At 66.9% G+C, this 55,854-nt stretch carries 55 protein-coding genes (1 of these 55 only partly in view); 32 read left to right on the top strand and 23 right to left on the bottom strand.

Translation table 11 applies throughout. From position 1 onward, the window contains the following. A protein-coding gene (locus ACMAUO_RS12550; RefSeq protein WP_420357334.1) for an O-antigen ligase family protein crosses the window boundary here: on the top strand, positions 1-653 show its 3' portion. It extends 640 nt beyond the left edge of the window; 653 of the gene's 1,293 nt are visible here — the last part of the coding sequence; its start codon lies beyond the left edge, outside the window; its stop codon occupies positions 651-653. A 136-nt stretch (positions 654-789) separates the two neighbouring features. After that, positions 790-936, top strand: coding sequence for a hypothetical protein (locus ACMAUO_RS12545; protein ID WP_420357333.1), 147 nt, complete (start codon positions 790-792; stop codon positions 934-936). A 4-nt stretch (positions 937-940) separates the two neighbouring features. Here ACMAUO_RS12545 and ACMAUO_RS12540 read toward each other — a convergent pair whose 3' ends face one another. Further along, positions 941-1,345, bottom strand: a complete 405-nt coding sequence (locus ACMAUO_RS12540; protein WP_420357332.1) for a cytidine deaminase — start codon at positions 1,343-1,345, stop codon at positions 941-943. A gap of 117 nt (positions 1,346-1,462) precedes the next feature. Between ACMAUO_RS12540 and lysA the strand changes: the two genes are divergently transcribed. Further along, on the top strand, positions 1,463-2,821 hold the full coding sequence (gene lysA / locus ACMAUO_RS12535) for a diaminopimelate decarboxylase (RefSeq protein ID WP_420358260.1): 1,359 nt from the start codon (positions 1,463-1,465) through the stop codon (positions 2,819-2,821). A gap of 7 nt (positions 2,822-2,828) precedes the next feature. Beyond that, on the top strand, positions 2,829-5,651 hold the full coding sequence (locus ACMAUO_RS12530) for a DUF4175 domain-containing protein (protein ID WP_420357331.1): 2,823 nt from the start codon (positions 2,829-2,831) through the stop codon (positions 5,649-5,651). A gap of 452 nt (positions 5,652-6,103) precedes the next feature. Here ACMAUO_RS12530 and ACMAUO_RS12525 read toward each other — a convergent pair whose 3' ends face one another. Together ACMAUO_RS12525 and argH are read right to left on the bottom strand one after the other, a co-directional pair. Next, complete coding sequence (locus ACMAUO_RS12525) at positions 6,104-6,256, bottom strand: hypothetical protein (RefSeq protein WP_420357330.1); 153 nt, start codon at positions 6,254-6,256, stop codon at positions 6,104-6,106. Then, positions 6,253-7,683: an argininosuccinate lyase gene (argH, locus tag ACMAUO_RS12520; RefSeq protein ID WP_420357329.1), complete on the bottom strand. Its 1,431-nt coding sequence runs from the start codon at positions 7,681-7,683 to the stop codon at positions 6,253-6,255. The genes ACMAUO_RS12525 and argH overlap by 4 nt, the downstream gene beginning before the upstream one ends. 3 nt (positions 7,684-7,686) lie before the next feature. Here argH and ACMAUO_RS12515 point away from each other — a divergent pair, with 3 nt between their 5' ends. The 10 genes from ACMAUO_RS12515 (at position 7,687) to ACMAUO_RS12470 (ending at position 17,209) form a co-directional block, all read left to right on the top strand. Further along, a complete protein-coding gene (locus ACMAUO_RS12515) occupies positions 7,687-8,277 on the top strand; it encodes a TlpA family protein disulfide reductase (RefSeq protein ID WP_420357328.1) in 591 nt (196 codons plus the stop codon). 88 nt (positions 8,278-8,365) lie between these two features. Next, positions 8,366-9,142 carry an N-formylglutamate amidohydrolase gene (locus tag ACMAUO_RS12510; RefSeq protein WP_420357327.1) on the top strand — a complete coding sequence of 259 codons (777 nt, stop codon included), beginning with the start codon at positions 8,366-8,368 and terminating at the stop codon, positions 9,140-9,142. Positions 9,143-9,150: 8 nt separating this feature from the next. After that, on the top strand, positions 9,151-10,059 hold the full coding sequence (locus ACMAUO_RS12505) for a shikimate dehydrogenase (protein ID WP_420358259.1): 909 nt from the start codon (positions 9,151-9,153) through the stop codon (positions 10,057-10,059). Positions 10,060-10,061: 2 nt separating this feature from the next. Beyond that, entirely contained in the window at positions 10,062-10,712 is a 651-nt protein-coding gene (gene coaE / locus ACMAUO_RS12500; protein WP_420358258.1) for a dephospho-CoA kinase, read from the top strand. Further along, positions 10,709-11,389 carry a DNA polymerase III subunit epsilon gene (gene dnaQ / locus ACMAUO_RS12495; protein WP_420357326.1) on the top strand — a complete coding sequence of 227 codons (681 nt, stop codon included), beginning with the start codon at positions 10,709-10,711 and terminating at the stop codon, positions 11,387-11,389. The genes coaE and dnaQ overlap by 4 nt, the downstream gene beginning before the upstream one ends. 111 nt (positions 11,390-11,500) lie before the next feature. Next, the gene (locus ACMAUO_RS12490) at positions 11,501-13,822 is read left to right on the top strand and encodes an adenylate/guanylate cyclase domain-containing protein (RefSeq protein ID WP_420357325.1); all 2,322 of its coding nucleotides are present in this window, start codon (positions 11,501-11,503) and stop codon (positions 13,820-13,822) included. Continuing rightward, complete coding sequence (locus ACMAUO_RS12485) at positions 13,819-14,709, top strand: MlaE family ABC transporter permease (RefSeq protein WP_420357324.1); 891 nt, start codon at positions 13,819-13,821, stop codon at positions 14,707-14,709. The genes ACMAUO_RS12490 and ACMAUO_RS12485 overlap by 4 nt, the downstream gene beginning before the upstream one ends. Before the next feature lie 3 nt (positions 14,710-14,712). Next, a complete protein-coding gene (locus ACMAUO_RS12480; RefSeq protein ID WP_420357323.1) occupies positions 14,713-15,408 on the top strand; it encodes an ABC transporter ATP-binding protein in 696 nt (231 codons plus the stop codon). Then, entirely contained in the window at positions 15,408-16,364 is a 957-nt protein-coding gene (locus ACMAUO_RS12475) for an MlaD family protein (protein WP_420357322.1), read from the top strand. The genes ACMAUO_RS12480 and ACMAUO_RS12475 overlap by 1 nt, the downstream gene beginning before the upstream one ends. Next, on the top strand, positions 16,361-17,209 hold the full coding sequence (locus ACMAUO_RS12470) for a hypothetical protein (RefSeq protein ID WP_420357321.1): 849 nt from the start codon (positions 16,361-16,363) through the stop codon (positions 17,207-17,209). Before ACMAUO_RS12475 ends, ACMAUO_RS12470 begins: the two co-directional genes overlap by 4 nt. A 159-nt stretch (positions 17,210-17,368) precedes the next feature. Here ACMAUO_RS12470 and ACMAUO_RS12465 read toward each other — a convergent pair whose 3' ends face one another. From ACMAUO_RS12465 to bioB, 5 genes are all read right to left on the bottom strand, one after another. Continuing rightward, positions 17,369-18,865: a SulP family inorganic anion transporter gene (locus ACMAUO_RS12465; RefSeq protein ID WP_420358257.1), complete on the bottom strand. Its 1,497-nt coding sequence runs from the start codon at positions 18,863-18,865 to the stop codon at positions 17,369-17,371. A gap of 7 nt (positions 18,866-18,872) precedes the next feature. After that, a complete protein-coding gene (locus ACMAUO_RS12460; RefSeq protein WP_420357320.1) occupies positions 18,873-19,400 on the bottom strand; it encodes a 6-pyruvoyl trahydropterin synthase family protein in 528 nt (175 codons plus the stop codon). Beyond that, positions 19,393-20,130, bottom strand: coding sequence for a 7-cyano-7-deazaguanine synthase QueC (queC, locus tag ACMAUO_RS12455; protein ID WP_420357319.1), 738 nt, complete (start codon positions 20,128-20,130; stop codon positions 19,393-19,395). Before queC ends, ACMAUO_RS12460 begins: the two co-directional genes overlap by 8 nt. A gap of 1 nt (position 20,131) precedes the next feature. Then, the gene (gene queE, locus ACMAUO_RS12450; RefSeq protein ID WP_420357318.1) at positions 20,132-20,767 is read right to left on the bottom strand and encodes a 7-carboxy-7-deazaguanine synthase; all 636 of its coding nucleotides are present in this window, start codon (positions 20,765-20,767) and stop codon (positions 20,132-20,134) included. Positions 20,768-20,858: 91 nt separating this feature from the next. Further along, a complete protein-coding gene (bioB, locus tag ACMAUO_RS12445) occupies positions 20,859-21,872 on the bottom strand; it encodes a biotin synthase BioB (protein WP_420357317.1) in 1,014 nt (337 codons plus the stop codon). A gap of 228 nt (positions 21,873-22,100) precedes the next feature. Here bioB and ACMAUO_RS12440 point away from each other — a divergent pair, with 228 nt between their 5' ends. The 5 genes from ACMAUO_RS12440 to ACMAUO_RS12420 all read left to right on the top strand — a co-directional run bounded on the left by ACMAUO_RS12440 (position 22,101) and on the right by ACMAUO_RS12420 (position 26,382). Beyond that, positions 22,101-23,354: a DUF2075 domain-containing protein gene (locus ACMAUO_RS12440; protein ID WP_420357316.1), complete on the top strand. Its 1,254-nt coding sequence runs from the start codon at positions 22,101-22,103 to the stop codon at positions 23,352-23,354. A gap of 57 nt (positions 23,355-23,411) precedes the next feature. Continuing rightward, complete coding sequence (locus tag ACMAUO_RS12435) at positions 23,412-24,053, top strand: TetR/AcrR family transcriptional regulator (RefSeq protein ID WP_420357315.1); 642 nt, start codon at positions 23,412-23,414, stop codon at positions 24,051-24,053. 436 nt (positions 24,054-24,489) lie between these two features. After that, a complete protein-coding gene (locus ACMAUO_RS12430; protein ID WP_420357314.1) occupies positions 24,490-25,044 on the top strand; it encodes a hypothetical protein in 555 nt (184 codons plus the stop codon). Between the two features lie 117 nt (positions 25,045-25,161). Further along, positions 25,162-25,542, top strand: coding sequence for a hypothetical protein (locus ACMAUO_RS12425; RefSeq protein WP_420357313.1), 381 nt, complete (start codon positions 25,162-25,164; stop codon positions 25,540-25,542). 39 nt (positions 25,543-25,581) lie between these two features. After that, positions 25,582-26,382, top strand: a complete 801-nt coding sequence (locus ACMAUO_RS12420; protein ID WP_420357312.1) for a shikimate dehydrogenase family protein — start codon at positions 25,582-25,584, stop codon at positions 26,380-26,382. A gap of 106 nt (positions 26,383-26,488) precedes the next feature. On the opposite strand, the gene sucD is transcribed toward ACMAUO_RS12420, so the two are convergent. Together sucD and sucC are read right to left on the bottom strand one after the other, a co-directional pair. After that, positions 26,489-27,370 carry a succinate--CoA ligase subunit alpha gene (gene sucD, locus ACMAUO_RS12415; protein ID WP_420357311.1) on the bottom strand — a complete coding sequence of 294 codons (882 nt, stop codon included), beginning with the start codon at positions 27,368-27,370 and terminating at the stop codon, positions 26,489-26,491. Continuing rightward, positions 27,370-28,572 carry an ADP-forming succinate--CoA ligase subunit beta gene (sucC, locus tag ACMAUO_RS12410; protein WP_420357310.1) on the bottom strand — a complete coding sequence of 401 codons (1,203 nt, stop codon included), beginning with the start codon at positions 28,570-28,572 and terminating at the stop codon, positions 27,370-27,372. The genes sucD and sucC overlap by 1 nt, the downstream gene beginning before the upstream one ends. Before the next feature lie 213 nt (positions 28,573-28,785). Here sucC and ACMAUO_RS12405 point away from each other — a divergent pair, with 213 nt between their 5' ends. The 11 genes from ACMAUO_RS12405 (at position 28,786) to mltG (ending at position 39,448) form a co-directional block, all read left to right on the top strand. Continuing rightward, a complete protein-coding gene (locus ACMAUO_RS12405) occupies positions 28,786-29,610 on the top strand; it encodes an acyl-ACP desaturase (protein ID WP_420357309.1) in 825 nt (274 codons plus the stop codon). Positions 29,611-29,636: 26 nt separating this feature from the next. Next, complete coding sequence (locus ACMAUO_RS12400; protein WP_420358256.1) at positions 29,637-30,257, top strand: Dabb family protein; 621 nt, start codon at positions 29,637-29,639, stop codon at positions 30,255-30,257. Positions 30,258-30,302: 45 nt separating this feature from the next. Continuing rightward, complete coding sequence (locus ACMAUO_RS12395) at positions 30,303-32,405, top strand: M13 family metallopeptidase (protein ID WP_420357308.1); 2,103 nt, start codon at positions 30,303-30,305, stop codon at positions 32,403-32,405. 114 nt (positions 32,406-32,519) lie between these two features. Beyond that, positions 32,520-33,278 carry a glycine betaine ABC transporter substrate-binding protein gene (locus ACMAUO_RS12390; protein WP_420357307.1) on the top strand — a complete coding sequence of 253 codons (759 nt, stop codon included), beginning with the start codon at positions 32,520-32,522 and terminating at the stop codon, positions 33,276-33,278. Between the two features lie 4 nt (positions 33,279-33,282). Continuing rightward, the gene (locus ACMAUO_RS12385) at positions 33,283-34,167 is read left to right on the top strand and encodes a hypothetical protein (RefSeq protein WP_420357306.1); all 885 of its coding nucleotides are present in this window, start codon (positions 33,283-33,285) and stop codon (positions 34,165-34,167) included. Continuing rightward, positions 34,164-34,694, top strand: a complete 531-nt coding sequence (locus ACMAUO_RS12380; protein WP_420357305.1) for a YdcF family protein — start codon at positions 34,164-34,166, stop codon at positions 34,692-34,694. The genes ACMAUO_RS12385 and ACMAUO_RS12380 overlap by 4 nt, the downstream gene beginning before the upstream one ends. 68 nt (positions 34,695-34,762) lie before the next feature. Beyond that, entirely contained in the window at positions 34,763-35,734 is a 972-nt protein-coding gene (fabD, locus tag ACMAUO_RS12375) for an ACP S-malonyltransferase (protein ID WP_420357304.1), read from the top strand. Between the two features lie 29 nt (positions 35,735-35,763). Next, positions 35,764-36,513, top strand: a complete 750-nt coding sequence (gene fabG, locus ACMAUO_RS12370) for a 3-oxoacyl-[acyl-carrier-protein] reductase (RefSeq protein ID WP_114727346.1) — start codon at positions 35,764-35,766, stop codon at positions 36,511-36,513. 276 nt (positions 36,514-36,789) lie between these two features. After that, the gene (locus ACMAUO_RS12365; RefSeq protein WP_012227163.1) at positions 36,790-37,029 is read left to right on the top strand and encodes an acyl carrier protein; all 240 of its coding nucleotides are present in this window, start codon (positions 36,790-36,792) and stop codon (positions 37,027-37,029) included. Between the two features lie 49 nt (positions 37,030-37,078). Next, the gene (fabF, locus tag ACMAUO_RS12360) at positions 37,079-38,365 is read left to right on the top strand and encodes a beta-ketoacyl-ACP synthase II (protein ID WP_420357303.1); all 1,287 of its coding nucleotides are present in this window, start codon (positions 37,079-37,081) and stop codon (positions 38,363-38,365) included. A 90-nt stretch (positions 38,366-38,455) separates the two neighbouring features. Beyond that, positions 38,456-39,448, top strand: coding sequence for an endolytic transglycosylase MltG (gene mltG, locus ACMAUO_RS12355; RefSeq protein WP_420357302.1), 993 nt, complete (start codon positions 38,456-38,458; stop codon positions 39,446-39,448). A 192-nt stretch (positions 39,449-39,640) separates the two neighbouring features. On the opposite strand, the gene ACMAUO_RS12350 is transcribed toward mltG, so the two are convergent. From ACMAUO_RS12350 to ACMAUO_RS12310, 9 genes are all read right to left on the bottom strand, one after another. Beyond that, positions 39,641-40,465: a lipid-binding SYLF domain-containing protein gene (locus ACMAUO_RS12350; RefSeq protein WP_420357301.1), complete on the bottom strand. Its 825-nt coding sequence runs from the start codon at positions 40,463-40,465 to the stop codon at positions 39,641-39,643. A 197-nt stretch (positions 40,466-40,662) separates the two neighbouring features. Further along, positions 40,663-41,454: an inositol monophosphatase family protein gene (locus ACMAUO_RS12345; RefSeq protein ID WP_420357300.1), complete on the bottom strand. Its 792-nt coding sequence runs from the start codon at positions 41,452-41,454 to the stop codon at positions 40,663-40,665. Between the two features lie 38 nt (positions 41,455-41,492). Further along, on the bottom strand, positions 41,493-41,990 hold the full coding sequence (locus ACMAUO_RS12340) for an MmcB family DNA repair protein (protein ID WP_420358255.1): 498 nt from the start codon (positions 41,988-41,990) through the stop codon (positions 41,493-41,495). An 84-nt stretch (positions 41,991-42,074) separates the two neighbouring features. After that, positions 42,075-43,160 (bottom strand): glycosyltransferase, encoded by a 1,086-nt coding sequence (locus ACMAUO_RS12335; RefSeq protein ID WP_420357299.1) that lies wholly within the window; start codon positions 43,158-43,160, stop codon positions 42,075-42,077. 4 nt (positions 43,161-43,164) lie between these two features. Further along, positions 43,165-43,956 (bottom strand): NTP transferase domain-containing protein, encoded by a 792-nt coding sequence (locus tag ACMAUO_RS12330; protein WP_473965178.1) that lies wholly within the window; start codon positions 43,954-43,956, stop codon positions 43,165-43,167. Then, complete coding sequence (locus tag ACMAUO_RS12325) at positions 43,953-44,732, bottom strand: sterol desaturase family protein (protein ID WP_420357298.1); 780 nt, start codon at positions 44,730-44,732, stop codon at positions 43,953-43,955. Before ACMAUO_RS12325 ends, ACMAUO_RS12330 begins: the two co-directional genes overlap by 4 nt. After that, positions 44,729-45,835 (bottom strand): LptF/LptG family permease, encoded by a 1,107-nt coding sequence (locus ACMAUO_RS12320; protein WP_420357297.1) that lies wholly within the window; start codon positions 45,833-45,835, stop codon positions 44,729-44,731. Before ACMAUO_RS12320 ends, ACMAUO_RS12325 begins: the two co-directional genes overlap by 4 nt. Beyond that, complete coding sequence (locus ACMAUO_RS12315) at positions 45,832-47,040, bottom strand: LptF/LptG family permease (RefSeq protein WP_420357296.1); 1,209 nt, start codon at positions 47,038-47,040, stop codon at positions 45,832-45,834. The genes ACMAUO_RS12320 and ACMAUO_RS12315 overlap by 4 nt, the downstream gene beginning before the upstream one ends. 25 nt (positions 47,041-47,065) lie before the next feature. After that, positions 47,066-47,962 carry a metallophosphoesterase family protein gene (locus tag ACMAUO_RS12310; protein ID WP_420357295.1) on the bottom strand — a complete coding sequence of 299 codons (897 nt, stop codon included), beginning with the start codon at positions 47,960-47,962 and terminating at the stop codon, positions 47,066-47,068. 120 nt (positions 47,963-48,082) lie between these two features. On the opposite strand from ACMAUO_RS12310, the gene ACMAUO_RS12305 reads away from it, so the two are divergent. Then, on the top strand, positions 48,083-49,054 hold the full coding sequence (locus ACMAUO_RS12305) for a diacylglycerol/lipid kinase family protein (protein ID WP_420357294.1): 972 nt from the start codon (positions 48,083-48,085) through the stop codon (positions 49,052-49,054). Between the two features lie 5 nt (positions 49,055-49,059). Beyond that, positions 49,060-50,019 (top strand): hypothetical protein, encoded by a 960-nt coding sequence (locus tag ACMAUO_RS12300; RefSeq protein ID WP_420357293.1) that lies wholly within the window; start codon positions 49,060-49,062, stop codon positions 50,017-50,019. Positions 50,020-50,102: 83 nt separating this feature from the next. Here the strand turns inward: ACMAUO_RS12300 and spt are convergent, their stop codons facing one another. The 4 genes from spt to ACMAUO_RS12280 all read right to left on the bottom strand — a co-directional run bounded on the left by spt (position 50,103) and on the right by ACMAUO_RS12280 (position 54,679). Next, complete coding sequence (spt, locus tag ACMAUO_RS12295; protein ID WP_420357292.1) at positions 50,103-51,299, bottom strand: serine palmitoyltransferase; 1,197 nt, start codon at positions 51,297-51,299, stop codon at positions 50,103-50,105. Between the two features lie 4 nt (positions 51,300-51,303). Then, entirely contained in the window at positions 51,304-51,555 is a 252-nt protein-coding gene (locus ACMAUO_RS12290) for an acyl carrier protein (RefSeq protein WP_182950899.1), read from the bottom strand. 187 nt (positions 51,556-51,742) lie between these two features. Further along, positions 51,743-53,479, bottom strand: coding sequence for a fatty acyl-AMP ligase (locus ACMAUO_RS12285; RefSeq protein ID WP_420357291.1), 1,737 nt, complete (start codon positions 53,477-53,479; stop codon positions 51,743-51,745). 69 nt (positions 53,480-53,548) lie between these two features. Continuing rightward, on the bottom strand, positions 53,549-54,679 hold the full coding sequence (locus ACMAUO_RS12280) for a CDP-glycerol glycerophosphotransferase family protein (RefSeq protein WP_420358253.1): 1,131 nt from the start codon (positions 54,677-54,679) through the stop codon (positions 53,549-53,551). Positions 54,680-55,854: the final 1,175 nt, after the last annotated feature.

Raw genomic sequence — 55,854 nt, 5'->3', positions numbered from 1 at the left:
TGCCCGCGCTGCTGTTCGGCTTGGGGCTGGTCGTCATGGCCGTGCTGATCCGCCGGTTGCGCTGGCCGGTGCTGGCCGCCGGACTGGTCGCGGCGGCGGGGCTGGCGCTGCTGCCGGTGCTGTCGCCGCCGGCCTATGCGAAGCTGGTGGTCCGGTTCATGGACCAGATGCAGCATTTCTCCGACAGCCCCTATGGGCAGATCTATATCCGCGCCGGGGTGATGCTGGAGCAGCATCCGTGGCTGGGGGTGGGGGTGGACGGGTTCAGGAATGCCTGCGCCGACCCGGCCTATGTCCGCGATCTTGTGCTGTTCGGCCATACATTCCCGAGCCGGGGCGCTGCGCTGGGGTGCAACATCCATCCGCATAATATCTATCTGGATGTGGCGACCACGGCGGGGCTGGTGGGGCTGGCCTGTTTCCTGGCCATGGTGGCGTGCTGGTTGTGGCGGATGGTCCGGGTGCTGTCGCCGGCGCAGGCGCCGCAGCAGGCGATGCTGTGCGTGACGAGCTGTGTGATGCTGTGGCCGCTGGCGTCGAGCAGCGCGCTGTTCACGGTGCGGACGGCCGGCTGGATCTTTCTGATGGTCGGCTGGGGGCTGGCGGCCTCGGCCGATATCGCGGGTGAGAGCCAGGCCGATCGGCGGCTGTAATCGCGCCGGGCTCTCGGGGGCGGTTATGCCGTCACGTGGTGTGCGTCCTCGTACTGGTGGCGGAAGGCCAGTGCCCAGCCCAGGAAATAGCCGGCCAGTGCGGCGCGCAGTCTGGGCGAGGGGGGCGGGGTTACAGGTGCATCGTTCGTTTTGGGTGGCGATGCAGGCGGCGCCCCAGGCCGCGCGCAGGGGGCAGTCCTGGCAACTGGAACTGCCCTCGGGGCTGAGTATTCCCGTCAGCAAGGCGCGTGTTGCGGCTTGTCGGGCGGTCGGCTGGTTGTAGCGGTTCAGGCTACGCCGAGATCTTCGGGGCCGAAGGCGTCGGGTAGCAGTTCGGCCAGGGTGCGGACCAGCAGGACGTCGCCGGATGGGTTGACCATGCGGATTCTCAGGTCGGGCGCGCCGAATTCGCGGATTTTCTGGCGGCAGCCGCCGCAGGGCGCGCAGGCGCGGTCGCCGCCGCCGCAGATGACGAGATCGGCGATGCGCCGGCCGCCGGCGGCCGCCATGGCCGAGATCGCGCCGCCTTCGGCGCAGATGCCCTCGGGGTAGGCGGCGTTTTCGGTATTGCAGCCGACGAAGAGCCGGCCTTCGGCGTCGTGCAGGGCGGCACCGACCAGAAAGCGCGAATAGGGGGCGTAGGCGTTGGTGCGGACGGCGATCGCGGCGTCGATCAGCGTGTCGTCGGACATTGTGGCCTCCCTGCTTTGTCCAGCCTGATGAACCCTCTATCGGATCGCATGGCGAAAGAACAGCATGTGGGGTTTGTGGCGCTTGGAACCGGGGCGCCGTGCCGGTATTCTCGATCCATGCTGGATTGCCCCTCTGCGCCTGCCGAGCAGGACCCGACCGTTGCCGACCTGCTGGCCGCGCGCCCGCATCTGTCGATGCATGCCCTCGATGGCCTGATGCTGGAGGACGTGCCGCTGAACGCGATCGCGGATGCGGTCGGCACGCCGACCTGGGTCATGGGGGCTGGCACGCTGCGGGCGCGCTATCGCCTGCTGGATGGGGCGATGCGCGGGGCGGGGCTGGTGCCGTCGATCCATTTCGCGGTGAAGGCGAACGATCATCTGGCCGTGCTGCGTATTCTGGCGGCGGAGGGGGCCGGGGCCGACGTGGTCAGCGGTGGCGAACTGCGCCGGGCCCGCGCGGCGGGGGTGCCGGCGGGGCGGATCGTGTTTTCGGGCGTGGGCAAGACGCGCGAGGAAATGGCGCTGGCGCTCGCCGAGGGCATTGGCCACATCGCGGTCGAGAGTGCCGAGGAACTGGATATTCTCTCCGAGGTCGCCGCGTCACGTGGGCGGGTGGCGCCGATCACGCTGCGGGTGAACCCGGACGTGGATGCCGGTACGCATGAGAAGATCACCACCGGGCTTTCGACCAACAAGTTCGGCATTGCCTATGCCCGGGCTGCCGCGCTGTACGAGCGTGCGGCGGGGTTGCCGGGGCTGAAGCCGCTGGGGTTCTCGGTGCATATCGGCAGTCAGATCGTCGCCATGGCGCCCTATCGGGCCGCGTTTGCCCGGGTGGCGGACCTGGTGCGCGCGGTGCGGGCGCGGGGGGTGCCGGTCAGTCTGGTGGATTGTGGCGGCGGGCTTGGCATCACTTATCGCGATGAGGTCGAGGGGGCGCCGGAGGCGCTGGCCGGGGCGATCCGCGCCGAACTGGGCGATCTGGATGTGCGGCTGGCGATCGAGCCGGGGCGCTGGCTGGCGGGGCCTGCCGGGCTGCTGCTGTCGCGGGTGATCCTGCGCAAGGCGGGCGAGGATGGGTTGCCGTCCTTCCTGATCCTGGATGCGGCGATGAACGATCTGATGCGGCCCAGCCTCTATGAGGCCTGGCATGGCATCCTGCCGGTTTCGGCGCGCGATGCGACGCGGCCGGTGGAGGCGGTGAATGTGGTCGGGCCGGTCTGCGAGAGTGCGGATTCCTTTGCGGATGGGCGGATTCTGCCGCGTCTGGACGAGGGGGCGCGGGTGGCGCTGCTGGATACCGGTGCCTATGGGGCGGTCATGAGTTCCAATTATAACGGCCGGCCGCTGGCGGCCCAGGTGCTGGTCGATGGCGGGCGCTGGTCGGTGATCCGCGAACGCCAGGCCGTGGAGAGCCTGTGGGCGGCCGACCGGATTCCCGACTGGGTGATGCCCGCGCCGGCAGGCGGCTGAGCCCGGCATGGCGGGCGGGTCCACATCCCTGGGGGGCGACCGGGCGCCGGCGCCTTCCGTCGTGCCGTTCGCGGTGCGTCTGGCGGCGGCGCGGCATCGCGCGCGGCTGGTCTTGTGGATCGAGGCGGTGCGGCCTGTCGTGCTGCCGGTGCTGGGGGTGGTTGCCGCCTATGTGATCGCGGGTCTGCTGGGGCTGCCGCAGGCATTGTCCGACCTGTTGCGTGGGGTGATGCTGGTTCTGCTGGCCGGGGCCTGCGTGGGGTGGGGCGTCTGGCGGGGGCGTCGGGTGGTGGCGCCGACGCTGGACGATATCGACCGGCGGATCGAGCGGGCGTCGGGGCTGGCGCATCGGCCGTTGCAGACGCTGGCCGATCATCCGGCGGCGGGCGGCACGGAACAGGCGGGATTGTGGGCGGCGCATCTGTGGCGCACGGGCCATGCGATCGGGCGGCTGCGGGCCGGCTGGCCGCGCCTGTGGGCGGGCGTGCGGGATCCCTGGCGTCTGGGGATTGTCCTGCCGGTGGGCCTGCTGGCGGCGCTGGGCTGGGCCGGGCCCGAGGCGCCGGGGCGGCTGGCGGCGGCGTTCTGGCCGGGGCTGGACGATCCGGGGGCGGTGCGTCCGCATATTCAGGCGTGGATTACGCTGCCGGCCTATGCGCCCGGTGCGCCGGTGTTTCTGGACGAGCGGACGGGGCAGGCGACGGTGCCCCAGGGCTCGGTCCTGAGCGTCAGCGTGACGGATCTGCATGGGCGGCCGAGCGTGCGTGTTGCGCCGGTGGCGTCGGGGCCGGCAGTGGCGGACGAGCGGTTCCGCGCGCTGGGGCCGGGAAGCTGGTCGGCGGAGATCAAGCTGCTGGGCAGTGCGACGCTGGCGTTGCGCGGGCGTGGGCGGACCTTCAGCGACTGGACCGTGACGGTGCTGCCCGATGCGGCGCCGACCGTGGCATGGGGGGCGCGGCCGGGCAGCCCGGCGGGCGAATTTCGCACGCGGCTGCCTTATGCCGCCAAGCAGGCTTATGGCGTTGCGTCGCTGCATGCCGAGTTGCGGCTGGCACAGCAGGGCAAGGGGGCGCCGGCCGGACGGGTGTTGAGCGTGCCGATTCCGCTGGACGGCCAGCCGCGCGATGCGTCCGGCGTGGCCACGCCCGATCTTTCGGCCGATCCCTGGGCTGGCGAGGAGGTTGTGGGCCGGCTGGTGGCGACCAGCACCAGCGGGCAGCAGGGCACGAGCCCGGAGGCGCGATTCCGTCTGGGTGCGCGCAAGTTCACCAGCCCGGTAGCCAAGGCGGTACTGGATATCAGGCGCCGGCTGGCGCTGGGGCGTGAGAACGCGGCCGATGGCGCCGCCGATCTGGCCGCGCTGGGAGAGATGCCCGATCCGTTCCAGGCCGATGAGGGGATGCTGCTGAATCTGGCGTCGGTGGCGGCGCTGTTGGAAAGCACCGATGTGGCGCATCAGGTGGCGCTTGATCAGGTGGTGGCGCGGCTGTGGTATCTGGCGCTGGAGATCGAGGACGTTCGGCATGGCGGGCAGGCTGGTGCCCAGGCGGCGCTGGATGTGCGGGCGGCGCAGGATGCCGTGACCGCGCAGTTGAACCGCATGCGGGCATTGGGGGCGCAGGGCCAGTCGCCCGCCGAGCAGAGCGAATTGCAGCGGCGGATGGAAGTGTTGCGTCAGGCGATTTCCCGCCGGATGCAGGCGCTGGCCCAGCAGGCGTTGCAATCGCATACCGCGATCCCCGATCTGCCGGGGATGACCCAGGATGGCGACCGCGCGCTGTCGAAGATGATGCAGCAGATGCAGGATGCGGCGAAGAACGGCCGCTCCGCCGATGCGATGCAGATGATGCAGCGCATGGAAGATATGCTGGAACATATGCGCACGGCCTCGCCCCAGGACATGGCGAATCTGGCGGCGCAGATGATGGCGCGCCAGCAGGCCGCCGAACAGCAGGCGGGGCTGCGGGACCTGATTGCCCGCCAGTCTGGTCTGCTGGATCACAGCCAGGCGCGTCTGGACCGCGTGCAGCGCGCGCGGGACAAGGCCGAGGCGGAGCGGCGGGCGAAGCAGGAGGAAGAGGCGGATTCGGATGGCGATCTGGCGACGATGCCGGCCGCTGAGCTGATGCGTCGCCTGGGTCTGCGGCCGTTGCCTGGGATGCAGGACGACCAGTCCGGCCAGCAGGGCGGGCCGCCGCAGGGGAGTGCTTCGGCCGATGGGGCGAAGGGATCGCCGTCGTCCGGGCCGGGGCAGCCTGGCGGAGGCGCGCCGGGTGACGAGGCCGCGCGGCGTGACGACCGGGGCGTGCAACGCGCGCTGGGGCAGGCGCTCGGTGAGTTGGGCCGTGAATTCAAGGGACTGACGGGGAAGGATGCGCCGTCCGGCTTTGCCGATGCGGGAGAGTCGATCAAGAATGCGCGCACCGCGCTGGCCAGCGGCGATGACGCGGCTGCGGCGGCGGCGCAGCGCAAGGCCCTGGCCGACCTGCAGAAGGGCGACCAGCAGATGCATCAGGCCATGAAGGGATCGGGCGGTAGCGGCATGACCAGTTTCCTGCCGGGCTTCTCGAACAGTTCCGGCGGTGGCAAGCCGGGCGAGGGTGACGATTCTGGCGAAAGCGCACAGGAAGATGAAAAGGGCGATCGCGATCCGCTGGGCCGGCGGACCGGTGAGGGCAAGGAGGGAATCGACGCCGATACCCATGTGCCCGATGCCGTATCGCGCGAGCGGGCCCGCGAGATCGAGCAGGAACTGCGCCGCCGGGATTCCGACCGTACCCGTCCGCGCGACGAACTGGATTACCTGGACCGCCTGTTGAAGCCGTTCTGAAAGCTGCCAGCTTTACGGCAGACATCGAAGCGGAGCGGCCGAGAGGCCGCGAACGCGAGACCGTTACTGGTCGGCGTGAAGCTTGGAATTTGAGCGGGGAAATGCGGGGTGGTGAGCGAGAGCGGCCCTTCAGGGCCGCGCCCGGTGTGTATTGGCGAGCTTCGCAGCGAAGCGCAGGCAATGCGCATCGGATCGCCTCTGGAAGCCAGCCAGCTTTACGGCAGACATCGAAGAGGAGCGGCCGAGAGGCCGCGAACACGAGACTGTTACTGGTCGGCGTGAGGCTCGGAATTTGAGCGGGGAAACGTGGGCTGGTGAGCGAGAGCGGCCCGAAGGGTCGCGCCCGGTGTGTGTTTCCGAGCACCGGAGCGGAGCGGCCTTGATGGCCGTGAGCACCGGAGCACAGGAAACGCGCATCGGATCGCCACCAGCGCGCGTTTCCCCGCTCAAATTCAGTCGGGCATGGGGTAGGTGCGGGGATACGTCATATGCGAGGTCGGGCCGGGGGCCGAGGGTGCGCCCTTCTTGCCGCAGGCGGCCAAGCCCGTCAGCAGCAGGGCGAGGCCCAGCGCGGTGCCGACGGGGCGCATCAGGCGCCGGATCATGGCGTGTCGCCCAGCGCGGCCAGCCAGCGTTCGGCCTGGGCACGGACATTGTCGGGCGCGGTGCCGCCCTCGCTGGTGCGGGAGGCGAGCGAGGCCTCGACGGTGAGAACCGAGAAGATGTCCTGCGTGATGCCGGGTTCTTCGGCCTGCATGTCGGCCAGGGAGAGGTCGGAAAGGTCCACGCCCCGGCTTTCCGCCAAGGCCACCAGCCGGCCGGTGACGTGGTGGGCGGTGCGGAAGGGGAGTTTGAGCACCCGTACCAGCCAGTCCGCGAGGTCGGTGGCGGTGGAGAAGCCCGAGCCCGCATAGGCGCGCATGCGCTCGGTATTGGGCTTGAGGTCGCGGATCATGCCGTCGCAGGCCGCCAGCGACAGGGCGGCGGCGTCGGTGGCGGCGAAGACCGGTTCCTTGTCTTCCTGCATGTCCTTGGCATAGGCCAGCGGCAGGCCCTTCATGACCGTCAGCAGCCCGACAAGCGCACCGCCGATGCGGCCGATCTTGGCGCGCACGAGCTCCGCCGCGTCCGGGTTGCGCTTCTGCGGCATGATCGACGAGCCGGTGGTGAAGGCGTCGGACAGGCGGATGAAGGCGAAGGGCGCCGAGCACCAGATCACGATTTCCTCGGACAGGCGCGACAGGTGCATGGCCATGATCGACAGGGCCGAGAGATATTCGAGCGCGAAATCGCGGTCGGACACGGCGTCGAGCGAGTTGGCGGTCGGGCGGTCGAAGCCCAGGGCGCTCGCGGTCATTCGCCGGTCGATCGGGAAAGAGGTGCCGGCCAGGGCAGCCGAGCCGAGCGGGCATTCGTTCAGGCGGCGGCGGGTGTCGGCCAGGCGGCCACGATCGCGGGCCAGCATTTCCACATAGGCCATCAGGTGATGGCCGAAGGTGACGGGCTGGGCGGTCTGCAAATGGGTGAAGCCCGGCATGGGGTCGGCCGCGTGTTCGCGCGCGCGGCGGGCGAGGGCGCGCATCAGGGATGCGATCTGGCCGTCCAGCCCGTCGATGGCGTCACGCACCCAGAGGCGGAAATCGGTGGCGACCTGGTCGTTGCGCGAGCGCGCGGTGTGCAGGCGCTTGCCGGCCTCGCCGATGCGGTCGGACAGGCGGGCCTCGATATTCATGTGGATGTCTTCCAGCCGGGGGCTGAAATCGAACCGGCCGGCTTCGATCTCCTTGCCGATGCCGGTCAGGCCGCGACGGATCTCGGCTTCGTCCTCGGCGCTGATGATGCCGGTTTTCGCCAGCATGGCGGCGTGGGCCAGCGAGCCGGCGATATCCTGCCGCCACAGGGCCTTGTCGAAGCCGATCGAGGCGTTGATGTCCTGCATGATGGCCGAGGGGCCACCCGCGAACCGACCGCCCCACTGGACATTCGCCCGTGCGGAGTCATTGTCGGTCGCATGTTCTTCGTTCACAGACATGCCATGCCCCAGATCCTGTCGAAAACCGTCGGTCGGCGAGCGCTGCTCGCAGATGGCGGCACCCTACTGGCCGCATGGGCCGGGTGCAATTCCATCCTTGCGTCGCCGGCGCGGGCGGAGGAACCGGTGCCGGTGGACCTGCCGCCGCGCCGCACCGCCGCGCCGCGCGCGCTGCCGGACCTGAGCTTTGTGGATGATGCGGGGGCCACGCGCCATCTGGCCGACTGGCATGGGCGGATCGTGGTGCTGAATCTGTGGGCGACCTGGTGCCAGCCCTGTGTGGCGGAGATGCCGGCGCTGGCCGCGCTGGCGCGGCAGGTGGCGCCGGCGGGGGATATCGCGGTGCTGCCGGTCTCGATCGACCATGGAGGGGTGGACCTGGTGCGGCGATTCTATCGCACCCATGCCATCGCCGACCTGCCGGTGCTGTGCGATCCGCACATGCAGATCCCGACCGCGCTGCGTGAGGACGGGGTGCCGGTGACGCTGGTGATCGACCGGACGGGGCGCGAGGTGGCGCGAATCGTCGGCCCGGTACGCTGGGACCCGGCCTCGACGCCGGAGCGGGTGCGGGGGCTGGCGGCTGGCGGTTGAGGGACTGCGGTGCGGTGCCGTGGCTTTCGTGCGGGCGGCGCGCGCGGTAGAACCGGCTGGGATCGGAATAGCAGGTGAGGGCGACATAATGCGACAGGACGAACCGCTGCTGGGCGCGGATGATCCGCAGCCGGTGCGGGTGCATGGCCGGACGGGCCTGTCGCCATTCGTCCTGGTCAGCGACCATGCGGGGCGGGCGGTGCCGGCCCGGCTGGGCGATCTGGGCGTGCCGGCGCCGGACTGGGAACGGCATATCGCCTGCGATATCGGCATGGCCGGCATGGGGCGGCTGCTGGCCGAACGGCTGGAGACGATGCTGGTCGAGCAGGTCTATTCGCGGTTGGTGATCGACTGCAATCGCGCGCCGGGGCACCCGACCTCGATCGTGCGGAGCAGCGACGGGACTTTGGTGCCAGGCAATGCGGAACTGGACGAGGCGGCGGAGAGGGAGCGGGTGGAGCGGATCTTCCAGCCCTATCATGACCGGATTACCGAGGAACTGGATGCGCGGCTGGCACGGGGGCTGCCGACGGTGCTGGTGTCGCTGCATAGTTTTACGCCCGAGATGGGGGGCATGGCGCGCCCGTGGCACGCGGGCATCCTGCATAATCATGGTCCGCGCTTCGGGGTGATGCTGAAGGACCTGCTGGACCGGGAGCCGGGCCTGCTGGTGGGAGACAACGAGCCCTATGCGCTGACGGATACCAGCGATTATACGGTGCCGTTCCATGGCGAGAGGCGCGACCTGCCGCATGTGGAACTGGAGATCAGGCAGGATCTGGTGGCCGATGCGGCGGGGCAGCGCGAATGGGCCGATCGGCTGGCGCGGCTGCTGCCGCTGGCCTGGGCGCGCTACACGGCGTGAAGGCGGAAATGGACGACGTGGTGGAGCATCTTTCTTCGGCGCCGGTCGCACCGGGTCGATTGACGATTCGCGGGACGACCGCGCTGGCCGGTGTGATCGGGTGGCCGGTGGCGCATTCGCGCTCGCCATTGCTGCATAATTTCTGGCTGGCCCGGTATGGCATCGACGGCGCCTATGTGCCGCTGCCGGTGGCGCCGGGGGCGTTCGACGTGGCGGTGCATGGCCTGCGCGCCGCCGGGTTCCGGGGGGCGAACGTGACCATTCCGCACAAGGAGGCGGCGTTCGCGATTGCCGACCGGCTGCATCGCTCGGCCGTGCGGTCGGGTTCGGTCAATACGCTGGTCTTCGCGCAGGATGGGACGATCGAGGCGCATTCGACCGATGGCGACGGGTTCGTCGCCAGCCTGGAGGCGAAGGGCGTGGATGTGGCGCGCGGGCCGGTGCTGCTGCTGGGGGCCGGTGGCGCCGCGCGGGCGGTTGCCGCCAGCCTGCTGGATCGCGGGGTGGCGGTTTCGGTGGCCAATCGCACGACCGCGCGGGCTGTCGCGCTGGCCGAGGCGCTGTCGGCGGAGGGGCCGGCACCGATTTCGGTGATCGACTGGGCGGAGTGGACGGCGCATCTGCCGGGGCATGCGCTGCTGGTGAACACCACGTCGCTGGGCATGCATGGCGGGCCGGGGGATGTGTTTACGTCCGACCTGTCGCGGGCGCCCGACGACATGGTGGTGTCGGACATCGTGTATGTGCCGCGCATGACGCCGCTGCTGACCGCCGCCGTGGCGCGGGGGCTGCGGGTTGTGGACGGCACGGGGATGCTGCTGCATCAGGCCCGGCTGGGCTTCAAATGCTGGTTCGGGGTCGATCCGGAGGTCGATGCCGATATCCAGGCGCTGTTCGACGCCGACCTCGCGCGGTGACGATGCGCATCCTCGGCCTGACCGGCGGGATCGGCATGGGCAAGTCGACGGTGGCGCGGATGCTGAGGCGGGCCGGTTTTCCGGTATTCGATGCCGATGCGGCGGTCCATGCGTTGCAGGCGCCCGGCGGCCGGGCGCTGCCGGCGATCAAGCGGCTGGTGCCGGGCTCGGTGCGGGACGGGGTGCTGGATCGCGCGGTGCTGCGGCGGGCCGCGATCGCCGATGGGGCCGTCATGAAGGGGCTGGAGCGCATTATCCACCCCATGGTGCGGCAGGAGCGCGACCGGTTTCTGGCGCGGGCGCGGCGCGCGGGGCATTCCTGGGCGGTGCTGGATATTCCTCTGCTGTTCGAAACCGGGGGGGACCGGTTGTGCGACCGGGTTGCGGTGGTGTCGGCGCCGCCGGATGTGCAGATTTATCGCGTGGCAAGGCGGCGGGGCATGGCGCCGGGCGAGGTGGCGGCGGTGATCGCGCGCCAGATGCCCGATCGGGAGAAGCGGCGGCGGGCGGATGATGTGATCTGTACCGGGTTGTCGCGGAATGATACCGTGCGCCGGGTGCGCCGTCTGGTCGCGCGGCTGCGCGCTGAAGCCGGAATGCGGCTGCGCGCGGAAGCGGGGATGCGGCTGGGTGCCGAAGGGAAAACGCCATGAAGCGATCGATTCTGTTCGATACCGAGACGACCGGCCTGGACCCGAAAAAGGGCGATCGGGTGATCGAGATTGCCGCCCTGGAACTGATCGACGACCTGCCGACCGGGCAGCATTTTCGAGTGCTGATCCATCCGGAGCGGGATATTCCCGAGGAGGCGACGAAGGTTCACGGCTTTACGCTGGCGGATCTGGAGGGCAAGCCCCGCTTTCACGAGATCGCTGACGAATTCCTGGCGTTCATTGGACCGGACAGGATGATCGCGCATAATGCGCGCTTCGATTTCGGCTTCCTGAATGCGGAACTGGAGCGCGCCGGGAAGCCGGTGCTGTCGCTGGAGCGGATGGTCGATACGCTGGATATCGCGCGCGAACGCTATCCGGGCCTGCCGAATAGCCTGGATGCGCTGTGCCGGCGTTTTTCCATCGATCTCTCGGCCCGCACCACCCATAACGCGCTGCTCGACTGCCGGCTGCTGGCCGAGGTCTATCTGGAACTGATGGGGGGCCGTCAGCGCGGGCTGGGCCTGATGATGGAGGATGGGGCTGGGGGCCCGGCGGCGCACAGCTACGCGCGGGTAACGAATCGCACGCCGCGCCTGGTCGTGCCGACGCCCGAAGAACTGGCGGCGCACAGCCGTTTTCTGGAGAAGGTCAAGGAGCCGATCTGGTCGTCGTAACGGCGGTGGGTGGCAGGTAGGCATCTCGCGGGTTGGTTTTTTTGGCGCGTGTATCCTATCGTAACGAGGCAGCCGTCTTGCGCTCTGGGCCAACAGATCGGGAAGAGATCATTGAACGCTGACGAGATCGTGGACCCCGCCGATGCCCATTCCGATCAGGTCAGGCGTTTTCTGCTGCATGTTGGCGTTCCCATATTCGGCGTCGTGCTGGTGGTGGCCGTCATCGCCGGGATCGGGCTGCATTCCTACCGTTCGATTCGCTCCGGCGCGCTGGCGCTGACCCACGACCTGCTGGTCAGCGAGCAGAACTACATCGCACAGGAAGTCGGCGATTATCTGGGCCCGGCCACGGCGGGAACGGTGATTGCGCGCGACATGCTGGAACACGGCTCGCAGACCGCCATCATCAAGATCTTCAATTCCTACGGCGGCAGCATGCTGCGGCATGTGCCGCAGGTTCATTCCTTCTATCTGGCCGATTCCGACGGGCATTTCGACCTGATCGAACGCGACCCGAAGGGCAAGGGGCTGGAGACGACGCAACTGACGGGCGAGGGGGCCGGGGCGCAGTTCGTCCATCAGTTCCGTGACGAGAAGGGCAACGTGCTGCGGACGGAAAGCAATCCGACCGGTAATTACGACCCGCGGACCCGCGAATGGTTCAGGGGCACGGCCGAGTCCGGCAAGCTTTACTGGTCGGCGCCCTATTTGATCAGCCAGACCGGGCAGATGATCATCACGGCGTCGATCGTCTATCAGGGCCAGGATGGCCGGAAGTTCGTCTTCGCCGTCAACCTGTCGATGAACGAGTTGACCAATTTTCTGGATTCGCTGAAGATCGGCAAGAGCGGCCATGCGCTGATCCTCGATCAGGACGGGCATCTTCTGGCCGGGCGGCACATGCTGGACGTGGCGAAGAAGGCCAACTGGGACCCGTCGAAGATGGTGCTGGACCCCCAGACCTATCCGGCGCTGGCGCAGGCGTTCGATGTCTATCGCGTGCAGGGATACGGGCCGCATACAGTCCGCAGCAGCAAGCGCAATTTCGTGACCATGGCGGCCCCGATGCCCTCGACGGCGAAGAAATGGGTGCTGATCCTGGTGGCGCCGGAAAGCGATTTCGCCAATTTCGCGATGGTGGACGGCCGGCAGAACCTGCTGTTCTCGCTGCTGATCGTGGCGCTTGCAGCACTGCTGGGGGGGCTGCTGTTCCGCCAGGGGCGGCGGACCGAGCACGTGTCGGCGGAACTGGCGGGCCTGCGTGCGGTTTCGGGGCGCGAAAGCCAGACGCTGCGCGCGGTGGCCAGCTATCCGGCGCTGTTCGACCCGACCGACGAGGCGCTGATCCTGACGCGCAGCCTGGCGGAGATGGCGCTGGCGCGGCGGGCCTCGGTCTGGCGTCTGATGCATGACGGCGCGACGTTGCTGTGCGTCGATTCCTACGATGCGCGGCATGATGCCCATTCGGGCGGTTTCGAACTGTCGCGCACCGACCTCCAGGCCTTTTTCGACCTGGTGGCGCATGGCGATGCCATCACGGTGCCCGATGCGGGGGCGGACGAGCGGACGGTCAGTTTCCATCGGCTGTTCATGCGGACCTTCGGCAGCCACAGCCTGTTCCTGGCGCCCATCCTGGGGGCGTCGGGGCCGATCGGCATGATCACGCTGGAGGATGCGCCGCGTGCCGGGCTGGTGTCGCATTTCGTGGCCATGATCGCGGGTGTGGTGGCGGCGCGCTTCTCCGCCCAGCATTACAGCGCGGTTGCCGCCGCCGCCGAGGAACTGGCCGCGCCGCCGGCGCCGGAAGCCGAGCATTCGCTGGGCGATGGTTTCCTGATTCCGCCGGGCAGTACGCAGGCCGATGGGCAGGGGGGACCGGTGGAGGGGCTGTTCCCGGCCGTGGCGGTCATGGTCATTACCTTTGCCGACATCATCACGTCCTCGCGGGCCGATCCGGCGCGGATCATCGCGCTGGTGGAAGCGCTGGCGGTGCAGCTCCAGACCGTGGCGCGGGACCATGGGCTGTATTCGATCAAGATGCTGGGCCATCGGCTGGTCTGTGTGGCGGGCTGTTCGCACACGCCCGATCCGACCGCCGCCGAGCGGATGGCGGATGCGGCGCTGGTAATGCGCGAGGCGTCGCTCTCGATCCTGTCGCGCGCCGATCTGGACCCGGTCTTTCGCATGGGGATCGATGTCGGCCCGGTCTTCGGCGGGCTGCTCGGCGACGATCCGAAGGTGTTCAACCTGTGGGGCGACGCCATCGGCATGGCCGAGATGATGGCCCAGGGGGCGCCGGATGTGGGCACCATCCAGGTGTCGGAGGAGGTATACCAGCTTCTGCGTGGGCGGTTCCTGTTCCGTGAGCGCGGGCGCTTCTTCGTGCCGCATGCGGGCATGACGCGCACTTATGTTCTGGCGGGGCGGCGATGACGGGCGGGGCGGTTGCGCCGGCGCCGTCCAACGCGCCGGAGGACGGCCAGCCGGAGGTCCAGCCGGGGGGGGCATCGGGCTGGCTGAGGGAGAGACTGGCGCGCATCAGGCCTGCTCTGGCGTGGATCGGGCGGCTGACGCGCCATCAGGTCCGGTTCGTGCTGGTGCTGGTCGGGTCCGCCTGGGGGGTGGTGCGCGAGAGCATGCGCCCCAATTCCTGGCGGCGGACGGTGCGGGAGGAATTTCGCCTGTGCCTGCGCCAGGTGGTGAGCGGCGGGTTTCTCAGCACCATCGTGACCGCCACGCTGGCGGGGCTGATGGTGGTGTCGCAGGCGGTCTACTGGCTTGGCTTTGCCGGCATGGCGCAGATGACGGGGTCGATCCTGGTGTCGGTGCTGGTGCGCGAGATCTCGCCGGTGCTGGTGGGGATCATCCTGCTGGGGCGCAGCGGCATGCTGGTGCTGACGGAGATCGGCATGCTGACACTGGGGGGGCAGATCCGCGCGTTGCAGGCGCAGGGCATGGACCCGTTCCTGCTGCTGGTACTGCCGCGCACCTGCGCGTTCATGGTCGGCGGTTTTACGCTGGGCATCCTGTTCGCCACCAACGCGCTGCTGATGGGTTTTATCATCACCCATGCCTCGGGCGTGATCACGACGTCGGTCTGGACGTTCTTCGCCAATGTGCTGGTCGCGATGTCGTCGTGGGATTTTCTGGTGATTCCGCTGAAATTCATTCTGGTCGGGTTCTTTGTCGGCCTGGGGGCCTGCATGACCGGTCTGCTGGTGGATGCCGACGACACGATCGCGACCCTGATGCCGCGCGGGTTCGCGCGCGGCATCATGACGGTGATGGTCGTCAACATCCTGTTCACCCTGGGGGGCTGAGGGATGGCGAACGAGGGGCCGATCCTGGAACTTCGCGCCGCCCAGCCGTCGTTCGACGAAAGCGGCATGGCGCCGGTGCCGATCGATCTGCGGCTGATGCCCGGCGACTGCGCGGTGATTGAATGCCGGGATTTCGCGCGGGCGACGCTGTTTGCCGACCTGTGCTGTGGCATGATCTCGCTGGCCTCGGGCAGCGTGCGGTTCATGGGGCTGGACTGGGCCGAACTGGGGGACCGCCAGCTTTATGCCCTGCGCGGGCGCATCGGGCGGATTACCCGGCGCGGATCGTGGCTGGACCTGTTCGGCACGCACCAGAACATCATTCTCCAGCAACTGCACCACACGACGCGGCCGACCGAGGACGTGGTTGCGGATGCGATGGCGCTGGGGCTGGCATTCGGCTTTCCCGGCCTGCCGGTGACGAGCCCGGGGCATCTTTCGGCGGCCGACCTGGCGCGGGCGGCCTGTGTGCGGGCTTTTCTCGGCCGGCCCGACCTGCTGGTGCTGGAGGATATCTCCGACCTGTTGCCGGCGGATGCGGCGGTCGCGTTTCTGGAGGCGATCACGGCGGCGCGCGACCGGGGCGCGGCCGTGATCTGGTTTGTGCGCCATGCCGCCACCTGGGCCGATTACCGGTCGGCGGTGAATGTTCATCTGCGCCTTCTCGATGAAGGCCTTTTCCCGGTGCGGGGGGTCTGATGGCCAAGGATCAAGTAAAGGGCCTGACACGGCAACTGGTGCGGGTGCGCTATGCCGACGAATGGGTCGGGCTGCTGGTGCTGGTGGCGCTGCTGATCTGTTCGGCCGCCGTGATCGAGGCGGGCGTGCTGCATAACTGGCTGACGCCGGCGGGCCGGTTGCAGATCGTGCTGCCCGATGGCGGCGTCAGCGGATTGGCGCCGGGCGATGACGTGGAAGTGGTGGGCATTCATGCCGGCACCATCCGGCGTATCCGCATCAATCCGACGGGCGGGATGTATGCGATCGCGGATATCGACCCGGATATCGAGCCTTTCATCCGCCGTGACAGTACCGCCACCATCCGGCGGCGGTTCGTGGTGGCCGGGGCCAACTATATCGACATCACGCGCGGCACGGGACAGGTGATGGACTGGCGCTATGCGGTGCTGACCGCGCACCCCGCGCCCAATCCGGCCGACATGATCACCCAGACCTTCGCCGATATCCGCGCGCGGGTGCTGCCGGTGCTGGATAGCGCGCAGCATATGATGTCGATGCTGGATGCCACGATGACGGACCTGCATGCCGGCAAGGGCACCGCCGGGCAGTTGATGACCGACGACAAGCTGATCCGTCAGGCCGAGACGCTGGTGACGTCGCTGAACGATGCGGTTGCGCATCTGACGCCGATCGAGCGGCAATTGTCGTCGGTCATGGCGAAGGCCGATGCCAGCATGGCCAATGTCCGCGCCATGTCGGGCGACCTGCGCAAGGCCACCCCGAACATGCCGGCGATTACCCGCAATCTGCAGGAGACATCGGCCGAACTGCCGGTATTGCTGACGCAGGCGCAGACCACCGCCGCGAGCCTGCAGAAGCTGACGGACCAGTTGCGCGGGCTGTGGCTGCTGGGCGGCAGTGGGGTGAAAGCCCCCGCGTCGCACCGCCTGCCGGCGGGGAGGATCGCGCCATGAGGGCGGGATATACGCGCGCCGCCCTGCTGCTGGTGCTGGCCATGCCGGCGCTGGCCGGGTGCGGCGGCGGCAAGGCGGCGCCGGCCGGCGATGCGGTGCTGGACCAGGCGATGGATACCGGGCACCAGTCGGAGGGGCTGGAGCGGCTGACGGTGGCGGAAGGCCAGTACCGGCAGGCCGGCACGCGCGCGCTGGCGCGTGACGATGCTGGGGCGATCGGTGATGCCGGCTATAATCTGGCGGTGGTGCAACTGGCGCAGGATAAGCCGGCCGACGCGCTTTCGACCATTGCGGCCACGCGGGCCGCGCTGGCGGTGCGGGGGCGGTCGGGCGCCGATGCCGGGCTGGATCTGACGCAGGCTGCCGCCCTGCATCGGCTGTCGCGGGACAGCGAGGCGGCGCCGCTGGCCGCCGGGGCGATGGCGAGCCCTGATCCGGCCATTGCCGAACAGGCCAGCCTGCTGACCGGGCTGATCGCGGATGGAACGGGCGACCGGGCGATGCTGGCGCAGGCCGTGGCGCATCTGGCCCATACGCGCCCCGTGGCCGCGAAATGGCAGGCGGACGAGGATGAATTGCAGGCCCGGATGCGGTTGCCCCAGGACCCGGCAGCGGCGCGGGACCTGGCCGTGCAGGCCGCCGATCTGCGGCGGCAGTTGGTGGATTATCGCGGCATGGCGCGGGCGCTGACCCTGGCGGCCCGTGCGGCGGGGCAGGCAGGGGATGCCGGGGGAGCGGCGGCGCTGACGCTACAGGCCGGCCAGAGCCTGCATGCGCAATCGCCGAGTGCGGCGCCTGCTACCGGGGCGCCCGACCCGTTCGCGGAGCCGGTGCCGCCGACCTGATAACGATCGGGTTTCCAATGGCCCGGTGGAAAGACCGGGCTCTGCCCGAACCCGGCAGGGGCCTTGGCCCCTGCACCCCAATTCGTTGATAAATAAATATGTTTCCGAAGGCGCGACCTTTGGCGGGGTTCAGGGCAACGCCCTTGATGGACGCATCTTTCAGATTGGGGATGCGACGCTGAGATCAGAGTGGCGCTCGATCAGGGTCGCGCTGGCCGTGTTCAGGCCCACGAGTTCGACCGTGAGGCCGTGGCTTTCCATTCGGGAGACGATGTCGCGCAGGGTGCCGACGGCCGTGATGTCCCAGAAATGGGCGTGGCGCAGGTCGATGCGGATATGGCGGGCGGTGTCGCGCGTGTCGAACCCTTCGGCGAACAGGTCGGCGGAGGCGAAGAAGATCTGGCCGGTCACGCTGTAAGTCCGGGTGTCGGTGGCGGCGTCGTACCGGGCTTCGACCGTGACCAGGCGCGAGACGTTGGCGGCGAAGAGCAGGCCGCTGAGCAGCACGCCCACCAGCACGCCGGCGGCCAGATTGTGGGTGGCCACCACCACCGCCACCGTTGCCAGCATGACCAGGCTGGCGCCGCGCGGATGGGTGCGCAGATCGCGCAGCGACGACCAGGAGAAGGTGCTGGCCGAGACCATGATCATGATCGCCACCAGGGCGGCGACGGGCACCCGGGCGACCCACGGCCGCAAGGCCACCATCAGCAGTAGCAGGAAGGCGCCGGCGACGAAGGTGGAAAGCCGGCCGCGCCCGCCATAGCGGAGATTGCCCACCGTCTGGCCGATCATGCCGCAGCCGGCGATGCCGCCGAACAGGCCGACGGCGACATTGGCCAGCCCAAGGCCGACGCACTCGGTGCGCTTGCTGCTGTGGGTCTCGGTCATGTCGTCGACGACGCTGGCGGTCATCATCGATTCCAGCAGGCCGACCATGGCCATGGCGGCGGCGAAGGGGAAGATGATCTCCAGCGTGGCGAGGGAGAACGGCACCTGCGGCCAGACCAGGTGCGGCAGGCTGTCGGGCAGGCGGCCCAGATCGGCCACCGTATGGACCGGCATGGGCCAGATGGTGGCGACGAGCGTGAGCGCCAGGATGCAGATCAGCGGCGAGGGGATGGCGGTGAACAGGCGCGGCACGCCGTAGATGACGGCCAGGCCCAGCGCGATCAGGGCGTAGGTGTGCCAGGTGACATGGAACATGTGCGGCAGTTGCGCCGAGAAGATCAGGATCGCCAGGGCATTGACGAAGCCGGTGCGGACGGGGCGCGAGACATAGCGCATGAGCAGGTGCAGCCGCGCCGCGCCGGCCAGCATCTGCAACAGGCCGGCCAGCAGGGTGGCGGCCAGCAGATATTGCACGCCATGGGCGCGCACCAGCGCCGCCGCCACCAGCGCGACCGATCCGGCGGCGCCGGAGATCATCGCCGGACGGCCGCCCGCGATGGCGATGACGACGCTGATGACGAACGAGGCATAGAGCCCGACCTCCGGGTCCACCCCGGCGGCGAAGGAGAAGGCGATGACTTCGGGGATCAGCGCGAATGTGCCGACCATGCCGGCCAGGATCTCGCGCACCGGATTGGCCGTCCATTCGGCGCGATAGCGGGCGAAACCGGAGAGCGGGGAGGCGGACAGGGCGGATTCGGACATTGTCGACTCAGACATCGGCGATGCTGTCGTCGGCGCGCCGCCACCAGCATTCCGCCGCCGGGCGGGGGGTGGGCAGCATGTCCAGCGGGTCGCCTTCGTAGCGGACGGTGTTGGTCGGGGTTTCCTGCAAGGTGATCTCCGCGCAGCGCAGCAGGGCGCCGTCGGCGTCCAGCAGCGCGTTGAGTTTGGCCATCATCAGGCAGGCCATCAGTTCGGTGGTCGGGTCGCCGGGCGTGACCACGATGCGGCGGGCGCGTTCGGGCTCGTGCGCGCGGAACCAGGCCAGGAGCGGATCGTCCTCGGCCAGTTGCAGGGCATGGTCCAGCCGTTCGTCCACGAAGCGGTGCCAGCGCGACTTGGCGCGCTGGAAGGACACGACCATGTTGCCGGCCCCGTCCAGCGCGCGGGGGGCGGTGGGGCGCAGGCGCACGGTGACGAATTCGTTGTGGCCGTGGGGCAGGGCGCAGCTTTCGCTGGCGCCGTGGATCAGCCGGTGGCCCATCGAGAAACGGCGGGTGAAGACCAGATCAAGCATTCTCGCTTCCCGCCATGTAGCGTTCCCAGCCGTTGCGGCGCAGGTCGCAGGCCGGGCAGGTGCCGCAGCCATGGCCCCACGGGTGCATCGCCTCGCGCGTGCCCAGATAGCAGCTATGGCTCTCGCGGTTGATCAGGGCGACCAGGTCGGGGCCGCCCAGGCTTTCGGCCAAGCGCCAGGTGTCGGCCTTGTCGATCCACATCAGCGGTGTGTGCAGGACCAGGCGGCTGGCCATGCCGAGGTTAAGCGCCACCTGCATGGCCTTGATCGTGTCGTCGCGGCAGTCGGGGTAGCCGGAATAATCGGTCTCGCACATGCCGCCGATGATGTGGCGGGCGCCCCGGCGGGCGGCCAGGGCGGCGGCGAAGGTGAGGAAGATCAGGTTGCGGCCGGGCACGAAGGTGCTGGGCAGGCCGTTCTCGTTCATCGTGATGGCGGCGTCGCGGGTCAGCGCGGTGTCGGAGACCGCGCCCAGGGCGTCGAGCGCCAGCGTGTGGTCCTCGCCCAGCCGGGCCGCCCAGGCGGGATCGTGCGCCGCCATGCCAGCGCGCAACGTGTCGCGGCATTCCAGTTCCACCGCGTGGCGCTGGCCGTATGCGAAGCCCAGCGTCTCGACGCGGCCGAAGCGCGACAGGGCCCAGGCGAGGCAGGTCGCGGAATCCTGGCCGCCGGAGAACAGGACGATCGCGCTTTCCTGCTTCGGGTCGGCGGGCGTGAGGGATGCGGCCATATCAGGGAATCCCGATCAGCTTGTGGGTCTGCAGGGACAGGCGCCAGCGCGGGTGGGTGCGGCAGTAGGCGACGGCCTGCGCGGTATTGCGGGCCTGGTCGGGGCCGTCCATCGGCTGGAGCCAGAATTGCTGGAAATCGAGGCCGGCGACGGTTTCGGGCATCCGGTCCGGCTGGGGGTAGACCAGTTTCAGCTCGTGGCCGGTGCGCTGGACCAGCGGTGCGCCTGCCTTGGGGCTGACGCAGATCCAGTCGATGCCTTCGGGGGCCGGGAGGGTGCCGTTGGTTTCGATGGCGATGGTGAAGCCGCGCGCATGGACCGCCGCGATCAGGGGGGCGTCGAGTTGCAGCAGGGGTTCGCCGCCGGTGAAGACGACGAAGGCGTGGTCCATGTCGGGCGCGGCCCAGGTGGCGGCGATGGCGTCGGCGAGCGCGGCGGCGTCGGCGAAGCGGCCGCCGCCCTCGCCATCGGTGCCGACGAAATCGGTGTCGCAGAAACGGCAGGTCGCGCTCGCGCGATCGGCCTCCCGCCCCGACCAGAGATTGCATCCGGCGAAACGGCAGAACACGGCGGCGCGGCCGGCATGCGCACCCTCACCCTGGAGGGTCGCGAACATCTCCTTGATCATATAGGCCATGCGGCGTGATTTCGGACAGGCCGTGCCCGGACGCAAGCCTTAAATCGCGCGAGCCGTGTCCGCCGGCCGCCGGGAGGCGGCCGGCATGGGGTCAGGAGGCCTGAACCAGGGAGGTGTGCATGCCCAGGCGGGCCAGCAGCCGAGCGTCGCGGCTGGCTTCGGGGTTGGGGGTGGTCAGCAGTTTTTCGCCGTAGAAGATCGAGTTCGCGCCGGCCAGGAAGCACAGGGTCTGCGCTTCGTCCGTCATGTCCTCGCGCCCGGCGGCCAGACGGACGCGGCTGGCGGGCATGGCGATGCGGGCGGCGGCGATGATGCGCACGAAATCGATCGGGTCGACTGCCTCGGCTTCGGCCAGCGGGGTGCCGGCGACGCGCACCAGCAGGTTGATCGGCACGCTCTCGGGGTGTTTCGGCAGGCTGGCCAGGCTGGCGATCAGGCCGGCGCGGTCGCTTTCATCCTCGCCCATGCCGACGATGCCGCCGCAGCAGACATTGATCCCGGCATCACGGACGTTGGACAGCGTGTCCAGCCGGTCCTGATAGGTGCGGGTGGAGATGATGTTGCCGTAATGCTCGGGCGAGGTGTCGAGATTGTGGTTGTAGTAGTCCAGCCCGGCGTCGCGCAGGCGCTGGGCCTGCCGGGAATCGAGCATGCCCAGGGTGACGCAGCTTTCCAGGCCCAGGGCCTTCACGCCCTCGACCATGGCGCAGACCGTCTCGAGATCATGATCCTTGGGAGAACGCCAGGCGGCGCCCATGCAGAAGCGCGCGGCCCCGGCGTCGCGCGCGGCGCGGGCTTCCTTCAGCACGGCTTCCACCGCCATCAGGCGGCTGGCCTTGACGCCGCCATCCTCATGCATCGCGCTCTGCGGGCAGTAGGCGCAATCTTCCGGGCAGCCGCCGGTCTTGATCGAAAGCAGGGTGGAGATCTGCACCTCGGTGGGGTCGAAGCGGGCACGATGCACGCTCTGGGCCCGGAACAGCAGTTCGGGGAAGGGCAGGGCGATCAGCGCCGCGATTTCGTCGCGCGTCCAGTCGGTGCGGACCGGCGGAAGGGACGGATCGGCGAAAGCGGGCGATGCGGCCGGCATGAGACCATCGGGCATCGGGGCAGGTTCCTGGACTGTCGGCGGTAAGGACCACGCTGTGCCACAGAAGCGGGGGGGATGTCACCCATGTCGAGATGTCGGGGCTTGTTTCGATGCCCCGAGGGATAGACGGGAGCGGGTGTGGCCTCAAAAAAAATCTTTGATCGTTGAATAATTGGGGTTTCACTACGGAGGCGCCCTTTTTTCATCGAGGGCGCGGTTCAGACGCAGGGACTGCCGCTCTCCATGGCCATTTCAGATAATCGCGCCGCGCTCAAACTCTCCCCCGATCATGACCTGACGGCGGAACAGGAGAGGTTTGTGGGCCGGATCGTGGCTTTCTGCCGGCAGCATGTCGGGGGGCGTGGCGGCGTCCTGGTGCTGGAGGGGGCGGCCGGGACGGGCAAGAGCATCGTCATGAATGCCGCTTTCGCCAGGCTCCGGCAGGCGGCGGCACGCGGCGGCGATGCCCTGTCGGGCCGGAGCATGATGTTTCTGGTCAATCATCCGGAGATGATCAAGCTGTATCGCCGGATCGCCGAGGGCTCCGCCATCTTGCGCAAACGCGACTATGAGCGGCCGACCAGCTTCATCAACCAGGCGCACAAGAGCGGGCAGGGCGCGGATATCGTGTTCGTCGACGAGGCGCATCTGCTGTTGAGTCGCAGGGATGCCTATAACCGCTTTCTCCAGGACAACCAGCTGGAGGAGATCATCCGGGCCAGTCGTGTCGTCGTGATGGTCTTCGATCCGAGGCAGGTCCTGAAATTCAAGAGTTTCTGGGACGAGGCGTCGCTGCGCCGGCTGCTGGGGGGCGGGCCGGTCGTCTTCGAGCGGCTGACGACCCAGTTCCGCATGCAGGCCCATGACGATGTGCCGCGCTGGATCGAGGCGTTCTGCCGGCGGGACCTGCTGCCGCTGCCGGCGCCCCAGCCGTTCGATTTCCGCATCTTCGACGATGCGCAGGCGATGTACGAACTGATCCGCCGGCATGAGGAAGCGGCTGGGCTATGCCGGATGCTGGCGACGTACGATTACCCTTATGTTCTTGACGGGCATGATCATTTCATCACCGAGGGCCGCTTTCACCTGCGCTGGGACCGGGCGTTGCCGCAGGCGCGGCTGCCGTGGGCGGAACGGGCCGATACCATTGATGAAGTGGGGTCGGTCTATACCGTGCAGGGATTCGACCTGAATTATGCCGGGGTCATTCTCGGCCCGAGTGTCGATTATGACGCGGCGTCGGATCGGATCACGATCGATACGGCGCGCTATGAGGATGGCGCCGCGTTTGCCGGGAAGGGAGCGATTGCCGATCCGGAGGGCGCGCGCGAACGGATCATGCTGAACGCCATCAACGTGCTGATGACGCGGCCGATGCGGGGGCTTTACCTTTATGCCAGCCGTCCGGCCCTGCGGGCACGGCTGATGACGCTGTGGCGCCAGCGTGAATCGGGGCCGGCCGCCGTGATGTCGGGTTTTTCATCGGGGAACGAATAGGAAACCCGGTTCGGCGGTGCTAGGATTTGGACTTGACACTGAAAAAAGGACGATCTGGTGCCGATCCATCATACTCCGCTCAGCCGTCGCCGGGGGCGGCCGGCGAAGGGAACGCCCGCGGCGCGTGACGCCATGCTGGGCGCGGCCCTGCATTGTTTCTCGCGCAAGGGGTATGACGGAGCGGGATTACGGGAGATCGCGGCGGCGGCGGGGGTCGATCCCGCGCTGATTTCCCATCAGTTCGGTTCGAAATTCGCGCTGTGGAAAGCGGTGGTGGACGAGATTGCGCTGCGCCTGGCGGCGGCGCGCCATTCGATCGAGGAACTGCATGGCGGGTCGGGCTCCACCGAGGAGCGGGTGCGGGAAGGGCTGACGCGCTTTATCACCGCGAATTGCGACATTCCCGAACTGGCGAAATTTCTCTCTGACGAACTGAGCGTGCCCGGCGAGCGCCAGGATTATATCCTGCGTGAAATCTGGGAACCCTATCAGGACGCGATGCTGCCCCTGTTGCAGGAGGCTCGTGAGGATGGGCTGCTCCGGCATGACGGATCGCCCGAACTGACGCTGATGATGGTGATGGGGGCCGTCATGCTGCCGCTGCTGATGATGCGGCTGCGGGGGCTTTCGAAGGGGGACGAGGCGGAGCTTTCCCGGCGGCTGGTGTCGGACGTGTTGCCGATGGTGCTGGCGGCCTGAGAGCCTGAGCGAAAATGCGGGCCGGTGGCGATCCGACGCGCGTTTTCAGTCAGGCTCCGGCGGCGGCCACCATCAGGCCGGTCGTCGCCGCCATGCAGAGAGGGCCGTTCGCGGAAAAGTACGATGTGCGGGCGGGCGAGATCCGGAAGCATGCACGGAACGCGGAGGTTTTGGTCCTGGACTCCGCCGGGAGATGCGCATCGGATCGGAAGCTGTTGGCAATATAGTCTCGTCTATAGAAACGTGCGTGGATACGGAGGTTTGCTTCCGTGGGGTAAAGAATGACGCCGGCAGCGTAATGGACGGCCCCGGTCTTGCATGCTGACGCATGCAAGTTTCTGAATCTATTACACACGTCAATGATTCAATGATTTAGTATCAACCCATTGCCCCGGATAAGAAAAATCTGATATTCCGAATTTCAGGAGATGATTCTATGAGTGATGATCCAAAACACGTTATTATACCGATCTTTTATAATCATCGGGGGGCTATTATCTTCCGTGATCGGCCGGTCAGGGTGAAGCCGAAACCCACGGCCATGCAGAGCATCGTGGGGTTGATTAACCCGAAATCTCTTCCGAAAGAAGAGACGATCTATAGAGACTATTTCTATTATGGATTTCAATTCAATCCAAGAAAGCAAAAGTTAATAGATGCTCTCATGGGTGGTATCTTTGATTTTTTTCATTCGCGGGGTGTGAGTTTTAACTATCCTGGCGTCAATCAGGAATCGATTTCCGAGAACTGGGTGGGGCAGACGCGGTATCATGTGGTCATGGTCATGGCCGATGTGCGCAACCCGTTCCTGTGCGGATATGGCTATCTCGATCCGTCAACCAAAGCCTTTATCGAGGATGACAACGAGAAGAAACCGCGTGGCAAGCTGAAGCCGCCAACCCTCTCTGTTGCTACGGTAAAAGAAATGATCCGCAAGGGTGAAATTGAATCTTCTGATGTGCGGTTGGCATCTGCGGGTCTGGTCTTGTAGGGATGGAATGAATAAGTCCTCACAATATTGTTGTTTTAAGAGTAAAATTTATTGGATATTCTTGTTGGGTGTTTTTGAGCGGGGAGTGCTTTTTGCCACGCCTTCCGGCCTGTTGACGTGGCGGTGCCTGTGATCGTGCGTGATGCCGCCTTTTATGCCGATATGCCGGACGACATGCGTTATTTTCGTCGGCCGGACAGTACGCAGACCTTTATCGAAAAGGATATGATTTTTCTTCTTCCTGAACGCCTCAGGGATTTCAGGAAAAATCTTTATCATGTGCGGCGGGTTAACGACCCGGACAGTGCCTTGTACGCTCCGCTCTTTCAGGCGCGGTGCGTGACGTCCGCGTCGGGTATCGACGGGTTCGAGGGACCGAGCGATGTCTTTCCATTCTATGAAAAGATTGCCCGGAACAAGCGCCATTATCGCGATTATTATATGTTGTTCCTGTTTCGGCATCAGGCCGATTACCGGAAATACTGTCGTCTTTGCTGATCGGGGTATCCCGTGGGCGGAGCGGCCGGAGGCGTGACGATGATCGGCGGGAAAACGAAATTGTTCGGCCTGGTGGGGCATCCTGTCGGGCATGTGCGTACGCCTCAGGCGATGAATGCGCTGTTTGAACGGAATGGGCTCGATGCGGTCATGGTGCCGTTCGATGTTCCGGCGGCGGATCTGGCGGGGGCTCTGGGCGGGTTGTTCCGCGTCAGGAATTTCGAGGGCGCGGTCGTCACGGTTCCGCACAAGATGGCAGTCTCGGCGTTGTGCCGGGATCTGACGCCTCGTGCCAGGCTGGCGGGAGCGGTCAATGTCCTGCGCCGGGTTGGTGAGGATGCGTTTGCGGGCGACATGTTGGATGGCGAGGGGTTTGTCGCCGGGCTGGCCGCCGCCGGGCATCCGGTGGCCGGGCGACGGATCTGCATCGTCGGGGCGGGTGGCGCGGCGAGCGCGATCGCGGTGGCCCTGGCTGAGCGAGGGCCCGCGCGGCTGACGCTGATCAATCGTTCGCGGGAGCGGCTGCTGGCGCTGCGTGAGCGGCTGGTCTCCGGGTTTCCGGAGGTGGACGTCGGGATCGGGCAGGCTGTCGCCGGGCATGATCTGGTTGTCAATGCGACTTCGCTCGGCCTGCGCGCGGACGATCCCTTGCCGTTCGATCCGGAGCAGGTGGGGCCGGGCGTTCTGGTGGCCGAGGTGATCATGACCCCGGAGATCACGCCGATCCTGCATGCGGCCGCCCGGCGCGGGGCCGCGATCCATCCGGGACGGGCCATGCTGGATGGCCAGTTGGAGGCGATTTTCCGTTATTTTTCGGAAGAGAGAGCAGATCCTGTTTGAACGTGTGCGTTCGAACAGGTGGAAATACTCTGGTCGAATCGGCCGTCGACAGGCCTGATCGGTCCGCCCTCACCCCGAGGAGGGGCGGGGCGGACCGGGTGAGGCGTTAGAAACGGCCTGACAGGACGTCGAGCAGGGTCCGGCCCAGCAGGGCGGGGCTGGCGGAGATGTGGATTCCGGCGTCGCGGAGGGCTTCGATCTTGGCGGCCGCCGTCTCGTGCCCGCCGGTGATGACCGCGCCGGCATGGCCCATGCGCCGCCCCGGCGGGGCGGTGGCGCCGGCGATGAAGCCCACGACCGGCTTCTTCGTCCCGCTGTCGCGGATCAGGGTGGCGCCGTCGATTTCCGACGTGCCGCCGATCTCGCCGATCATGATGATCGAGTCGGTGTCCGGGTCGGCGATGAAGCGTTCCAGCACGTCGATGAAATCCATGCCCTTGACCGGATCGCCGCCGATGCCGACGCAGGTGCTTTGCCCCAGCCCGACGGCGGTGGTCTGGGCCACGGCCTCGTAGGTCAGGGTGCCGGAGCGCGAGACGATGCCGACCTTGCCGGGGCGGTGGATCGCGCCGGGCATGATGCCGATCTTGCATTCGCCGGGCGTGATGATGCCGGGGCAGTTGGGGCCGATCAGCAGGCTGCCGGACCGGTGCAGCACCTGCTGCACGCGCACCATGTCCAGCACCGGAATGCCCTCGGTGATGCAGACGATCAGCGGCACGCCGGCGGCGATGGCCTCCAGGATCGCATCGGCGGCGCCGGCGGGCGGCACGTAGATGACGCTGGCATCGACCCGCGTGGCGGCACAGGCCTGGGCGACCGTGTCGAAGACCGGCAGGCCGAGATGGGTCTCGCCGCCCCGGCCGGGGGTGACGCCGCCCACCAGTTTCGTGCCGTAGGCCAGGGCCTGTTCGGAGTGGAAGGTGCCCTGGGCGCCGGTGAAGCCCTGGGTGATGACGCGGGTATCGCTATGGACCAGGATGGACATCAGGCGACTCCTTCCGCGCGCACGGCCGCGACGATCTTGCGCGCGGCGTCGCCGAGATCGCCGGCGGGGATGATCTTGAGGCCGGAGCGGGACAGGATGTCCTCGCCCTGCTCGACATTGGTGCCGGCGAGCCGGACCACGAGGGGCACGCGCAGGCCCGTTTCGCGCGAGGCGGCGACGATGGCCTCGGCGATGATGTCGCAGCGCATGATGCCGCCGAAGATGTTCACCAGGATGCCGCGCACCTTCTGGTCGGACAGCACGATGCGGAACGCCGCCGCTACCCGCTCGCGCGAGGCGCCGCCGCCGACATCGAGGAAGTTGGCCGGTTCCTCGCCTTCCATCTTGATGATGTCCATGGTCGCCATGGCCAGGCCGGCGCCGTTGACCATGCAGCCGATCGTGCCGTCGAGCCCGACATAGGCCAGGCCGTGGCGGGCGGCTTCGCGCTCGCGGGGGTCTTCCTCGTTCTCGTCGCGGAGTTCTTCCAGTTCCGGATGGCGGAACAGGGCGTTGTCGTCGAAGCTCATCTTGGCGTCGAGCGCCACCAGGTCGCCCGAGCCGGTGACGACCAGCGGATTGATCTCGACGATCGCGGCGTCGAGCGACACGAAGGCCTCGTAGGCCGCGCGCAGGACGGTGGTGAAGGCGCGGATCGAGCGGCCATGGAGGTCGAGCCGCGCCGCGAGATTGCGGGCCTGGTAGTCGGACAGGCCGGTGGCGGGGTCGATCGCCTCCTTCAGGATGCGCTCGGGCGTGGCGGCGGCGACGTCTTCGATCGCCATGCCGCCATCCTGGGAGGCGACGATGACGATGCGGCCGGTGGCGCGATCGACCAGCAGGGAAAGATAGAGTTCGCGCGCGATCTCGCAGCCGGCCTCGATATAGAGGCGGCGGACGATGCGGCCGGCCGGGCCGGTCTGGCGGGTGATCAGCGTGCTGTCCAGCATCGCGACGGCGGCCTGCTGCGCGTCGTCGGGCGTGCGGGCCAGGCGGACGCCGCCCTTGCCGCCCGGATCGTCGGCGAAATGGCCCGCGCCGCGGCCGCCGGCATGAATCTGTGCCTTGACGACCACGATCGGGCCGCCGATCGTGCGGGCGGCCACCAGAGCTTCGTCGGGTGAACGGACGACCCGGCCGTCCAGCACGGGCATGCCGAATCCCTTCAACAGGGCTTTCGCCTGATATTCGTGTATGTTCATACGGTTATGATCCGCGTTTGTTGTCATTGCGCCTCGGGAAGCCCGGGCGGTGCGCCGGTCGCGTATGCGCCAGCTATCGTCTGCATGGCATAATCGGGCGGTTTATGCCATCTCGGATGCTGAAAAGGACTTGTTCAGGCTTCGTATATGCCCTTCTGCACGGAAGGACGGGAGAGAGGGAAACGGGGCGGATGGCATGAAAGACGGATTACGATGAAACACTGGCGCCTTGAGCAGATGGATTGGGACTGTTTCGATCCGGCGCGCGTCGACCCCGATGTCGTCCAGCTGGTCAAGGCGGCGTCGGTCGTCGAACGGAATGGCGTGGATTATGCGCATTATCTGAACAATGTGTTCTTCGATGATCCGGCCTTTCGCGCGGCGGCGGATAACTGGGCGATCGAGGAAGTGCAGCATGGCGACGCGCTGGGGCGGTGGGCGATGCTGGCCGATCCGTCATGGGATTATCCGCAGGCGTTCGAACGGTATCGCGCGTCGTACAAGCTGGAGCTGGAGGTGGATCGGTCCATTCGCGGATCGCGCACCGGCGAGCTGATTGCCCGCTGCATGGTGGAGACGGGAACATCCTCCTTCTACACCGCTCTGGCCGATGCCACGGACGAGCCGCTGCTGAAGGCGATCTGCCGGCAGATCGCGGCGGACGAATACAGGCATTTCAAGCTGTTCTACGACCATATGAACCGCTACCTGAAGCGCGAGAAGCTCGGGGTCTGGCAGCGCATGCGCATCGCGCTGGGACGGGTGACGGAAAGCGAGGATGACGAGCTTGCCTCGGCCTATCACACGACCAACGAGCCGGTCGGTCTGCCTTATGACCACGGTCGATGTATTGCGGCTTATATGGCGCGGGCGATGCGGTATTATCAGCCCCGGCATACGGTGCGCGTGACCGGCATGATCCTGAAGACGATCGGGATCGCGCCGCATGGCTGGGTGCATGAACTGGTCGCGCGGGGCATGTATCATCTGATTCGCCTACGCCAGAGGAAATTCGCGCGTCAGGCGGCGTTGGCCTGACGGGCAGGAACCAGGAGGGAGTGACGATGTTGGTGCGCAAGATGATCGCGGCTGCGAGCCTCGGCCTGACCGTGGCGGCGCTGTCGCCGGCGGCGGCCGCGCTGGCCGAATCCTATTCCCTGCCGATCGCGACATCGCCCGCGACGCCGCCGCCGCCCGATGCCGCCGCCGTCGCGGTGCAGCAGGACCTGGCTCAGGTCGGGGTTGCCGCCTTTACCGCGCCCGCCTTTCGCCCGGCTCTGATCCGGCATGTGGTTCTGTTCCGCTTCCTCAAGGATGTGACGCCTGCGCAGAAGGCTGAGGTGGCCCGGCGTTTTCTGGAACTGGTGGTCGATTCCCGTCGTCCGGACGGTCGGCCGGTGGTCGAGTCGATCGAGACCGGCTTTCAGAACAGCGGCGAGGGCGCGGACGAGGGGTACCAGATGGGCTTCCTGGTGAGTTTTCGCTCGGAAGGGGACCGGAATTATTATGTCGGCCGGCCGGTCGTGACCCAGCCGGGGTTCTTCGATCCCGCGCATGATGCCTTCAAGGCGTTCGCGGCGCCGTACCTGGCCGGGGTCCTGAGTTTCGACTATCGCGTGGCCGCGCTGGCGCGTCCGCCGGAGCCCGTGAAAACGACCGGGGCACGGGCTGGGCACCGTAAATAAACCGTTCTACCGTATCCCGTTTGTAACAGGATTTGAGGCAACGGGATGTCGGATTTCAGGCGATATGGACGGCGCGGCTGGCTATGCGGCGCGGCGCTGCTGGCGGTCGCGAGCTGGGGCGGCGGGGCGCGGGCGGCCGATCAGGCCGCTGGCGCGAAGGGGGCCGATGTGGTCGATGCCCCGTCTTACGGCGCATGGGGCTTCGATGTGGACGGACGCGACCTGTCGATCGCGCCCGGTAACAATTTCTTCGGCTACGCGAACGGCCGTGCGGTACACGATATCGTCATTCCGCCCGACATGACGGCCTATGGGCCGTTCAACATGCTGCATGAGCTTTCGCGCAAGCGCGTGCAGGGCATCCTGAATGACCTGGCGGCCCATCCGGTGGCCGATCCCGCGACGGTCGACCAGAAGCTGGGCACGTTCTACGCCACCTTCATGGACGAGAAGGGGATCGAGGCGCAGGGGATCCGGCCGCTCGCCGCGGATCTGGACGCCATTCGCGCGGTGAAGGATCGGACCGCCTTTGCCGCCCTGATGGGGCGTGGCCAGACGGGATTCCAGTATTCGCTGTTCGGGCTGGGCATCCAGCCGGACGCCAAGGATCCGACGGTCTATGCGCTGACGCTGGACCAGAGGGGCCTGGGCCTGCCGGATCGTGATTATTACCTGAAGCCCGCGCTGGCGGCGAAGAAGACCGCCTATCAGGCTTACGTCCAGCAGGTCCTGACTTTGATCGGCTGGCCGGATGCCGCGAAGCAGGCCCAGGCCATCGTAGCGTTCGAAACCCGGATGGCGGAGGTTCACTGGGCGCGGCAGGACATGCGCGACCCCGACAAGACCTATAACCCCATCACGGTTGCCGACCTGGCCAAGCGCGCGCCCGATTTCGACTGGGCGGCTTATCTGACTGCCGCCGAACTGCCCGAGACGATCGTGAAATCGGGCACGCTGATCGTCGGCGAGCCCGATGCCGTCGTCGGCGAGGCGAAGATTGCCTCGGAAACGCCGCTGGATACGCTGCGGGCGTGGCTGGCCTTCCATCTGGTGGGCAGTGCCTCGCATTACCTGCCCAAGGCGTTCGTGCAGGCGTCGTTCGACTTCAACGACAAGACGCTGGGCGGCCAGCCGCAATTGCCCGACCGGTGGAAGCGCGGCGTGACCGCCACCGGCCATGCGATGGGCATGGCGCTGGGGCAGACCTATGTCGCACGCTATTTCCCGCCGGAATACCGGCAGATGATGGAATCGCTGACCACCGAACTGAAGGCGGCCTTCCGCGTGCGGTTGCAGCATAATGCATGGATGGGCCCGCAGACCCGGGCCGCCGCCGTGCAGAAGCTGGACCATTTCACCATCCAGATCGGCTATCCCAAGCGCTGGCGCGATTATTCGACCCTCGTCGTCAGGCAGGGGGACGCCTATGGCAATGCCGCGCGTGCCGAGGGCTTCGAATGGCGCTACTGGCTGGGTCATCTGGGCCACCCGGTTGACCGCGACGAGTGGGACATGACCCCGCAGACGGTCAATGCCTACAACAACCCGCTGTTCAACGAGGTGGTGTTCCCGGCCGCGATCCTGCAGCCGCCCTTCTTCAACCCCAAGGCGGACCCGGCGATCAATTACGGCGCGATCGGCGGCGTGATCGGCCATGAGATGACGCATTCCTTCGACGATGAAGGGCGCAAGTTCGACTATCTGGGGCGCCTGAAGGAATGGTGGACCAAGGACGACGAGGCCCGCTTCAACAAGCTGGCCGATCGCTTCGGCAAGCAGTACGATGCCTTCGAGGTGCTGCCGGGCGTGCATCTGAACGGCAAGCTGACCATGGGCGAGAACATCGCCGACCTGGGCGGCTTGACCCTGGCGCTGGATGCCTATCACGCCTCGCTGCACGGCAAGCCGGCCCCGGTGATCGCCGGCCTGACGGGGGACCAGCGCGTGTTCCTCGGCTGGGCGCAGGTCTGGCGGCAGAAGCTGCGTGACGACACCGCCCGCCAGCGGGTGATGACGGACCCGCATTCTCCGCCGCAGGCGCGGGTGAATATTCCGATGCATAATGTCGATGCCTGGTACAAGGCCTGGAACGTCAAGCCGGGCGACACGCTGTATCTGAAGCCGGAAGACCGGGTGAAGATCTGGTGACAGCGGGAAACCGCATGGCCTGAGCGCGGGGGCGGGGCGGTTTTTTGCCGCTCCGCCCCTTGCGCAAACGGGTGTCACCTGCTGGAACCAGCCTCGTGATCGGGGAGAGGTGCGATGACGACGGTGACGCTTGGCCATCCGGAAACCATCCTGCACGCGGCCGCTGCCGCGGCAGTCGTGCGCGTGCTGGAAGCTTATGACCTGGACGTCGAATACGTCACCGGCGACCGGGACGAACTGACGGCGGCGATGAAGGCGGGCGGCATCGACCTGTTCGTGTCCGCCTGGCTGCCCGATGTCGATGCCGCCTGGGCGGACCCGTCGCTGGGCATGGATCTGCTTGGTGAGCTGTACAAGCCTGTCTTTGGCTGGTTCATGCCTGAAGGCTGTGCGCCGGGTGTGGCTTCGATTGCGGATCTGGGGCGGGATGACGGGGTGGTCAGCCGCAATATCGTGGCGGCGGAATCGGTAATCGAACGGGTCCGGCTCGGCGTTGGGTCCTATGGACTGACGGAACGCGGCTTCACCATCGAGGCCCGCCCGGACGAAGATGCCTGGCAGTATGCCGCGAAGGCGATCGAGACCGGCGAGGCGGCGGTGCTGCCTCTCTGGCAACCGCATTTCCTGCATCATGGCGGCCGGCTGCGGCCGCTGGAAGACCCCAGGAACGTGCTGGCCGACGAGCAGGTGGCCCGGATGCTGGTGCGTCGCGAGGCGCGGGCGGAACTGGATTCCGACCTGCTGGATGAACTCGACGAGCTGATGCTGGGCCACAAGGTGGTGAGCGCGCTGGAATATGCGGTGCGTTGCGACGGCCTGAGCGCCGACGAGGCGGCCGAGGCCTGGCAGCGCGGAAAGCTGCTGCCCCGGTAGGGCCATGGAACACGCATCCTCTCTGGCGACCGGATCGGCCGGTGATCTGCGCGAGGTCGATTACTGGCTGTTCGGGGCCGTGCGGCCGCGCTCTTGCCCGTTGCGCGTGCTGGTGGCCGGGGGCGATGCCGGCGGTGCGGCGCGGCTGGCGGAGGCCCTGCATGCGGAGGGGCGGCCGGGTGAGGTCGATTTTCTCGCATCCGGCGGGGCGCTGGTCTCTTCTGTTTACGATTATATCGATTGCGACCTGAGCGCGGAGGCGGAGCCGACGGCGCGGCTGGATGCCCTGGGTGGCCTGCTGGCGCCGGGGGGCGGCGTGCGCGTGGTGGTTGCCGCACCGGACGGGCGGGGCGGTGGCTATCCTGTCGAGGGGCTGTTCGATCTGCTGGCTGCGGCGGGTCTGGCGCCTGTCTGCCTGATGGCGCCGCTGGCGTATGATCCGGCGCTCCTGGAGGCCGATCCGGCCATGTGCACCGATCTTGATTTCCTGCCCGATCGCGCACGGGCCGCTCTGGCCGAGTCGCGTGGGGAAGGTCGGGCGTTTCATGTGGCTTATGCCCGCCGCGCGGGCGAAGTCGTGGGGCGCGCCGATCCGATGGACCCGGCTTGCGTGCCGGTGCTGCGGGCTCTGGACGGGTTAAGCCTCTCGCGGCTGATGCGGTCCGATAATCGGTTGCCGGTCCGTCTGGGGGGGCGTGAGGTGCTGCTGCCGGTCATTTCGCAGGCGCGCGGCCTGCTGCCGCTGATCGACGGCAGGCGCACGGTGGGTGAACTGGCGGCGATCCTGGACAATCGGGGGGTCGATGCCGCGCAGTTCCGGCAGGTCTGGCGGGTGACGTTCGCCACCTTCGCCGGGCTGAACCAGCTTCTGCTTCAGGCGCCGCCGTGAGCGGGCGGGCGGATGCGCCGCTCGCGATCGTGATCTTCGGTGCCGCCGTCCATCCCGACGGCACACCTTCCCCAACATTATGCCGTCGGGTGGCGGCGGCCGATGCCTTCGGCCAGACCTGCGCGGCGCCGCTGTTCGTGCCGACCGGCGGCAGCCTGGGCGGGCGGCCGGCCGAGGCGCCCGTGATGGCGGAGCTGTTGCGCCGGGCCGGGGTGCCGGATTCGGCGATCCTGATCGAGGCGACGGCGCGGGATACGCTGGAGTCGGTGCTGGCCTGTTCCGTGCTGCTGCGGGCGCGCGGCTATCGCGGGCCCGTTGCGGTCGCCAGCAGCGCCTATCACCTGCCGCGCTGCCTGGTGCTGATGCGGCTGGCGGGCTGGCGGGCGGTGCGGGTGCCGCCGCCCCGGATGCCGGCTGCCCGGGGCCTGCGGCGGCGGTGGTTCTGGCGTCTGCGCGAGGTCGCGGCCCTGCCCTGGGATGCCCTGCTGCTAGTGCTCCGCCGCCGCGAGGCCATGCCGCGCGATTGACAGGCGCCGCGTCCTGTCGGCATTTCGCGGGCCGGAACGCGAGATTTCTTTTGGATAATGAGGACAGCATGACCGTTCACGCCTTCATCTTCCCCGGTCAGGGTAGCCAGTCCGTTGGAATGGGGGCCGAACTGGCCGCAGCCTTCGCCCCGGCGCGCGAGGTGTTCCAGGAAGTGGACGATGCGCTGGACCAGAAGCTCTCGGCCCTGATCTTCGAAGGGCCGATGGAGGACCTGACCCGCACCGAGAATACCCAGCCCGCCCTGATGGCGGTGTCGCTGGCGGTGCTGCGGGTGCTGGAAAAGGAAGGCGGGCTGGAACTGAAGCGCGTGGCCGCGCTGGTGGCCGGGCATTCTCTGGGGGAATATTCGGCGCTGGCGGCGGCGGGGTCGCTTGGGATCGCCCAGACGGCGCGCCTGCTGCGCCTGCGCGGCACCGCGATGCAGAAGGCGGTGCCCGCCGGTGAGGGCGGGATGGCGGCGCTGATCGGCGTGGACCTGGAGCAGGCGCGGGCGATCTGCGCCGAGGCCGCGATCCTGCGTGTGGAGGGCGAGCCGGACCGCACGGAAATCATCGAGGTGGCCAACGATAATGGCGGGGGACAGATCGTCATTTCGGGCCGGGCGACGGCGATCGAGCGGGCGATTCCGATTGCCAAGGCGCGCGGGGTGAAGCGGGCGGTGGTGCTGCCGGTGTCGGCGCCGTTCCATTGCTCGCTGATGGCGCCGGCGGCCGACGCGATGGGCGAGGCATTGGAGCGGGCCGAGATCGCGCCGCCGGTGGTGCCGCTGGTGGCCAATGTCTCGGCGGCCAAGGTGACCGACCCGCAGGCGATTCGCGACCTGCTGGTGCGGCAGGTGACGGGCACCGTGCGCTGGCGCGAGAGTGTCGAGGCAATGGCGGCGATGGGCGTCGACAGTTTTGTGGAACTGGGGGCCGGCAAGGTGCTGTCCGGACTGGTGCGGCGCATCGCGCCCGACGCGGCGACCCGTTCGGTCGGCACCCCGGCGGATATCGAGGCGTTTCTCGCATCGCTATGAGAGATGATTTTTCAGGCAAGGACGGGCTGATGTTCAGGTTGGATGGCAAGACCGCGCTGGTGACGGGCGCATCGGGGGGAATCGGTGCCGCGATCGCGCGGACCCTGCATGCCCAGGGGGCGCGGGTGGTGCTTTCCGGCACGCGCGAGGCCGTGCTGGCCGCTGTGGCCAGCGAGATCGCGCCCGATGGCGAGCGGGTCCATGTGTGCCCCGCCGACCTGTCGGACCCGAAGGCGGCCGACGCGCTGGTGGCCGCCGCCGAGGTCGCGGCCGGTGCGCCGCTGGATATCCTGGTCAACAATGCGGGCCTGACGCGGGACGGGCTGGCGATTCGCATGAAGGACGAGGACTGGAACCGCGTGATGGAGGTGGACCTGGCCGCCCCCTTCCGCCTGTGCCGCGCCGTGCTGAAGGGCATGCTGCGCCGTCGGGCCGGGCGAATCGTCAGCATCGCCTCGATCGTCGGCGTGACCGGCAATGCCGGCCAGGCGAATTATGCGGCGGCCAAGGCGGGCATGATCGGCATGACCAAATCCCTGGCGCAGGAGGCCGGATCGCGCGGCGTGACCGTCAATGTCGTGGCGCCGGGCTTTATCCAGACCGCGATGACCGACGTGCTGCCGGAGGCGCAGCGCGAGAAGCTGCTGGGCGGCATTCCGCTGGGCCGGATGGGCAAGCCCGAGGATATTGCCGCTTCCGTCGCCTATCTGGCATCGGACGAGGCCGGCTGGATCACCGGCACGACGCTGAACGTCAATGGCGGGATGGCAATGCCCTGATCGACGGGGAACACGCTGATTCCGCTGGACGCAGGCAGGGATATGGCGGACAACAGGCCGATTTTGCGGAGCCGGATTTCAGGCTTCGGCAGCGGATTATGACGGAAAGAAGATCCGCCGCCTTGGCTATTGCCGAGGAACCGTGCTAATCCGCCGCTGCTTCGTCCGGAAGCGGGCTGGGCATGTTCCGGCGGTTCCGCTTCGCGGGACGTCAGACAGGACGAATGAATTTCGAACCGCCCGTATCTCATTGGGGCAGACAGGAAGCGAAGACAGATGAGCGAAATCGCTGACAAGGTTAAGAAGATTGTGGTCGAGCACCTCGGTGTCGAGGAAAGCAAGGTCACGCCGGAGGCCTCCTTCATCGACGATCTGGGCGCGGACAGCCTGGATACGGTCGAGCTGGTGATGGCCTTCGAAGAGGCTTTCAGCGTCGAGATCCCGGAAGATGCGGCCGAGAAGATCGCGACCGTGAAGGACGCCATCGACTACATCGAGAAGCAGAAGGCCGCCTGAGGCTGCTTCTACCGGAACGTCGGATTTTGTGATCAGGGAGCGGTGCGGGTTGATACAATCTGCCGGAGGAGCGTCGGGACATCGGCGCGTTGTTGTTACCGGTATGGGCATTGTCAGCCCGCTCGGGCTCGGGCTCGAACATAACTGGTCGCGCCTGATCGCCGGCGAAAGCGGGATCGGCCGCATCGCCTCGTTCGATCCGTCGGACCTGCCGGCGCATGTCGCCGGCGAGGTGCCGGCCGGGCCGACCGAGACGGGCTGCCTGACCCTGTCCGACTGGGTGCCGGTCAAGGACCAGAAGAAGATGGATCGCTTCATCCATCTGGGCCTTGTCGCGGCGACCGAGGCGGTCGAGGATTCCGGGTGGAAGCCCGAATCCGAGGAAGACCGTTGCCGGACCGGCGTGATGATCGGTTCGGGCATCGGCGGCCTGCAGACGATTTATGATGCGTCGATCACGGTGCATGAGGGGCGGGCGCGTCGCCTGTCGCCCTTCTTCATCCCGTCCGCGCTGATCAATCTGGTCTCCGGCCATGTTTCGATCAAATACGGTTTCAAGGGCCCCAACCATTCGGTCGTGACCGCGTGCGCCACCGGCGTGCATGCGATCGGCGATGCCTCGCGCCTGATCATGCTCGGCGATGCCGACGTGATGGTGGCCGGCGGTGCCGAAGCGGCGGTCTGCCCGTTGGGAATCGCCGGGTTCAGTTCGGCCCGCGCGCTCTCCACCGCATTCAATGATGCCCCGGACAAGGCCTCGCGCCCCTGGGATCGCGATCGCGACGGCTTCGTCATGGGCGAGGGCGCCGGCATCGTGGTGCTGGAAGAGTACGAGCACGCGAAGGCGCGCGGCGCCAAGATCTATGGCGAGATCATCGGATACGGCATGTCCGGCGATGCCTACCATATCACCGCGCCGGCCGAGGGACATGAAGGTGCCTATCGCGCCATGCAGTCCGCCGTGCGCAGCGCCGGCATTTCGGTCTCCGATATCGGCTATGTGAATGCCCATGGCACCTCGACCATGGCCGATGACCTGGAATTGCAGGCGGTCGAGCGTCTGTTCGGCGATGCCGCGAGCCAGGTCGCGATGTCGTCGACCAAATCGGCGATCGGCCATCTGCTGGGTGCGGCCGGTGCCGTCGAGGCGATTTTCTCGATCCTGGCGATCCGCGACAATGTCGCGCCGCCGACGCTGAACCTGGACAATCCGTCCACCGAAAGCGTGATCGACCGCGTGGCGCACGAGGCCCAGCGCCGCAAGATCGATATTGCCCTGTCGAACAGCTTCGGGTTCGGCGGGACCAACGCCAGCGTCATCGTACGCGGCGTCTGAGCCTTGCACGGACTGACGGATCGGGCGTGCCAGCCTGATCCGCGTCCGGGGGCCTTGTCTTCGGCATCGTGACGCGGAAAAAAGAGCATCATGCTCAAGCGTCTTCTGATTTTCAGCCTGGGCCTGCTGCTGGTGGTGTGCGCGGCAGGCGGGGGCGTGGCCGCCTGGGGATGGTGGCAATATGGCGCGCCCGGACCGGCACCGGAGCCCCGCGCGGTGGTCGTGGCCCGTGGCGGCCTAGCCAGCACGGCGGCCATCTTGCAACGCGAAGGGGTGATCGCGCCGGGGCGGGTCGGCAGCTTGCTGTTTCGCACGGCGGTGCATCTGACCCGTCATGATGGCGTTCTGCATGCGGCGGAACTGGAATTTCCGGCCCATGCCTCGCTCCGCGACGTGCTGTTCGTATTGCGCCATGCCAGGCCGGTGGTGCATCGGCTGACCGTGCCCGAGGGGTTTTCCGCCCTTCAGGTGGCTGATCTGATCGACCGGGCGCCGGTGCTGACGGGCCCGCCGCTTGTGCCGCCAGCCGAGGGCAGCGTTCTGCCGCAGACTTATGATTATGAATGGGGAACGCCGCGTGCCGCGCTGCTGGCGCGGATGCAGGCGGCCATGGAGACGACGCTGGAGACCGTCTGGCGCGATCGGGTGCCTCTGGCGGAGATTCCCGATCGGCGCACGCTGGTGGTTCTGGCCTCGATGGTGGAGCGTGAGACTGCGATCGCGGCTGAACGCCCGCTGGTGGCTCGCGTCTTTCTCAACCGGCTGCGCATGGGCATGCGGCTGCAATCCGATCCGACCGTGGTTTATGGGATCAATCGCGGGGCGGGGCCGCTGGGCCATGGCCTGACGCGAGCCGAACTGGACGCGCCCGGTGCCTATAACACCTACACATTGCCGGGCCTGCCGGCCGGGCCGATCTGTGCGCCCGGCCTGGCGTCACTGGAGGCGGTGGCGCATCCCGCTGAGAGCGACGCGCTGTATTTCGTCGCCGATGGCAATGGGGGGCATGCCTTTGCCAGCAGCCTGTCGGAGCACAACCGCAATGTCGGTGCCTGGCGTGCACGCCAGGTACCGGGCAAGTGAGAGGCTGTTTGCAACGTCACCCTGCCGGCGATCCGGCGTGCGTTTCCTGCGCTTCGGTGCTCACGGCCAGCAAGGCCGCTCCGCTCCGATGCTCGGAAACACATGACGGCCGAGCCGCTGCGCGGCACTCTCGCTCGGCAGGCCGACTTTTCAAACAGCCTCTGAGGTCTGACCGCATTGACGGTCAGGCTTTCAGGGAGGCGAAAGGGGCTGGCTGCTGACCGGGCCGGACGAGGGGACCGCAACCTGTGAGGGTTCGGCGCCGGGGCCGGGCTGGGCATAGGCCGGCGGGGGCGCGGCGGGCGCACCGGCCGTGGCCCGGGCCTGTACCTCGCTCAATGCGGCGCGCAGGGGGTCGGCGCCGGGATTATTCACCCGCATCGAGATGACGATGTCCTCGGGGCCGACGATCTGATTGTAATAGGCGCGGTTCGCGCCGCTGTTGACCGTCAGTTTCGAGCCGCCCAGCGCGGCACCTGCGAACAGGCCCTCGGATTTCTGCAACGCCATGATGTCGGTATTGCGCTCGCCGGCCGTGCCGCTTTCGATGCCGGAGCCCATGGTCGCGAACGAGGCTGCGGCATTGGCGCCGAACTGGAACTGGCTGTCCAGCAGGGCCTGCAGGCCGCGATCGGTCATGACGAAGAACATCATCTGGGAATCCTGCATGCCGAGCTGGATTCCGACATTGGCCGAACTGAGCGTGTAGAAGGCCGGATCGGACCATGATCCGCGTGCGTCGCGCGACAGCAGGGCACAGCCGCCGCCCGCGCCGCCGAAGCCGATCGACATGCGGAAGATGGACGGGCAGACCATGACCGCGCGCGCTTGGCTCATGTAGCGGGTAATCTTGCTGTCCGGGCGGGCGCCGCTGAACATCTCGCGCACGGTCAGGGTGGCGCGGTCCACCAGGGCCTGCTGCCGTTCGCCCGCAGCCAGGGCGGGCGCCGCCGGCAGCGCCAGCGCGATGGCCGCCAGGGCCAGGGTTCTGCGGGAAAGACCGTCTCGCAAGGGCATGCTCCGTAACTTTCGGCATCGCGCGACCTCCGGACCGTCCGTGCCGCAGAATGCCGAGCAGATCATATCGATATCGCGCGGCCGGACTCGCCCGGCCACGCTACCGTGAAGCAGGGGTGGGCGTGTGGCCGGCATTTCGGCCCGCGCCCCGTCTCCTGCCGGATTTTTATGGCGTAACCATGGCTGCTGACAGCCGGTCAGTCCAGCGGTACTGCGAGCGCTACCGCCAGATCGGTGGCGATTCCCGGTGCCGTCGCCAGCAGGGTGATGCCGCGATCCAGCCCGCCGTCGCGCAGGAAGGGGGAGAACCGGGCCCCTGTTTCCTCCAGCAGCACCAGCGCCGCCGCGACGTCCCACAGATTGATCACCATTTCCAGGTAGCCGTCCAGCCGGCCGCACGCGACATCGGCCAGGGCCAGCGCGCCGGAGCCGCCGGAGCGGGGCATGGCGCCCAGTTCCAGGATTGCGGCCATTTTCGCCGCGTAGATGCCGTCGGGCACCTTGTTGCTCCAGCCCATTTCGACCATTGCGGAGCGCGTGTCGGTGACTGGCGAGGCCTTGATCGGCCGGCCGTTGAGGAAGGCGCCATGGCCGCGCACGGCGGTATAGGTCTCGTGCAGCGCGGGCGCCTGGATGATGCCGGCGACCGGCTGGTCGCCATCCATCAGGCCCAGCGAGACGCACCAGCGCGAACGGCCGCGCGCATAGTTCGAGGTGCCGTCGATCGGATCGACCACCCAGCGCAGGCGGCCGGTGCGGGTGCGCCCTTCTTCCTCGCCCTGGAATCCGTCCTCGGGGAACAGGGTGCCGATCCGTTCGGAAATCAGGGCCTCGACCGCGCCGTCGGCTTCGGTCAGCCAGTCCTGGGCGCTTTTCTGCTTGCCTGACGGGCCGCCCGGCGGTGGGCGCATCGCCATGGCGAGGTCCGCCGCATCACGGACGATGGAGCGCGCGGCCTCGAACCGGCACAGGATGGCGGCATCGGACATCGGGGAACCTTTCAGCGTGGGTGAGGGGCGGTAAGGCATCATTCGACCCGCCGGGCGGTGCGCAGGGCGGTGGTGATGGCGGGGTCGTCCAGCCGGGCCAGCCGTCCGGCCGCCTGGGTGGCGAACAGCCATGTCAGCTTGCGTCGGCGGGCGGCGGCCAGGGTCGTCGGGACGGGGGAGCGGAGGATGGCGGCTTCGGCGATCACGTTCAGGCCGTCGGGCACCGCATCGGTATCCGCGACCATGATCCCGGTCGCCTCGGGCAGCAGGGAGAGGGGAAAGGTGCGATCGACGGCGAAGAAAAGCTGGTCGCACCAGTCGCGATAGCAGGTCCATTTCTGGTCGGTGAGAAAATCGCGTGGGCCGGATTTGATCTCGATACACACGAATCCGTTGTCCGGCCGCAGGGCCATGACATCCGCGCGGCGACCGTCCGGCAGGACCAGTTCGTTTAGCGCCGCCCAGCCCATCTGGCCGCAGAGATGGTTGACCGCGCGGCGGATGGCGATCTGGTTCTGTACGGGGTCGATGGGCATCGACCGCACCATGCCACGGGTGGGGCGGCGCGTCACGACCGTCGCGGGAGGCCGCTTGCGTGGCCGGACGATCATGAGCGAGGGTCAGCCGCGATGCGTGGTGGCAATCCGATCCAGAATCGCAAGACCGGCGGCATCGAACCGTTCGGGAGCGAACAGATCCAGCACCCGGTTGCGTGCGACCTGTCCCATGGTGGCGATGGCATGTGGTTGGCGCAACATGTCCGCCAGCGCCGCCGCCAGCGCCGGGGGATCGCCGGGAGGGACCAGGTGGCCCGATACGCCATTCTGGACCGTGCAACTGATTTCGCCGACCGAGGAGGCTACGGAAGCGAGGCCTGCCTGCATCGCCTGATGCATGGCGATGCACAGGCCCTCGCGTCGGGACGGCTGGACATAGGCATGCCGGGTGGCCAGAAAATCCGCCGGATCGGTTGAGAAGCCGGTCAGGTGGAGAGTCTTCAGATTGTGGTCGCGGATCAGCCCCTCGATCTGTGGCCGGGCTTCGCCTTCGCCGGCGATCGAAATCCGGAAAGGGGGAAGGGACGAGGCGGTTTTCAGCAATGCCAGGGCGTGACAAAGGATATCGTAGCCCTTGGCGGGATGCAGCCGCCCCAGCGAGCCGATCTGGACAGTTTCGCCGGGTTGCCATGGTCGGGCGATGGGAGCGGCCGGATCGGCGCGAAAGATCGGCCATAAAGCGGCGCGGTCGGGCGGAATGGCCAGGCGGTCTTGCATGAACGCCTGCACGCAGCGCGAGTCCGCGACCCATAGCCGGCTCAGGCCTCGCAGAGCGCGCAGCAGGCGGATATTCGCCGGGGCGAGGCCGGCATTATGCTGCCAACTGACGACGGGAATGTGTCGTGACAATCCGATCAACTGACCCGTGACGGTGGCCCTCGTCAGTGATGTCCAGATCAGGTCCGGATGCCATTCCGCCATTTGCCGGCCCAGCCAGAGCAGGGCGGACAGATGGTCGTTTCCCTTTCCGGCCCGGATGTGGACCGGCAGGCCCGCAGCCTGGAGAGCAGGGAGTGCGCGGCCGTCGCGGCGCCGCAGCGCGAAAACCGCGACATCGTGCCCGGCGCGGCGGAGGACATCGGTGATGTCGGGCACGGGGAAGGCGGCGCCGCCACCCTCCAGGGAGTTGATGATATAGGCGATGCGCATGGGATTATGCGGCGGTGGGCTTCCGGAGCAGGGATTCGACCAGGAGCAGATCGGCGGGCTTGTCGACATCCACGGCGGCGCGGCCGTCGGGCAGGGGCACCAGCTTGACCGAGGCCTGGCTCAGGCTGCCCACCCGCGCGCACAGGGCCGCGCGGGTCAGGCCGCCGGTCATGTAGCGCAGCAGGGTGCCGATGCCGAGCAGGCGCGCCATGCGGATCGGCCGTTTGCGTTCCTGCTCTATGCGCTGCCACAGCTCCACGACGCCGATTGAGGTGGGTGTGCGGAACAGGAACAGGTTGCAGCCGGAAAAGGCGCCGTCGGCCAGGCGGATCATCGTGCGTTTCGTCCCGGGGACATCGCGCGCGATGTCGGCCTCCATGGCGACGGCCGCGGCCATGTCGCAGTTCGCATCGACGGAATCGAGGAAGGTGTCGATCCATTCCGGGCGAAGCAGGGCATGGTCGGCGGTAGTGACCAGCAGGGGGGTGCCGAGCGTGCGCAGGGCTTCCATCACGCTGGCGCTGGGGCCGGCGGCCGGCGGCAGGAAGTCCACTGGATGGTCGAGTTCGAGCCCCTCCAGGATGCCGGGGGTTTCGATGCTGATGACGATGCGGCCGATGCGGGGGCAGGCGGCGAGCGCGTCGAGCACGCGTGCGATCATCGGCTGGCCGGCCACGGGCAGGATCGCCTTGTGCGAGACGTTGGCGGCGGTGGCCATCGGGTCCGCCGCGCCGGCGCGGGTGCCGGCCAGAACCAGGACGGTCAGCGGGCCGGGCGCGGATCGGGTGGATGTCACGCCGCGTTCCGCGATGTCGCGCCGTCGGGCCGGTCGCGCGGCGGTGCGCCGGTCTGTTCCATCACCCAGGGATAGCGGTTGGCTTCCTCCAGGTCGTAACCCAGGTTGAAGACATGCGGGCTGCGCGGCCGGGCGCGGGCATCGACATAATAGGTGCCGAAGGCGCGATCGACGACGAAGCTGGTGATGCCGTAATTGCCGTCCTCGTCATGGAAATGATGCAGGACGTGGCGCTGCTTCATCTTCTGGATCCAGCGCATCCGCGGCTTGTAGTTCAGGTGCTGGATGCAGTGGAAGAATTCGTAGATGCAGGTGATGACCAGCCCGGTGCCCATGGCCGCCGCGGCCCCCCCGACATTGCCGATCAGGTAGCCGATCGGCAGGGTGATGATGGCGATGGTGGGGATGGTGTTCAGCGGCGAACCGAACAGCACGTCCAGCAGGTGCGGGTCCTGGTGATGGTCGAAATGGATGCGCTTCCACAGCGTCGCCGTCCATTTCATCCGGTAGAGGAAGCGGCCGTGCAGGATGAAGCGATGGATCATGTACCATGCCAGCGGATAGACCGCGACGACGGCGCCGGCGGCGACCAGGGTCGGCCCGATGCCGGGGAAGTGCCGCGCCAGGACCACAAAGCCGATCGCGGCCAGGACGATATAGAGCAGGATCGTCGGATAGGTCAGGTAGGCGATCCACAACTGGCGGAGATTCATCTTCCCCAGGTCGAAGCTTCGGCCGGTGCGCAGGTTCGTGTTGTGTAAGGTCGTGCCGATCATCTCTCTTCAATCCTCAACACCAGGGCACAGACGGCGAGCGTAAAGATTACGATGCCGGGCAGGGTCGCCGCCGGGGCGGGCAGCGTGCCGGCGTTGCCCAGTGCCCGCAGCATGCCCTGGAAGACCACGAACAGCAGGCCGGCGCCCAGGCACCAGACCGGCAGCCAGCTCCGTGTTCCGCTTCGTGGTGGGATATAGACCACCGGCAAGGCCAATAACAGCATTACCGCAAAGCTGAAGGGGGTGAGCAGCCGTGCCAGCAGCGCGGTGCGCAGCGCCGCTGGCGGCTGTGAGGCGGGCGCGTGCCCGCGCAGGATCGCGATGATGGTGGCGGTGGAAAGCGGGGGCGTGTCCATCGACAGCCGGATCATGTCCGTGGGGCGCAGCCCGGCCGGCCAGCCATGCTCCAGCGCCGGTGCCGGGGCCAGCGTGGCCGTCCGGACGGTCGCCCCCGTCGGCTCCAGGCTGCGGCCGCCATCGTCGGTCCAGGTGCCGTTGGCATAGCGAAGCGTGTTCAGGTGGACGGTGCGGAACAGCCGGCCGCCCGGGTCGCGCTGATACAGGTCGACATGGGTCACGGTCGTCCCGCCCTGGGCGACATAGCCGATATCGGCCAGGGTCATGCCTGAGCGGAACCAGAAGCCGTGCCCGGCTTCCGGATGGGGATCGGTGCGGTTCCACCAGCTTGCCAGTGCCCGTTCCGTGCGCGGGGTGATCTGGTCGTCGACCAGGGCGCCGGCCACGCCGAGCGCGAGGATCGCGGGCAGCATCAGGCGGGTCAGGCCGGGGGTGGTCAGGCCGGCGGCGCGCAGGATCGCGATCTCGCTGCCGGTCGTCATCTGTACCAGCAGGACCAGCGAGCCGATCAGGACCGCCAGCGGCAGGGTGCCGCCCACCAGCAGGGGGGCGTGCAGCAGCATGAAATAGGCGATGCCGCGCGCGCCCTGATGCCGCTCCAGGATCGGGGTCAATTGTTCCAGCAGCGCGAGGACTTCCATCAGCGCCAGCAGGATCGCGGCTGTCGTCAGGATTCGTCCGAGCAGTTCGCGCGTCAGGTAGCCGATCAGGACGTGGCGTGTCGGCGAGGGAGGAAGCGGGCTCATGGGGACGGGCTGGCCGCCGGGCGGCCCAGCCGTCGGGCAAAGAGGCGCCCCCAGATCGGGCCGGCCCCCGCCGATCCGGACCGGCGCACGATCAGCCAGACGCAGGACCCGCAGAACAGGACGAACGGCCCCCATATCACCAGCCAGGGCGACATCGCGCGGCTGGCGACCAGGCTCAGCCCCAGTTGTAGCGCATGATCGAAGCCGACCAGGCTGATGGCGGCGATCGCCAGGCCCAGATTGCGCCGCTGGCGCTTGGCCATGCCCGCCAGCGCGCAGGCGAGGATCGGGATGAAGGGAATGGCCAGCGCCCGGGCGAGGCGGAAATGGAGTTCGGCCACCAGATGGGGGCGGCGAATCGTCGGATCGCCGGTGTGTATGTCGTGCAGCAGTTCGAACAGGGTCAGTTCCCGCTCGTCATTGCCGCGAAGGCGGAAGGCGTGGGCCTGGGAGACGGTGTTGAATATGCGGGTGGTGGTGTCGAACAGCACCAGCGTCGGGGTGTCGTCTTCACGCTCGGTGACGATGGTGCCGTGCTCCAGGTCCAGCCGGACCGATGTGCGGTCGTCGGCGATCCGCAAGGTTCCGCTCTCGGCGGAAATGTCACGTTCCAGCCCGTCGCTCCGGTCGCGGATGAAGACGTGATGCAGGCGGGTGCCGGCGCCGTCGACCCGGTCCGCCGTCAGCATCAGCGTGTCGGCCGGGGTGGCGAACATCCCGCTTTGCAGATGAGGAGCCCAGCCCGCATGGGCGGCGAAATACATCGCCTGCCGGAAATCGTAGCGGGCATAGGGTTGGATAAAGCCATAGAGGCTGAACCCCACCAGCCCCATGACCGCGCCCACGAGGATGAAGGGGCGCGCGATCCGCAGCAGCGAGACGCCGCTGGCCATCAGGGCGTCGATCTCGTTGTTCTGGCTCATGCGCCGCACGACGGCGAAGACGCTGACGCAGATGGCCGCCGGCAGGGCCAGGCCCAGATAATGGGGGATCAGGTCGGCCAGCAGCCCTGCGAAGACCTTGAGCGTGCCGCCATCCGCCGCCAGGACGTTCAGCAGGACCAGCAGCCGCTCCAGCAGCAGCGCGGTCATCACGACCGCCAGCGAGATCAGGAAGGGCGGTGCCATCTGTCGTACCAGATAACGGTCGAGGGTGCCCGGCGTGATTCTTTGCAGCACGGTGGAAGGGAAAGGCGGGCGCGTCATGTCCGGCAACTCATACAGGCATCGTCTAGGGGAGGCGATAGGCATCGAAGCGGCAGGGCGGCAGTTCGCGGACCGGCTGGCCCGGTGCGACCAGGCGGCGGCGGATTTCGGCGGTATATCCGCGTTCGGTGCCGGCGATGCGGATATGATGCCATGCGGCCGTGCGCTCCTGGCCCGGAGCCAGCATCGAGGCCGAGGCGATTCCCAGCACCGGCACCGTTGCCGTGGGGCCGGGCAGGGAGGACAGGCCGGAGCGATGGCTGTGGCCGTGCAGGATCAGTTCGGCGCCGGCCTGGGCGATGGCGGCCGCGAACAGTCCGGTATCCTGCAGGGCCTTGCGGCGGGTGACGATGCCGGGAACCGGAGGATGGTGGATCATGACAACGCGGAAGGCGCCTTCGCGGCCGGTTTCGTGCAGGATTTCGGTGAGGCGGGCGGCCTGGGCCGCGCCGATCCGTCCGGCGGCGGAAAACCAGGGGGTGGGGCAGGCGGAATTGACGCCGATCAGCGCCACCGGGCCGAAACGTCGGACAAAGGGGAAATCGTCCGGCCGGGCCGCCATCCAGGGTTTCCAGACCCCCAGCGTGGCATCCCATGGCGCGCGCACCAGCATGTCGTGGTTGCCGGGGATGATCGCGGTCTGCTGGGGCAGGCGGGCTGCTACCCAGGCTGCCGCGCGCCGGCATTCGACCGCTAGGCCCAGATTGGTCAGGTCTCCGGTCAGGGCGACGGCGTCCGGCGCCATCGCGCGGAGGTCGGTGACGAGCGCTTCCAGGACGGTATCGACATGCAGGAACCGGCGCCGGCGTCGCCAGGAGAACTGGCTGGTCATGCGCTTGTTCAGAAGCGACCATGCGGGGAAGCGCAGGCCGTCATGCGCCAGGTGTAGATCGGACAGGTGGGCCAGGGTCGTCTCGTTCACGGTTTTCTCCACGCTGTCCTCGGCCAGGCCGTCTTTGGACGTTCACGATCTTGCAATAATGCAGGGAACGCGGCTTATGACCCGGAGAATGTCGGTGTCACAAAGAAAGGTCGATAGGGCGTGAGCGAGCGGTTTGCCCTGATTCATAATCCGCGCAGCCGTCGGAATGGCCGTGAAGACGGTTCGTTCGGTCAGCGGGCGTCGCAGGCGCTGGGGCCGCTGTTCTTCCATTCGGCGTCCCGGGCTGGCCTGGTCGGGATCGCGGCTGAACTGGCCCGGCGCGAGGTCGGGGTGGTCGCGATCGATGGCGGGGATGGGACCGTCAGTGACGTTATGTCCGCCATTCATCACTCTTATCCGGCGGATGCGTTGCCGGCTCTTGTCGTGCTGCCGTCGGGGAATACCAACCTGATCGCCGCCGATGTGGGATTTGGGCTGCGTGGTACGGCAGCGCTCGAACAGTTGAGCCGCCTGGCTGGCGAGGGGGCCTTGCGGCGTTGCATTCTGCGGCGCGACGTGCTGGCCGTTCGCTGGTCCGATCCGGCGCGGCCGGCGGTGCTGGGGATGTTTCATGGCGCTGCCGCCTTTACGCGCGGAATCCGGATCGCCCATCGGCCGGTTATCCTGAATCGTTTTTCGCATGATCTGGCGGTCGGGATTGCGATCGCGTCTTCGCTGGGGCGGTTGGTCTTTCGCTCGACGCGCCGCAAATGGCTGGCCGGCGATTCCGTGACGCTGGCGGTGGGAGAAGAGGCGCCGCGGACGGAGGATTGCTTCCTGTTTATGGCCACCACGCTGGGCAGCCTGCCCGGAGGGATGTGGCCCTTCGCGGCACGGGAGGGGGCAGGGCTCTCCTATCTGAATGTCGGGGCCTTTCCTGAACATCTGCTCTCCGCGACGTGGTCGGTCCTGCGCGGGCGGTCCACGACCTGGATGGACCATTCGCCGTCCTACCAGCGTGGCCGGGCTGATCATCTGGCCTTGCGGCAGGCAGGGGATTTCGTGCTGGACGGCGAAATCCTGGATTCCGGTCCGGACGGGCAGACCTATCTGTCGGCGGGGCCGGCCTTCGATTTTATCCGGAATGCCTGATTCTCATGGATGATGCGCGATACGATCCTCTCGCTGCCGGGCGGGTCGCCCGCATTCTGACGGAGGAGCTGGTCCGGCCGGTGGAACCGGCGGTGACGGCGTTTGTCGACGAACTGGTCGGGGATGCGCCCGTGCTCGGCGTCCTGTTCTACGGGTCGGGCCTGCGGCAGGTGGATCCGGAGGGCATCCTCGATTTCTATATCGTGCTGGACCGGCAGGCAGACTGGGCGCGCGGCAGGGCGGCGCGCGAGGCGAATGCGTTGTTGCCGCCGAATGTCGAATATCACGAGCGCATCATTGACGGCCGGTCTGTCCGGGCCAAGGTCGCCATTCTGACCCTCGGGCAGTTCCGGGCGCTGACGGCGCGCGGTTGCCTGGACACCACGATCTGGGCCCGTTTCTGTCAGCCGGCGCGGTTGGTCTGGGTGCGCGACGCGGCGGCGGCCGATGCGATTCTGGGGTGTTTGATCCGCGCCGTGGGGGTGGCGGCCTGGTGGGCGGCCATGCTTGGCCCGGAGCGTGGATCGGCTCTGGCCTATTGGGAAAGCCTGTTTCGCCGGACCTATGCGGCGGAATTGCGGGTCGAGGGGGGAAATCGTTCCACCATGCTGCTGGCTGGCGCGTTGGGGACGCGGTTCGCGGCGCTGCTGCCGGCGGCCTGGGGGGCGTCCGGCCTGTCGTTCGCGCGGGAGGGCGAGATATTGTGCCCGGCGGTTTCGGCGGAAGCACGCGCCCGGGCGGGACGCCAATGGCGGGTACGCGCCGATCTGGGGCGTCCGCTGAATGTCGCGCGCCTGTTCAAGGCGGCTTTTACCTTCGCTGGCGGTGCGCGCTATATCGCGTGGAAAATACGCCGCCATAGCGGCTTCGACCTCGCCTTGACCCCGTTCGAGGCCAGGCACCCATTGATCTGCCTGCCTCGGCTGCTCTGGCGGTTGAAGGGGGCAGGGATCTTCCGGCGGTAAGGAGCGTTCAGGGCGCCTGACACGTCACATGACGATCCGGATCGCTCCTGCCGTCTGAAGACGGCAGGAGCGGGGACGGGGCGTTACTGGCCGAGCCCCAGTTCGCCGGCGACGGTGGCGAAGATTTCGATCGCCTGGTCGATCTGGGCGGCGTCATGCGTCGCCATTACCGAAGTCCGCAACAGCGGGTGCTGGTCGGGGGTGGCGGGCGGCAGGCTGAGATTGACGTACACGCCCAGATCCAGGAGCCGATTCCAGAATCGCACGGCTTGGTCGACCTCATCCAGCACCACCGATACGACAGGGCTGGCCTGTGGGCCGGTGCGCAGCCCGATGGCATTCAGGCCGGCATGCAGGCGCTGGGCGTTGTCCATCAACCGGTGCCGGAGTTCCGGCCGCTGTTCCAGTTCGCTCAGGGCGGCCATGGTGGCGGCAATCACGTCCGGCGGAAGCGACGCGGTGAACATGTAGGGGCGCGAGCACAGGCGGATCAGGTCCAGCCCGTCCTGGTCGGAAACGCAGTAGCCGCCGACCGTGCCGAGGCTCTTGGAGAAGGTGCCGACGACGAAATCAACATCGTTCTCCACCCCGCAGGCTTCGGCGACGCCGCGTCCATGTTCGCCCATGACGCCGACGGAATGGGCCTCGTCGGCCAGCAGCCAGGCGCCGGTTTCGCGCTTTACCGCCGCGAACTCGGCCATCGGCACCACGTCGCCCATCATCGAGTAGATGCCTTCGACGACGATCAGCTTGGCACCGGGGGTGCCGTGCAGCCGCCGCAGGCGCTTGTGCAGGTCGTCGGCGTCATTATGCCGGAAGCGGATGACCTGCGCCTGGCTGAGCCGGCTGCCGTCATAGATGCTGGCGTGGCTGTCGGCATCCAGCAGCAGGTAATCGTCCTTGCCGGCCAGGGCCGAGATCATGCCCAGATTCGCCTGGTAGCCGGTCGAGAACACCATGCAATGCTGGCGGCGGAAGAAGGCGGCAATGCGTTCTTCCAACTGGCGATGCAGGCCCTGGGTGCCGTTGGCGATGCGCGATCCGGTAGTGCCGACGCCGTGGGTCCGCAGCGTGTCGATCGCGGCTTCGATCGCCGCTTCGCTCTGGCTGAGGCCCAGATAATTGTTGGTGCCGAACAGCAGGGTCTCGCGCCCTTCGATCACACCCACGGTCGAGGATACGGGGTGGTCGATCACGACGGAAAACGGGTTGCGGCCTCCGCCATTGGTCACGGCCGCCAGCGAACGGGCCAGCGGCTCGTATTTGGAGAAGATCGACATGGAGTCAGTCGCCCTGCTTGAGCGACACGATGCAGTTGGCCAGGTCGTCGATGGTGCGGATGTCGGCAAGCCGGTCGAGCGGAACGGACACGTCGAGGGAATCCTCGATTTCCATCACGAAATTCATGACCGCGAGTGAATCGAAGGCCAGATCTTCGACGATCTTGCTGCTGCCGCTGATGTCGCGGGGAACCTTGGGATTCGCCAGCAGCGTCTGGATGATCAGGGCAGAGACGTCCGCGACCGTTTCACTCATTATAAATGCATCCTTATTGCGGGAGCCGTCTCCGTATGACGTGCCCGAACCCCGCCTGCCATGGGAGGCTCAGGGCAGTCTGGCGGACTGCCTCGCCCCCTCTCAACAAAAGAGGATGTCCTTATATCGAAATCCGGTCGGATGGCCAGTATTGAAGCTGGGGCCTGTCGGGGCAGGCCCCAGCGGATCACGCGACCGATGCGGTTTCGCTGACCGAGTCGAAGGCGCCCGACAGCAGCATGGCCTTGGCCCGTGCGCGGGTCAGCTTTCCCGACGATGTCTGCGGCAGCGTATGGGGCGGAATCAGAATGACAGAGACATCGACCCCATGCTGGCGGCGGAACAGGCTGGCGGCCTCGTTGCGCAGGGTTTCGCGGGCTTCGGGGGTGGAGGCGCGGCACTGGATCAGGGCGACGACCTTCTCGCCCTTTTCCTGGTCGATCGAGAAGACGGCGACATCGCGACTGCGCAGCGCGCCGATCTCGGTTTCCGCCGACCATTCCAGGTCCTGCGGCCAGATGTTGCGGCCGTTGATGATGATCAGGTCCTTGGCGCGGCCGGTGACGACCACCTGCCCGTCGATCATGTAGCCGAGGTCGCCGGTATTCAGCCAGCCGTCGGCATCCAGAACGCGCTGGGTTTCCTGGGGCTGGTTGAAATAGCCGCGCATCAGGCTGGGGCCACGGACGAAAATGGTGCCCACCTTGCGGTCCGGCAGCGGGCGGCCGGCAGGGTCACGAACTTCCAGCTCATGCTCGGGCAGAACCTTGCCGCATAGGATGAATGTCCTGAGGGCATGGGAGGGATCGTTCGACGGGCGCGCGATACCCTGCGTTTCCAGGAAGCGCAAATCGACCGTGTCGGTCTGTATGCCCGTGTGCAGGGGCACGAAGCTGATGGCCAGCGTGGCCTCCGCCATGCCGTAGCTGGCGGTAAAGGCCCGTCCGTCGAAGCCCGATGCCGCGAAGCGTTCGGCGAATTCCTCCAGGATGTGGTGACGGATCATGTCGCCACCGATGCCCGCGACGCGCCAGCAGGACAGTTCGAGCGTAACCGTCGACGCACGGCGGGCGCACAGTTCGAATCCGAAGGACGGGCTGTAGGAGATGGTGCCGCGATTGCGGCTGATCAAATCCAGCCAGACATGGGGACGACGGGCGAACTCGCGCGTTGGCAGCATATCGACGGTCAACTGGCAGGTGACCGGCGTCAGGAAGAAGCCGACGAGGCCCATGTCATGATACAGCGGCAGCCACGACACGCATCGGTCGCCGGTTTCGCGGACCTTCAGGCCGTCGCGGGCGATCGCGCGGGCATTTGCCATGCCCGATTTCTGGGTGACCGCCACCCCCATCGGAAAACGTGTGCTGCCCGAGGAGAATTGCAGGTAGGACAGATCGCCTGGCGAGACGGCCGGCAGGGTGACCGGCTCGACCGGCAAGGCCATCAGTTCGGCCGGGCTCCCGCCGAAGCGCAGGTCGAAGCCGTCGATGATCTCGCCTGTCCAGCCGGCAATGATATCGGGCACGACCACGGCGACGGCACCGGCGCTTTCGATCATGCCGCGCAGCGTCGTCACGTAGCCTTCGCGGCCGCCGAATGCGACCGGCAGCGGCAGCGGTGCCGGCACCAGGCCCGCATATTGGCAGCCAAAAAAGATCCGGGCGAAATCGCCATCGCTTTCCGCGACGATCGCGACCCGGTCACCCGGTCGCAGCCCCAGTGTCAGCAGCCGCCGTGCGACATCCAGGGCCTGTTCGCGCAACATTCGGTAGGGGAGGGACTCCAGCAATTGGCCACGCCCGGAATAGACGTTGAATCCCGCTTCCCCAAGGGCAGCGTAATCCAGAGCTTCTGGAAACGTTGCAAAATCGCCCAGGCGTCGCGCCTGACCAGAATCTGTCGGAGTCGGATCGAGTGTCATTTCAGGTAACGAATCTTCCACCTGGAGCATGTAATCAAGGCAGGTTCAAAGCGAGAACGAAAGCGCGCATCAATGCGCCTTTCGAAGGAATTCTACGATGGCATCCGCGCCAATCGGCGCTGTCGGCCCGATATCCGCGAGGCCGAAGGTTTCGCGTATATATGATTTCTGCCGGTCAAGGAAATCCGGGTGCCCGGCGACGGCGCCATCCAGTGCCTGGTCAAGGCTGGTCGCCGTGTCGATCACCGGCCCCAGGGACCAGAACAGATAGTCCGGATTGTCGTGCCATTTCGTCTCATGCGCGTCAAGAAACAGGCAGGGACGCGGCTCGATCAGAAATTCGGCGACCTGGCTGCTGACATCACCGAGATAGAGGTCGGCGCCCATCGTGTAGGTCATGTCGACGCTCCTGGTGCTGCCCGGATCGATGAGCATGTGCGGTATTCCCTCATAGGCGCGCAGGATGCTCGCAGCTCTGTCGCGATGTGCGTCAAACAGCCGGTAATGCGGCGCGAAAACAAGATTGTATCGGTCCTGAGCGGCAAAATAGTCCAGAACTTGAGTACCGAATTTATACCACGATGTCAGCCGCGGATTGAAATGCGGATTATAGAGAACTGTTGGGCGTCTGTTGCCGAACAGCGGCGCGGCGTTGCTATGCATCAGGCGCACGAGATCGAATTTGGCATAGACGCCTGTGACGTAGTGCCCGGGGCGGAGTGAACCCTGGCTTAGAAGGCGATTTTCAAGCTTTCTTCCTGCCATCAGGATAAAATCGAAATGCCGGACGTCTCGGGCGAAGCCGACCGCGCGGTCTCCGGCGCCGTGGCGGGTCCAGATCAGGCGCGGGCTACGCACGCCCATCCAGCGCAGATAGAGTGATGTGCGTTCGGGAACGACAATAGCCTGAAATGTCTCGAAATAATTCTTGTTGAAAAGCAGAGCTGCCAGTCTGGTCAGAACGCTGGGTCCGCGGTGGGTCAGTTGCCTTCGTAATAATCTGGGAAGAGTTAGCCGCTCATAAACGACGTGCGAATCAGGGTAGAGACTGGCCAAGCGCTTTATATAGGCTTCCTGCTCGTCGGTCAGGCAGGCAATATGGACCGCTGTCTCTGGATGCCGACGTGCGATCTCCATCGCGATCGGCAGCGAATGCGCAATCTGATGTGGCTGAGCAATAAAGGGGAAAACGATGCGCATCAGGTCAGGGCGTGACGGAGGCAGGTCTGTGGGGGGCGGGCGTCCACGCTTGCCATGCATGCAGTGCCGTGTCCTGTTGCATGCGCATCAGGACAATTGCTTCGCCGACATTGGCTGGCTTCACGCCAGTCAGTGGCAGGATTATCAGAATTGGCAGATAGAAGACAACATCCATGCTGTGTGCGATGACAGGGGCGCCCGTGCGACGGAATGTCATCGGCAGCGGTTCCAATGGTTAGGTCGTAAATGGCAACATTCTCGGCACCGTTCATCCATAGCACGATGTTGACTGCTGCGGGATCCCGCAGCTGCAGTCGGGTGCCCCGGCGGCAACGCGAAGGTTATCAGCAGGCAGCCATTTCTTCCGGCCGTCAGGCTGGACTGCCGTGGCAAACATTCCATCCGTTCGGTAATGTCCTGCCTTTACGGGTGGCTGTTTCGGGATAGAGGGGCTGCTGCATCATCATTCCGGGCTTGGCGGTGTCGGCGGCGATTTGGCTAGACAAGCTGATCATAGCCGGCGCGAACCGGCTCCTGACACGCCGCCGACAATCTGGGTTGTCATAGGGCATTGGCGTTGGTGATCAAGGCGAGGGTCAGATCCTGGCAATGACCGTGATCGCATAGACCACGAGGTCTCTGGTTAGATTTAGAGGCAGACTGAAACGCAGGACCCGATGGTAGCGGGCAGGTCTCTGTCGCTCAGGGGATGTAAGCCATGACTGAAAATCCACTATCTCTCTAATGATGCGGGTGGCTGTGTAGGTGAGGCTGAAGCCTTACCTGCCTAGCAGAACCCAGATTGGGGAATCCACGTCGAAGGTCGCGTGGTGTTGATGTTGTCGCGGGGCGGTAAGTGCGGCTGCCTCAGAGTAGCCTGCGTCTACGAAGTAGGGCTGCGGAATAGAAATTATGAAGGGCGACGACGATGCAAATGCCCTTTCCGAGGAGGGGAGGGCTTGGTCGGCTAGGATGGCCCTGGATCAGGATTGGCTGTTTTCCGGGGAATACCGTATGGCCGAGCAACTTTTTTGATTTTTTCTGAACTCCTGTGTTGACGGTGTGTGGGGTGGGGTGTAGATCGCTGTTCACCGCCGGGGCAGAGGTTCTTGACCTGGTGGGAATGACCTGCTAGTTTCTTTGGCCCTGCTGGGTTGAGTGGGTAACTAAGCAGA

It is taken from the genome of Gluconacetobacter brunescens (assembly GCF_048695475.1).
In the GTDB taxonomy this organism is placed as follows: domain Bacteria; phylum Pseudomonadota; class Alphaproteobacteria; order Acetobacterales; family Acetobacteraceae; genus Gluconacetobacter.
Note: the sequence above shows the minus strand (reverse complement) of the source record. Positions and strands in the feature narration are given on the sequence as shown.

What these genes read in the sequence shown, in the direction of transcription:
- ACMAUO_RS12485 (WP_420357324.1), top strand. Translation starts at nt 13,819, where the DNA reads ATGACGGGCGGGGCGGTTGCGCCGGCGCCGTCCAACGCGCCGGAGGAC.
- ACMAUO_RS12505 (WP_420358259.1), top strand. Translation starts at nt 9,151, where the DNA reads ATGGACGACGTGGTGGAGCATCTTTCTTCGGCGCCGGTCGCACCGGGT.
- ACMAUO_RS12405 (WP_420357309.1), top strand. Translation starts at nt 28,786, where the DNA reads ATGAAACACTGGCGCCTTGAGCAGATGGATTGGGACTGTTTCGATCCG.
- ACMAUO_RS12285 (WP_420357291.1), bottom strand. Translation starts at nt 53,479, where the DNA reads ATGACACTCGATCCGACTCCGACAGATTCTGGTCAGGCGCGACGCCTG.
- argH (WP_420357329.1), bottom strand. Translation starts at nt 7,683, where the DNA reads ATGTCTGTGAACGAAGAACATGCGACCGACAATGACTCCGCACGGGCG.
- ACMAUO_RS12400 (WP_420358256.1), top strand. Translation starts at nt 29,637, where the DNA reads ATGTTGGTGCGCAAGATGATCGCGGCTGCGAGCCTCGGCCTGACCGTG.
- ACMAUO_RS12315 (WP_420357296.1), bottom strand. Translation starts at nt 47,040, where the DNA reads ATGACGCGCCCGCCTTTCCCTTCCACCGTGCTGCAAAGAATCACGCCG.
- ACMAUO_RS12465 (WP_420358257.1), bottom strand. Translation starts at nt 18,865, where the DNA reads ATGTCCGAATCCGCCCTGTCCGCCTCCCCGCTCTCCGGTTTCGCCCGC.
- bioB (WP_420357317.1), bottom strand. Translation starts at nt 21,872, where the DNA reads ATGCCCGATGGTCTCATGCCGGCCGCATCGCCCGCTTTCGCCGATCCG.
- ACMAUO_RS12515 (WP_420357328.1), top strand. Translation starts at nt 7,687, where the DNA reads ATGCCCCAGATCCTGTCGAAAACCGTCGGTCGGCGAGCGCTGCTCGCA.
- ACMAUO_RS12365 (WP_012227163.1), top strand. Translation starts at nt 36,790, where the DNA reads ATGAGCGAAATCGCTGACAAGGTTAAGAAGATTGTGGTCGAGCACCTC.
- ACMAUO_RS12530 (WP_420357331.1), top strand. Translation starts at nt 2,829, where the DNA reads ATGGCGGGCGGGTCCACATCCCTGGGGGGCGACCGGGCGCCGGCGCCT.
- dnaQ (WP_420357326.1), top strand. Translation starts at nt 10,709, where the DNA reads ATGAAGCGATCGATTCTGTTCGATACCGAGACGACCGGCCTGGACCCG.
- ACMAUO_RS12525 (WP_420357330.1), bottom strand. Translation starts at nt 6,256, where the DNA reads ATGATCCGGCGCCTGATGCGCCCCGTCGGCACCGCGCTGGGCCTCGCC.
- sucD (WP_420357311.1), bottom strand. Translation starts at nt 27,370, where the DNA reads ATGTCCATCCTGGTCCATAGCGATACCCGCGTCATCACCCAGGGCTTC.
- ACMAUO_RS12345 (WP_420357300.1), bottom strand. Translation starts at nt 41,454, where the DNA reads ATGTCCGATGCCGCCATCCTGTGCCGGTTCGAGGCCGCGCGCTCCATC.
- ACMAUO_RS12300 (WP_420357293.1), top strand. Translation starts at nt 49,060, where the DNA reads ATGGATGATGCGCGATACGATCCTCTCGCTGCCGGGCGGGTCGCCCGC.
- ACMAUO_RS12540 (WP_420357332.1), bottom strand. Translation starts at nt 1,345, where the DNA reads ATGTCCGACGACACGCTGATCGACGCCGCGATCGCCGTCCGCACCAAC.
- ACMAUO_RS12470 (WP_420357321.1), top strand. Translation starts at nt 16,361, where the DNA reads ATGAGGGCGGGATATACGCGCGCCGCCCTGCTGCTGGTGCTGGCCATG.
- ACMAUO_RS12430 (WP_420357314.1), top strand. Translation starts at nt 24,490, where the DNA reads ATGAGTGATGATCCAAAACACGTTATTATACCGATCTTTTATAATCAT.
- ACMAUO_RS12350 (WP_420357301.1), bottom strand. Translation starts at nt 40,465, where the DNA reads ATGCCCTTGCGAGACGGTCTTTCCCGCAGAACCCTGGCCCTGGCGGCC.
- sucC (WP_420357310.1), bottom strand. Translation starts at nt 28,572, where the DNA reads ATGAACATACACGAATATCAGGCGAAAGCCCTGTTGAAGGGATTCGGC.
- ACMAUO_RS12460 (WP_420357320.1), bottom strand. Translation starts at nt 19,400, where the DNA reads ATGCTTGATCTGGTCTTCACCCGCCGTTTCTCGATGGGCCACCGGCTG.
- coaE (WP_420358258.1), top strand. Translation starts at nt 10,062, where the DNA reads ATGCGCATCCTCGGCCTGACCGGCGGGATCGGCATGGGCAAGTCGACG.
- ACMAUO_RS12290 (WP_182950899.1), bottom strand. Translation starts at nt 51,555, where the DNA reads ATGAGTGAAACGGTCGCGGACGTCTCTGCCCTGATCATCCAGACGCTG.
- ACMAUO_RS12325 (WP_420357298.1), bottom strand. Translation starts at nt 44,732, where the DNA reads ATGATCGGCACGACCTTACACAACACGAACCTGCGCACCGGCCGAAGC.
- ACMAUO_RS12475 (WP_420357322.1), top strand. Translation starts at nt 15,408, where the DNA reads ATGGCCAAGGATCAAGTAAAGGGCCTGACACGGCAACTGGTGCGGGTG.
- ACMAUO_RS12340 (WP_420358255.1), bottom strand. Translation starts at nt 41,990, where the DNA reads ATGCCCATCGACCCCGTACAGAACCAGATCGCCATCCGCCGCGCGGTC.
- ACMAUO_RS12395 (WP_420357308.1), top strand. Translation starts at nt 30,303, where the DNA reads ATGTCGGATTTCAGGCGATATGGACGGCGCGGCTGGCTATGCGGCGCG.
- ACMAUO_RS12385 (WP_420357306.1), top strand. Translation starts at nt 33,283, where the DNA reads ATGGAACACGCATCCTCTCTGGCGACCGGATCGGCCGGTGATCTGCGC.
- ACMAUO_RS12440 (WP_420357316.1), top strand. Translation starts at nt 22,101, where the DNA reads ATGGCCATTTCAGATAATCGCGCCGCGCTCAAACTCTCCCCCGATCAT.
- ACMAUO_RS12320 (WP_420357297.1), bottom strand. Translation starts at nt 45,835, where the DNA reads ATGAGCCCGCTTCCTCCCTCGCCGACACGCCACGTCCTGATCGGCTAC.
- lysA (WP_420358260.1), top strand. Translation starts at nt 1,463, where the DNA reads ATGCTGGATTGCCCCTCTGCGCCTGCCGAGCAGGACCCGACCGTTGCC.
- ACMAUO_RS12420 (WP_420357312.1), top strand. Translation starts at nt 25,582, where the DNA reads ATGATCGGCGGGAAAACGAAATTGTTCGGCCTGGTGGGGCATCCTGTC.
- fabD (WP_420357304.1), top strand. Translation starts at nt 34,763, where the DNA reads ATGACCGTTCACGCCTTCATCTTCCCCGGTCAGGGTAGCCAGTCCGTT.
- spt (WP_420357292.1), bottom strand. Translation starts at nt 51,299, where the DNA reads ATGTCGATCTTCTCCAAATACGAGCCGCTGGCCCGTTCGCTGGCGGCC.
- ACMAUO_RS12390 (WP_420357307.1), top strand. Translation starts at nt 32,520, where the DNA reads ATGACGACGGTGACGCTTGGCCATCCGGAAACCATCCTGCACGCGGCC.
- fabG (WP_114727346.1), top strand. Translation starts at nt 35,764, where the DNA reads ATGTTCAGGTTGGATGGCAAGACCGCGCTGGTGACGGGCGCATCGGGG.
- ACMAUO_RS12280 (WP_420358253.1), bottom strand. Translation starts at nt 54,679, where the DNA reads ATGCGCATCGTTTTCCCCTTTATTGCTCAGCCACATCAGATTGCGCAT.
- queC (WP_420357319.1), bottom strand. Translation starts at nt 20,130, where the DNA reads ATGGCCGCATCCCTCACGCCCGCCGACCCGAAGCAGGAAAGCGCGATC.
- ACMAUO_RS12335 (WP_420357299.1), bottom strand. Translation starts at nt 43,160, where the DNA reads ATGCGCATCGCCTATATCATCAACTCCCTGGAGGGTGGCGGCGCCGCC.
- ACMAUO_RS12510 (WP_420357327.1), top strand. Translation starts at nt 8,366, where the DNA reads ATGCGACAGGACGAACCGCTGCTGGGCGCGGATGATCCGCAGCCGGTG.
- mltG (WP_420357302.1), top strand. Translation starts at nt 38,456, where the DNA reads ATGCTCAAGCGTCTTCTGATTTTCAGCCTGGGCCTGCTGCTGGTGGTG.
- ACMAUO_RS12480 (WP_420357323.1), top strand. Translation starts at nt 14,713, where the DNA reads ATGGCGAACGAGGGGCCGATCCTGGAACTTCGCGCCGCCCAGCCGTCG.
- queE (WP_420357318.1), bottom strand. Translation starts at nt 20,767, where the DNA reads ATGGCCTATATGATCAAGGAGATGTTCGCGACCCTCCAGGGTGAGGGT.